The 56,928-nt window shown below is 64.2% G+C and carries 55 protein-coding genes; 20 read left to right on the top strand and 35 right to left on the bottom strand.

Annotation, left to right across the window (positions count from 1 at the left end; translation table 11 throughout):
• Window positions 1-150: 150 nt before the first annotated feature.
• From ACFWPH_RS06860 to ACFWPH_RS06840, 5 genes are all read right to left on the bottom strand, one after another.
• Window positions 151-897, bottom strand: a complete 747-nt coding sequence (locus tag ACFWPH_RS06860) for a Fic family protein (RefSeq protein ID WP_378748643.1) — start codon at window positions 895-897, stop codon at window positions 151-153.
• A gap of 20 nt (window positions 898-917) precedes the next feature.
• Window positions 918-1,346 carry a hypothetical protein gene (locus ACFWPH_RS06855; protein WP_378748642.1) on the bottom strand — a complete coding sequence of 143 codons (429 nt, stop codon included), beginning with the start codon at window positions 1,344-1,346 and terminating at the stop codon, window positions 918-920.
• A 521-nt stretch (window positions 1,347-1,867) separates the two neighbouring features.
• Entirely contained in the window at window positions 1,868-2,215 is a 348-nt protein-coding gene (locus ACFWPH_RS06850) for a hypothetical protein (protein ID WP_378748641.1), read from the bottom strand.
• Window positions 2,216-2,487: 272 nt separating this feature from the next.
• Window positions 2,488-7,206, bottom strand: coding sequence for an AAA family ATPase (locus tag ACFWPH_RS06845; RefSeq protein WP_378748640.1), 4,719 nt, complete (start codon window positions 7,204-7,206; stop codon window positions 2,488-2,490).
• Between the two features lies 1 nt (window position 7,207).
• Window positions 7,208-7,654 (bottom strand): hypothetical protein, encoded by a 447-nt coding sequence (locus ACFWPH_RS06840; protein WP_378748639.1) that lies wholly within the window; start codon window positions 7,652-7,654, stop codon window positions 7,208-7,210.
• A gap of 141 nt (window positions 7,655-7,795) precedes the next feature.
• On the opposite strand from ACFWPH_RS06840, the gene argS reads away from it, so the two are divergent.
• The 3 genes from argS (at window position 7,796) to ACFWPH_RS06825 (ending at window position 10,462) form a co-directional block, all read left to right on the top strand.
• Entirely contained in the window at window positions 7,796-8,650 is an 855-nt protein-coding gene (gene argS / locus ACFWPH_RS06835; protein WP_378749411.1) for an arginine--tRNA ligase, read from the top strand.
• A gap of 142 nt (window positions 8,651-8,792) precedes the next feature.
• Window positions 8,793-9,935, top strand: a complete 1,143-nt coding sequence (locus tag ACFWPH_RS06830) for a helix-turn-helix domain-containing protein (protein WP_378748638.1) — start codon at window positions 8,793-8,795, stop codon at window positions 9,933-9,935.
• Between the two features lie 170 nt (window positions 9,936-10,105).
• Window positions 10,106-10,462, top strand: coding sequence for a hypothetical protein (locus ACFWPH_RS06825; RefSeq protein WP_378748637.1), 357 nt, complete (start codon window positions 10,106-10,108; stop codon window positions 10,460-10,462).
• 369 nt (window positions 10,463-10,831) lie between these two features.
• On the opposite strand, the gene ACFWPH_RS06820 is transcribed toward ACFWPH_RS06825, so the two are convergent.
• A complete protein-coding gene (locus ACFWPH_RS06820) occupies window positions 10,832-11,473 on the bottom strand; it encodes a hypothetical protein (protein ID WP_378748636.1) in 642 nt (213 codons plus the stop codon).
• A gap of 1,006 nt (window positions 11,474-12,479) precedes the next feature.
• On the opposite strand from ACFWPH_RS06820, the gene ACFWPH_RS06815 reads away from it, so the two are divergent.
• From ACFWPH_RS06815 to ACFWPH_RS06805, 3 genes are read left to right on the top strand one after another with little or no spacing between them, the layout of a single operon-like run.
• Window positions 12,480-12,854 carry a hypothetical protein gene (locus tag ACFWPH_RS06815; RefSeq protein WP_378748634.1) on the top strand — a complete coding sequence of 125 codons (375 nt, stop codon included), beginning with the start codon at window positions 12,480-12,482 and terminating at the stop codon, window positions 12,852-12,854.
• Window positions 12,855-12,858: 4 nt separating this feature from the next.
• The gene (locus ACFWPH_RS06810) at window positions 12,859-13,203 is read left to right on the top strand and encodes an NUDIX hydrolase (protein ID WP_378748632.1); all 345 of its coding nucleotides are present in this window, start codon (window positions 12,859-12,861) and stop codon (window positions 13,201-13,203) included.
• Window positions 13,200-13,340, top strand: coding sequence for a hypothetical protein (locus tag ACFWPH_RS06805; RefSeq protein ID WP_378748630.1), 141 nt, complete (start codon window positions 13,200-13,202; stop codon window positions 13,338-13,340). The genes ACFWPH_RS06810 and ACFWPH_RS06805 overlap by 4 nt, the downstream gene beginning before the upstream one ends.
• Here the strand turns inward: ACFWPH_RS06805 and ACFWPH_RS06800 are convergent.
• The 4 genes from ACFWPH_RS06800 to ACFWPH_RS06785 form a co-directional block, all read right to left on the bottom strand.
• The gene (locus tag ACFWPH_RS06800) at window positions 13,316-13,843 is read right to left on the bottom strand and encodes an HD domain-containing protein (protein ID WP_378748628.1); all 528 of its coding nucleotides are present in this window, start codon (window positions 13,841-13,843) and stop codon (window positions 13,316-13,318) included. The genes ACFWPH_RS06805 and ACFWPH_RS06800 overlap by 25 nt on opposite strands.
• A 65-nt stretch (window positions 13,844-13,908) precedes the next feature.
• Window positions 13,909-14,325: a hypothetical protein gene (locus tag ACFWPH_RS06795; protein ID WP_378748626.1), complete on the bottom strand. Its 417-nt coding sequence runs from the start codon at window positions 14,323-14,325 to the stop codon at window positions 13,909-13,911.
• The gene (locus ACFWPH_RS06790) at window positions 14,315-15,514 is read right to left on the bottom strand and encodes a DUF6973 domain-containing protein (protein ID WP_378748625.1); all 1,200 of its coding nucleotides are present in this window, start codon (window positions 15,512-15,514) and stop codon (window positions 14,315-14,317) included. Before ACFWPH_RS06790 ends, ACFWPH_RS06795 begins: the two co-directional genes overlap by 11 nt.
• Window positions 15,514-15,810, bottom strand: coding sequence for a hypothetical protein (locus ACFWPH_RS06785; RefSeq protein WP_378748623.1), 297 nt, complete (start codon window positions 15,808-15,810; stop codon window positions 15,514-15,516). The genes ACFWPH_RS06790 and ACFWPH_RS06785 overlap by 1 nt, the downstream gene beginning before the upstream one ends.
• A 383-nt stretch (window positions 15,811-16,193) precedes the next feature.
• Here ACFWPH_RS06785 and ACFWPH_RS06780 point away from each other — a divergent pair, with 383 nt between their 5' ends.
• Together ACFWPH_RS06780 and ACFWPH_RS06775 are read left to right on the top strand one after the other, a co-directional pair.
• Window positions 16,194-16,664 carry a hypothetical protein gene (locus ACFWPH_RS06780; RefSeq protein WP_378748621.1) on the top strand — a complete coding sequence of 157 codons (471 nt, stop codon included), beginning with the start codon at window positions 16,194-16,196 and terminating at the stop codon, window positions 16,662-16,664.
• Window positions 16,665-16,764: 100 nt separating this feature from the next.
• Entirely contained in the window at window positions 16,765-17,085 is a 321-nt protein-coding gene (locus ACFWPH_RS06775; protein ID WP_378748619.1) for a helix-turn-helix domain-containing protein, read from the top strand.
• Window positions 17,086-17,130: 45 nt separating this feature from the next.
• On the opposite strand, the gene ACFWPH_RS06770 is transcribed toward ACFWPH_RS06775, so the two are convergent.
• From ACFWPH_RS06770 to ACFWPH_RS06750, 5 genes are all read right to left on the bottom strand, one after another.
• Entirely contained in the window at window positions 17,131-17,745 is a 615-nt protein-coding gene (locus tag ACFWPH_RS06770) for a hypothetical protein (protein WP_378748617.1), read from the bottom strand.
• Entirely contained in the window at window positions 17,742-18,611 is an 870-nt protein-coding gene (locus ACFWPH_RS06765; protein WP_378748615.1) for an ImmA/IrrE family metallo-endopeptidase, read from the bottom strand. Before ACFWPH_RS06765 ends, ACFWPH_RS06770 begins: the two co-directional genes overlap by 4 nt.
• A gap of 5 nt (window positions 18,612-18,616) precedes the next feature.
• Window positions 18,617-18,961 carry a helix-turn-helix domain-containing protein gene (locus tag ACFWPH_RS06760; protein WP_378748613.1) on the bottom strand — a complete coding sequence of 115 codons (345 nt, stop codon included), beginning with the start codon at window positions 18,959-18,961 and terminating at the stop codon, window positions 18,617-18,619.
• 242 nt (window positions 18,962-19,203) lie between these two features.
• Window positions 19,204-19,332: a hypothetical protein gene (locus ACFWPH_RS06755; RefSeq protein WP_280416487.1), complete on the bottom strand. Its 129-nt coding sequence runs from the start codon at window positions 19,330-19,332 to the stop codon at window positions 19,204-19,206.
• A gap of 51 nt (window positions 19,333-19,383) precedes the next feature.
• A complete protein-coding gene (locus tag ACFWPH_RS06750) occupies window positions 19,384-20,763 on the bottom strand; it encodes a helix-turn-helix domain-containing protein (RefSeq protein ID WP_378748611.1) in 1,380 nt (459 codons plus the stop codon).
• A 240-nt stretch (window positions 20,764-21,003) separates the two neighbouring features.
• On the opposite strand from ACFWPH_RS06750, the gene ACFWPH_RS06745 reads away from it, so the two are divergent.
• Window positions 21,004-21,756: a hypothetical protein gene (locus tag ACFWPH_RS06745; protein WP_378748609.1), complete on the top strand. Its 753-nt coding sequence runs from the start codon at window positions 21,004-21,006 to the stop codon at window positions 21,754-21,756.
• A complete protein-coding gene (locus ACFWPH_RS06740) occupies window positions 21,753-22,961 on the top strand; it encodes an acyl-CoA dehydrogenase family protein (RefSeq protein ID WP_378748607.1) in 1,209 nt (402 codons plus the stop codon). The genes ACFWPH_RS06745 and ACFWPH_RS06740 overlap by 4 nt, the downstream gene beginning before the upstream one ends.
• A gap of 20 nt (window positions 22,962-22,981) precedes the next feature.
• On the opposite strand, the gene ACFWPH_RS06735 is transcribed toward ACFWPH_RS06740, so the two are convergent.
• The 3 genes from ACFWPH_RS06735 to ACFWPH_RS06725 form a co-directional block, all read right to left on the bottom strand.
• On the bottom strand, window positions 22,982-23,452 hold the full coding sequence (locus ACFWPH_RS06735; protein WP_378748605.1) for an NUDIX domain-containing protein: 471 nt from the start codon (window positions 23,450-23,452) through the stop codon (window positions 22,982-22,984).
• Between the two features lie 355 nt (window positions 23,453-23,807).
• On the bottom strand, window positions 23,808-24,110 hold the full coding sequence (locus ACFWPH_RS06730) for a hypothetical protein (RefSeq protein WP_378748603.1): 303 nt from the start codon (window positions 24,108-24,110) through the stop codon (window positions 23,808-23,810).
• Window positions 24,107-24,238 (bottom strand): hypothetical protein, encoded by a 132-nt coding sequence (locus ACFWPH_RS06725; RefSeq protein WP_378748602.1) that lies wholly within the window; start codon window positions 24,236-24,238, stop codon window positions 24,107-24,109. Before ACFWPH_RS06725 ends, ACFWPH_RS06730 begins: the two co-directional genes overlap by 4 nt.
• A 231-nt stretch (window positions 24,239-24,469) precedes the next feature.
• On the opposite strand from ACFWPH_RS06725, the gene ACFWPH_RS06720 reads away from it, so the two are divergent.
• The 3 genes from ACFWPH_RS06720 (at window position 24,470) to ACFWPH_RS06710 (ending at window position 27,718) form a co-directional block, all read left to right on the top strand.
• On the top strand, window positions 24,470-25,789 hold the full coding sequence (locus tag ACFWPH_RS06720; RefSeq protein WP_378748600.1) for a helix-turn-helix domain-containing protein: 1,320 nt from the start codon (window positions 24,470-24,472) through the stop codon (window positions 25,787-25,789).
• Window positions 25,790-25,823: 34 nt separating this feature from the next.
• Window positions 25,824-26,357 carry a GNAT family N-acetyltransferase gene (locus ACFWPH_RS06715; protein ID WP_378748598.1) on the top strand — a complete coding sequence of 178 codons (534 nt, stop codon included), beginning with the start codon at window positions 25,824-25,826 and terminating at the stop codon, window positions 26,355-26,357.
• Between the two features lie 212 nt (window positions 26,358-26,569).
• The gene (locus ACFWPH_RS06710; RefSeq protein WP_378748596.1) at window positions 26,570-27,718 is read left to right on the top strand and encodes a hypothetical protein; all 1,149 of its coding nucleotides are present in this window, start codon (window positions 26,570-26,572) and stop codon (window positions 27,716-27,718) included.
• 195 nt (window positions 27,719-27,913) lie between these two features.
• Here ACFWPH_RS06710 and ACFWPH_RS06705 read toward each other — a convergent pair whose 3' ends face one another.
• A complete protein-coding gene (locus tag ACFWPH_RS06705; RefSeq protein ID WP_378748594.1) occupies window positions 27,914-29,353 on the bottom strand; it encodes a PIN-like domain-containing protein in 1,440 nt (479 codons plus the stop codon).
• 818 nt (window positions 29,354-30,171) lie between these two features.
• Window positions 30,172-31,623, bottom strand: coding sequence for a class I adenylate-forming enzyme family protein (locus tag ACFWPH_RS06700; protein WP_378748592.1), 1,452 nt, complete (start codon window positions 31,621-31,623; stop codon window positions 30,172-30,174).
• Between the two features lie 50 nt (window positions 31,624-31,673).
• Between ACFWPH_RS06700 and ACFWPH_RS06695 the strand changes: the two genes are divergently transcribed.
• Window positions 31,674-33,146 carry an ATP-binding protein gene (locus ACFWPH_RS06695; protein WP_378748590.1) on the top strand — a complete coding sequence of 491 codons (1,473 nt, stop codon included), beginning with the start codon at window positions 31,674-31,676 and terminating at the stop codon, window positions 33,144-33,146.
• A 95-nt stretch (window positions 33,147-33,241) separates the two neighbouring features.
• Here ACFWPH_RS06695 and ACFWPH_RS06690 read toward each other — a convergent pair whose 3' ends face one another.
• The 7 genes from ACFWPH_RS06690 to ACFWPH_RS06660 form a co-directional block, all read right to left on the bottom strand.
• Window positions 33,242-33,778 carry a Fic/DOC family protein gene (locus ACFWPH_RS06690; protein ID WP_378748588.1) on the bottom strand — a complete coding sequence of 179 codons (537 nt, stop codon included), beginning with the start codon at window positions 33,776-33,778 and terminating at the stop codon, window positions 33,242-33,244.
• Window positions 33,779-33,813: 35 nt separating this feature from the next.
• The gene (locus tag ACFWPH_RS06685; protein ID WP_084475679.1) at window positions 33,814-34,131 is read right to left on the bottom strand and encodes an antitoxin VbhA family protein; all 318 of its coding nucleotides are present in this window, start codon (window positions 34,129-34,131) and stop codon (window positions 33,814-33,816) included.
• Between the two features lie 98 nt (window positions 34,132-34,229).
• Window positions 34,230-35,915, bottom strand: coding sequence for a class I adenylate-forming enzyme family protein (locus tag ACFWPH_RS06680; protein ID WP_378748586.1), 1,686 nt, complete (start codon window positions 35,913-35,915; stop codon window positions 34,230-34,232).
• Window positions 35,912-37,255, bottom strand: coding sequence for an MFS transporter (locus ACFWPH_RS06675; RefSeq protein WP_378748584.1), 1,344 nt, complete (start codon window positions 37,253-37,255; stop codon window positions 35,912-35,914). The genes ACFWPH_RS06680 and ACFWPH_RS06675 overlap by 4 nt, the downstream gene beginning before the upstream one ends.
• Entirely contained in the window at window positions 37,252-37,785 is a 534-nt protein-coding gene (locus ACFWPH_RS06670; protein ID WP_378748582.1) for a 3-isopropylmalate dehydratase, read from the bottom strand. The genes ACFWPH_RS06675 and ACFWPH_RS06670 overlap by 4 nt, the downstream gene beginning before the upstream one ends.
• On the bottom strand, window positions 37,782-39,026 hold the full coding sequence (locus ACFWPH_RS06665) for an aconitase family protein (protein WP_378749410.1): 1,245 nt from the start codon (window positions 39,024-39,026) through the stop codon (window positions 37,782-37,784). Before ACFWPH_RS06665 ends, ACFWPH_RS06670 begins: the two co-directional genes overlap by 4 nt.
• Window positions 39,027-39,043: 17 nt before the next feature.
• Window positions 39,044-39,910, bottom strand: a complete 867-nt coding sequence (locus tag ACFWPH_RS06660; RefSeq protein WP_378748580.1) for an oxaloacetate decarboxylase — start codon at window positions 39,908-39,910, stop codon at window positions 39,044-39,046.
• Window positions 39,911-40,063: 153 nt separating this feature from the next.
• Between ACFWPH_RS06660 and ACFWPH_RS06655 the strand changes: the two genes are divergently transcribed.
• Entirely contained in the window at window positions 40,064-40,882 is an 819-nt protein-coding gene (locus ACFWPH_RS06655; protein WP_378748578.1) for an IclR family transcriptional regulator, read from the top strand.
• Window positions 40,883-40,912: 30 nt separating this feature from the next.
• Here ACFWPH_RS06655 and ACFWPH_RS06650 read toward each other — a convergent pair whose 3' ends face one another.
• From ACFWPH_RS06650 to ACFWPH_RS06620, 7 genes are all read right to left on the bottom strand, one after another.
• Window positions 40,913-41,245 carry a hypothetical protein gene (locus tag ACFWPH_RS06650; RefSeq protein ID WP_378748577.1) on the bottom strand — a complete coding sequence of 111 codons (333 nt, stop codon included), beginning with the start codon at window positions 41,243-41,245 and terminating at the stop codon, window positions 40,913-40,915.
• Between the two features lie 99 nt (window positions 41,246-41,344).
• Window positions 41,345-41,719: a DUF4345 domain-containing protein gene (locus ACFWPH_RS06645; RefSeq protein ID WP_378748576.1), complete on the bottom strand. Its 375-nt coding sequence runs from the start codon at window positions 41,717-41,719 to the stop codon at window positions 41,345-41,347.
• 222 nt (window positions 41,720-41,941) lie between these two features.
• Window positions 41,942-43,882, bottom strand: coding sequence for an acyl-CoA dehydrogenase family protein (locus ACFWPH_RS06640; protein WP_378748575.1), 1,941 nt, complete (start codon window positions 43,880-43,882; stop codon window positions 41,942-41,944).
• A gap of 92 nt (window positions 43,883-43,974) precedes the next feature.
• Window positions 43,975-44,928, bottom strand: coding sequence for an alpha/beta hydrolase family protein (locus tag ACFWPH_RS06635; protein ID WP_378748574.1), 954 nt, complete (start codon window positions 44,926-44,928; stop codon window positions 43,975-43,977).
• Window positions 44,929-44,954: 26 nt separating this feature from the next.
• Window positions 44,955-45,422, bottom strand: coding sequence for a polyketide cyclase (locus ACFWPH_RS06630; protein WP_378748573.1), 468 nt, complete (start codon window positions 45,420-45,422; stop codon window positions 44,955-44,957).
• A gap of 144 nt (window positions 45,423-45,566) precedes the next feature.
• Window positions 45,567-46,682 (bottom strand): CaiB/BaiF CoA transferase family protein, encoded by a 1,116-nt coding sequence (locus ACFWPH_RS06625; RefSeq protein WP_378748572.1) that lies wholly within the window; start codon window positions 46,680-46,682, stop codon window positions 45,567-45,569.
• Window positions 46,679-47,845 carry an acyl-CoA dehydrogenase family protein gene (locus ACFWPH_RS06620; protein WP_378748571.1) on the bottom strand — a complete coding sequence of 389 codons (1,167 nt, stop codon included), beginning with the start codon at window positions 47,843-47,845 and terminating at the stop codon, window positions 46,679-46,681. Before ACFWPH_RS06620 ends, ACFWPH_RS06625 begins: the two co-directional genes overlap by 4 nt.
• Before the next feature lie 134 nt (window positions 47,846-47,979).
• Here ACFWPH_RS06620 and ACFWPH_RS06615 point away from each other — a divergent pair, with 134 nt between their 5' ends.
• Entirely contained in the window at window positions 47,980-48,987 is a 1,008-nt protein-coding gene (locus tag ACFWPH_RS06615) for a LacI family DNA-binding transcriptional regulator (RefSeq protein ID WP_378748570.1), read from the top strand.
• A gap of 353 nt (window positions 48,988-49,340) precedes the next feature.
• Window positions 49,341-50,099 (top strand): SDR family NAD(P)-dependent oxidoreductase, encoded by a 759-nt coding sequence (locus tag ACFWPH_RS06610; protein WP_378748569.1) that lies wholly within the window; start codon window positions 49,341-49,343, stop codon window positions 50,097-50,099.
• Between the two features lie 45 nt (window positions 50,100-50,144).
• On the opposite strand, the gene ACFWPH_RS06605 is transcribed toward ACFWPH_RS06610, so the two are convergent.
• Window positions 50,145-51,041 (bottom strand): hypothetical protein, encoded by an 897-nt coding sequence (locus ACFWPH_RS06605; protein ID WP_378748568.1) that lies wholly within the window; start codon window positions 51,039-51,041, stop codon window positions 50,145-50,147.
• A gap of 237 nt (window positions 51,042-51,278) precedes the next feature.
• Between ACFWPH_RS06605 and ACFWPH_RS06600 the strand changes: the two genes are divergently transcribed.
• The 3 genes from ACFWPH_RS06600 to ACFWPH_RS06590 form a co-directional block, all read left to right on the top strand.
• Entirely contained in the window at window positions 51,279-52,586 is a 1,308-nt protein-coding gene (locus ACFWPH_RS06600; protein ID WP_378748567.1) for a hypothetical protein, read from the top strand.
• 729 nt (window positions 52,587-53,315) lie between these two features.
• Complete coding sequence (locus tag ACFWPH_RS06595) at window positions 53,316-55,010, top strand: hypothetical protein (RefSeq protein ID WP_378748566.1); 1,695 nt, start codon at window positions 53,316-53,318, stop codon at window positions 55,008-55,010.
• Window positions 55,011-56,704: 1,694 nt separating this feature from the next.
• Window positions 56,705-56,928: hypothetical protein (locus ACFWPH_RS06590; RefSeq protein ID WP_378748565.1), on the top strand; the 224-nt coding region annotated here is incomplete at its 3' end.

Raw genomic sequence — 56,928 nt, 5'->3', positions numbered from 1 at the left:
CAGCCATTCGCTTGCGCGCCAGCCCGGCCACGTACTGCTCCACCGGCAGTACGCCGGTAGCCGAGGCCGAACTCGATGGTGTGCTCACCCGCGACACCCTAGCCTCGGCCCGCAATTCTGCACTGAACAGCTCGTCGTACGGCTCAGGACTCAGGTTGCCGCCTTCTTGATTCGTGCGCCGAGTGCGTCCAGTTCGTCGAGGACGAGACCGGCGCCCCATACCTGTTCCCTCTTCCGATTCGTCAGGGGGCGCAGCACTCCGGCCTCGTTCAGCCGATCGATAGCGGCGTACGCACTACTCGTGCTGAGCCGTAGCCGGTCCGAGACGTCTTCCGCAGTGATGACCGGCATGGCGATCAACGACGCCATGATTTTGGCGGCTGCACTGTGGCTGCGTACCGGACCTGTCAACTCACGCCACTGCTCCGGAATGGCGGCCAGATAGCGTGCGGTCCTGCGGGATTGAGAGGCAGCGATGCGTGAACCGGCTGTGAACGAGTGCATCAGTGGTTCCGGGTCGCCGCTTCGGTAGGCAGAGAGATCGTCGAAGTAGCGGTCCCGGTGGGCTACGAGCGCCGAGGCCAACGGGACCACAACGGTGTTCGTCACAGCTCGCCGCCGGAGCACACTGTTGATGAGCGCTCGACCGATACGGCCGTTGCCATCGGTGAACGGGTGGATGGATTCGAACTGGGCATGAGCGATCGCAGCTTGGGCCAGTGCGGGGATGTCGTCCCGGTTGGCGTACCGGATGAGGTCTTGTAGGTATTCGTCGACGGTTTCCGGCGGCGGAGGAACGTAGAGGGCCTCGCGTGGTGAGTACTTGCTGCCTCCGATCCAGTTCTGCATGTCGCGGACGCGTCCGGCGTAGTCGCCGTCCGTCGGGTCGTCCCGCATGAGTTCGCGGTGGGCGGCCGTCAGGCGGCCAGTTCGATTCTCCGGGTGGTGGTGACCTGGGTCAGAAGTACGTCGGTGGCCGTAGTCGCGGCGACCATCAACGTGGCTGATGGGTTGGCTTTCACGCCGTGTAGCGCTCGCGCATAGTCGTCGACCGCGGCGTCGATCTCCTCGATCCGAGAGGAGGCAACGCACTCGGTGCGCAGCAGTAGAGTCCCGAGAGCGCCGAGTATGGCTGGGTGCTCGGCGTCGAGTGCGGTGATTTCCTGTAACGCTGCTTCCATGTCGGCGGAGAGGCGCGAGGGCAGTCGAACGTCGGAGTCTGCGATGAATGGGGGGAGGCTGACCTCGACTTCTCGCATTGTCCGGTCGTCACGGGTCCCGCCCCTGAACTGCTGGTGCCACGGGACCACCCGGCGCTCGTGCGGGGGCCGGCCTGCGTCTTCCATAGCTCCTCCGAAACTCGGAATGTAACCGCTCTTATTCCTAGTTTTATGCTAAACCTGGAATAGTAGGCAGCCTAATCCGACTTCCCGGGGGATACGACGCTGGACTTCGGTCGAAGTTTTCGCCGCGTATATTTCTGCGTTGGGCGGGAAGCTGGAGCTGCTGGCGGATATCGGGGGCCATCTGCTGAAGATGCCGACCGACCCCGCGGCGTGAGGTGACTGTTTCCGACAGCGGGCCGCACGGTTACACCCGAGTGCTACTGCCGGTGGCTCATTCACGATGCGCCGATCAGGGCGACGTCTGTCGGGGCGGCCGGTTCGATATGAAGTGACGGCCCGACCGATCCCCGGGCCTGCGGGTGGGCTGTTCGCCTTGTCGGAGATGCGCTCCCCGGTCGCCGCCTGTCTCGGTACCCGTGAGCGCGCCGCGACACGTATGTTCGTAGCGGCTGATTTTGACGCCGTGATCTTGGCTGCGGTGATCAACGGCGTCACCAACGTCACGGTCTCATGCAGGCGTTTCAGCCCCAGGTGGCCTGGTCGGGCACGGTCGAGGTGAACACCTCATAGAAGAAGTGGCCGGGCCTCAGTTCGTTCATTCTGTGCCAGCCGCCCCATGGATCGCGCTGATAGAAGCTGAACCCTCCCATGTCGGCGTCGAAGCAGACGATGTCGGCGGTGCCGAACGGGCTCCAATAGACGTCGGTGCCGGGGCGCGGTGCCTCGAGTGGTGTGCGGAACAGGTGGCTGCACGGCGTGATCACCGGGTTGTACATGGAGGGCTGGGCGGCGGCGGACGGGGTGAGCGCGGTGAGTCCCGCAGCGGTGATCGCGGCGGCGACGAGCCCGTTGCGGACCGTGGAACGCATCTATTCGGCTCCATCTACTGGGTGGAAAAGGGTTCGCTCCCTGGTATCGGCAAATGTTCAGCTAGTAAGCGGATCCTACCAATTATCGTGGCAGTACTCCTCGATGGGGTCGGTGGCTTCCCAGCTCTTGTGGGGTCGGCGCGTGACGCTCACCGGGAAAAGCTCGCCACCCGACTTCGTGAAGAGTCGGCCACGGTGGAGTACGGGTCGAAATTGCCGATGCTCGCCGACCGGGTGGTCCGGAAGCATCCGGCCGCAAGTGAGCTCGGCCATCATCGCGGGCTACAGGTTGTTTCGTAGGGCAGATCGGGGATGTAGATCTTCCACTGTTCTCGGGACAAACCTTCGTCGAGCAGTCGACACGCGCGTTCTGGACCGTGCAGCTGGAGATCCTTGATCCTGGCGGTATCCCACAACCGCATGACGTCGTCGTCGTTGCGAGCTATGAGGAGCTTATTTCCATGCAGGACCAGCACCGAAGGGGCGGCATTTTCTTCTTCCTCCGACGGAACACTGTTGGCAGCCTTGCTGGTGCGCATTTCAATCAGTTTGCGCGGCTTCTGAATATCCGCCGCATCCCAGAACTGAATGGTGCCGTCTGCGAGACCAGCGACAAGCACGTGCCCTGCCAAATAACTCAATGAAGACACCCCCACCTGTGCGCTACCGGAAGCGATGGTGCTCTTCGGCAGCAGACGAGGTGCCGACTCGTCGGATGTGTTCCACAAACGAATCGTGCCGTCGCTGAATGCCGCGGCGAGAGTGGATCCGTCCTGTGCGAAACTCAACGAAGTTACGTCGATTGCGGCGTCTGCCTGAAGTTCGTTGAGTAGCCGCGGTGATGACGGATCCCGCACATCCCACTGCCGGACTACACCATCTCCTGCTTCGCCACTAACTCCAATACTGGTGGCAGCAACCAAGATATCCCCACTCGGGGAGAGTGCCGACGAGGTCACCGGCGTGAATTCCATGAAGGGAGGCTCATCGTCGGCAGGAATATCGACATGGACAGTGGGAACTGACGCGAGATGCGGTGCCGTCCGATCGGTGATGTCCCAGATGCGAACCGTGCCGTTGGCGAGGCCCGCAACCAGTGTGTTGCCGTCTCGGGAGACCGAGATGGAGCGCACGACAGCACCCGCCTGATCAGCGGCGACCGTGCTCACCCTGACACTCCCGGCGCCATTGAAAGGCGGAAAAATCAGCTTGCCGTCGGGTGTCATGTCGAAGGTTTCCTTGCCGGCGCCCACTTCGGGAGTGGGGGCGCGCAGCGGGTGTCCCAGTGGGCGCGGTGTAGCAGGGTCGGCGAGATCCCACAGGAAGACATTGCCGGTCGTGCTGCCGAGCGCCAATATCGGCTCGTCGCCGGGCAAGAACGACAGTGAGGAAGCAGTACCCGAGTCGCCGACCTGAATGGCCGCACCGATAGGGCGTGGCGACTCGGGATCTTCGATATCCCACAACCTGGCCCCGTCGGGGTCGAGCACACCGACGATCGCCGCGTCCGGTGTCGCCGCTGTCTGCCAGCGGCCGATACCGGTGGTCAGCGAACCGAGTGGGGCCGGGGTGATCTGGTCGGCAATATCCCACAACCGCACTGTGCCATCGCTGTACCCCGCTACCGTATATTTCCCGGCTCCGGTGAATTCTACCGCCGACACATCGGTGCGATAGCTCGGGCCGCCGAGCGGGAGCGGCGCGGCGGGATCCGAGGTATCCCACAGTCGCGTCGAACCGTCGTCGCACCCGATAGCAAGAAGTTCTTCATCGGGTGAAAAGCTCAGCGCGCCGATTTGTCCACATCCGGAAAGAGTGGCGGGATTTCCGAGCCGGCGGGGTGCGGACGGGTCCGCCAGGTCCCACAGCTGGACAGTGCTGTCGTAGGTACTTACAGCCAGGATCCCGTGCTCGGATATGGTCAGCGCCGCGACCCCACGCTCGCTGGCAACCGACAGCGGAGCGCCGAGGTGATGCGGCGCGGCGGGGTCCGAGACATCCCAGAGGACCACCGTATTTCCGGTATTCGTGGCGAGCGTATTTCCATCGGGGGAGAAGGCCGCCGTCGACGCGTCGTTCCACTTGACCGATAGAGGAGGGCCGAATCGACGAGGCGCCCGCAGATCCGTGATATTCCACAGTTCCACCGCACCGCGGCCGCTGGTCGCCAACATTCGCCCGTTCGGGGAGAACTGCACCTGCCGCCCGCTCTCGTCGCTGCCGTTGCCGTCTAATTCCAGGCGTTGACCGAGTTGATGTGGATTTTCGCGATCAGTGATATCCCACAACCATACGGTGCCGTCGAAACTGCTGGCGGCGAGGGTATTTTCGTCCGGAGAAAGAGCCATCGAGAAGATATTCGACCGCTCGCCGCTGAGCGGGTCTGCGAGCGGACGCGGTTTGGTGACGTCGGTCATATCCCACAGCTGAATGGTTCCGTCACCCAGCCCGATCGCGACTGTTCGACCGTCCGTGGAAGACACCAGCGAATTCACACCATTGTGTTGCGGAAATGTCAATGGCGCGCCGCTGTATCCGGAGGTGATGGTGGAAATGATCCCGCTGGTCGAATCGACAGAGTGGTGCAAACGGTCGGCAACGACGCCCAGTTGCAGCGCGGTGTACGGGTCGCTATTCCGCATCGAATCGGACTGTGCGACAAGTTCTCTGGCGATCGCACGTCGTTTCTGGTCGTTGGCGCTGTTGTACTGGATGAAGGCAACACCTGCGGCGGTGATCGCCCCGACGGACACAACGATCAGCCCGGTGATGAAAGCAGACCGTACGCGGCGACGGCGCGATACCGCGCGGCGCGAAGCGGACAGGAACGCCGCTACGGTGGGATCGCTGGGGCGGCGTCCGGCGAGCCGATCGTCGACGCCGGCGAGCCGCCGGTCGGAGTAGAGCAGATGCGCTCCAGGCGGATTCGTGAACCAGCGTAGCGGCCGTCGACGTGGTCGTTCGGTGCGTGCGCTGTCGTCCCAGCGCAACGCGTCGGGTTCGGCTTCTTGAACGACCTGTTCGAACTGCTCGTCCTGCTCGACCCATCGAGCCAAACGCGGCCACCCGTCGATCAATGCTTCGTGGGTGATGGTGACCGTGTCCCGCGAACCATGACCGGGGTGGTCGAGAGTGAGCAGACGGTGCGCGGCGAGCCGATCCAGCACCGACTGCGTCTGCTCGGATTCGGGCAGACTCGCACGGGCGAGAGTGCGGCGGGTCCGATCGGCCGGATTGATCAGCCGGACGAAAACACTGCGGCAGATCGTTTTTTCGTCAGTAGAGAGTGTCGTGTAGACCGCGTCCGCAGTGTCGGCGAGCGCACCACGAATACTACCCGCCGCACGATAATCGGCTACCGCCAAGACCCTGTTGCTTCGACGACGCCACGTTTCGTAGAGGACATGGCCCAGTAGCGGTAGCGCGCCCGGGTCGTAGCCTCCATTGCGGTCGGCCCCCAGATCAGCGCGGATCACATCTGTCAACCCGTCACCGAGGGCCAGCCCTGCGAGCCGGGCCGGTTTCTCGATCGCTGCCCGAATCTGGGAACGCTTCATCGCGCCTACGACCATCTGGTCCCGGCCGAGCGCTTCGGCCAGGGCGGGGAAGGCGGTGGCACGACTGACGAAATCTGCGCGCATCACCGCGATCACCACCGCCGTGGGAGCGGTCTCGCCGGCAGCTGTGGTGAGTGCGGTGATGAAGGCTTGCTGCGCGACGGGATCCTGTTCGGCGGCGAACAACTCTTCGAGCTGGTCGACAACCAGGACCAGCCGGGTTGCGTTCTGCTTCATGTGCTGCTGCGGAAGGATTTCACGCAGTAGTGGAGCCAGTTCTTCCGGCGCCGTGGTCAGCCGATCGCGCAGCTGCGCCACGTCGGTGAGCGCTGGGCCCGCGAGCACGTCGGCAAGGGCGCCGATCGGATCGTCGCCCGGTGTGAGGGTCAGCACCGGCCAGTACGCCGATGCGCCGTCAGCGGCCCGGCCGTGGGCGAGTTCAGGCAGCAGCCCGGCATGGATCAGTGACGATTTGCCCGACCCGGAACAGCCGACCACGAACAGTGGCCCGCCTCCTCCTTCAGCGCGTGAGTGCACCCGTTCGAGCAGGGTGGTGATCAGGTTTTCACGACCGTTGAAGAACCGGGCGTCGTCTCGGGTGAACGCCCGCAAACCGGGATACGGGCATACTGTTTCGCCGTCCTCGAATAACTCTTCACCGTCCGGCAGCGTCGGCACGGCAAGGGCCGGCGGCCGATAGGCGGGGTTGCCGGCCAGGACGAGACCATCGATGCGATCCACCGCGATGGTGTGCGGAGCAGGGATACCGCGAGCGGGAAGTTGCCGTGCGAGAACCTGGATAACTCCGGCCAGCGTCAGTTGTGGGCCGACCGTCGGGTCACCGTGCTCGAGCAGGTCGATCAGTAATCCGCTGAATACCGTGTGACGCTCACCGATCGGCGCCAAGGCACGCTGATCACGAGAGACCGCTGCCAACAGGCAACTACCCTGCCCGACTCGGTCGAACCCGGAGTACATTCCGGTCGACGGCGCCGAGGCTCGCCCGGCATAGCAGGCGTCGACGACAGCGACGATCCTGCGCGCAGGGCAGCTGTCTCGAAGCAGTGCACTGATATCGGCGAAGGCCAGCGCCTGGTGTCCCAGCAGGACCTGGCTCTCGTCGACCGTCGCACCGGTCGCCAGGTGCAATGCCGCATCGCTGTCGAGCACCCCGTGACCGGCGTAGTAGAGCAGAAACAGATCCCCGGCCCGCTCGGCCTCGCGCGCAATCACGGCAGCGAGCTCGGCCGGGTTACCCGGATCCTTGACAACGGTGATCTGTTCGTCGGGCACACCGCAACGCCGGACAAGAACCCGGGAGAGGTCGTCCACGGTGCTAGCGACCGCCTCCAGATCCGGCAGCGTGGAATCGGGGGCATATCGGGATGCGCCGATCAGCACGATCCGGCACTCGGGTCCCGCGAGATCCGACACCTCAGCATCCGTCCGGATTTTCGGGCTCGCGTAGGTCCTGCCGCGCACGCTGCTCGTCGTTCACCGGCTCGGATCTCGCTGCCAGACCTGCCACCCGATCGACCAGAGCGTCGAGATCTGCCGCACTCAAACCCTTTACGTTGCTCGCGCTCACACTCCCGGACGTGCCGCCAGGTCCTTTGACCGTCACGCTCACATCACCACGACGGGCCTTCAGCCAAGCGATCAGAACGTTGGCGGCAACTCGGGCCGTCACCAGCGCAGCGCTGCCACTACCCAGCCATATCAGCAGGCCTCCGACCAGCTCACCGGACATCGTGCCCGGATCCGCCGGTTGGCGTTGCAACGTGACGCGCCCCCGCAACTCCGGCTCGTCCAACAGCCAGCGTCGTGCGCCGGACACGACATCGGCTGATGCCGCACCGGACACTTCCACGAGCAATTCCATAACATCCCCGGGTAATCATTCACCGTCGGGTCGATACCGATCGACGTGTGGCGAGCACGATATCCGATCCGGGGAGTCCGCGCAGCGGAACCGGGAGCGGAGCTGTCTGAGATCGTTTGGGCGGGAGGGTGATTGTAGAGGCTGAGGCCATTCCGACGACACTCCTGCGGTGCTGATGGTCCGCAAAGCGACGGCGGCTACGGCTACGACAGCACCGATCTGGCCACCATCCGCTATCGCATCACCACCTTGCACGCCGACCGGCTGCTGTACGTCACCGATTCCCGTCAGGCCCTGCACTTCCAGCTCGTTTTCGAAGCCGCCCGCCGCGCCGGCTGGCTCACCGACGCCGTCACCGTCGACCACGTCGCCTACGGCACCGTCCTCGGTCCCGACGGCAAACCCTTCAAAACCCGCGCAGGCGGCACTGTCCGCCTGATGGACCTGCTCGACGACGCCGTCACCGCCGCCCGCACCGTGGTCACCGAGAAGAACCCCGACCTGCCCGCCGCCGAACTCGACGCCATCGCCGAACAGGCCGGCATCGGCGCGGTGAAATACGCCGACCTGTCCACCAGCCGGATCAAGGACTACACCTTCGACCCCGCCCGCATGACCGCGTTCAACGGCAACACCGGCGTCTACCTACAATACGCGCACGCGCGAATCTGCTCGATTCTGCGCAAAGCGGAAGAGCTGGACGGTATTTCGGTGGACGCGAGTATCGCCCTCGAGCCCGCCGAACGGGAACTCGGTCTCACCCTGGACGGGTACGGAACGGTCATCGACGAGGTCGCAACCACGCTCGAACCCCATCGTCTGGCCGGCTACCTCTACGAACTCGCCCGCGCCTTCACCGGCTTCTACGACGCCTGCCCGGTCCTGACAGCCCCCGAACCCGTCCGCGGCAACCGCCTCGCCCTGTCCCAGCTGACCGCCCGAACCCTCGGCCACTGCCTCGGACTACTGGGGATCGCCGCGCCGGAGCGGCTCTGACCGAGAGCGAGGGCATACCAACGCTTCGGTTTGCCGTCACTACCGTGGGCGACGTCTGGCGCTAATTTTGGCGCCGTGACCTTGGCTGCGGTGATCAACGCCGTACGTTGGGAAAATCCCAACGTGTAGGTAGCATGGATGTATGGACGAGACGCTTGTAGCAGTGGGGGATCGCATTCGTTCACTGATGCCGTCCGGAATGAGTCAGCGACGACTCGCAGGTCAGGCCGGTATGAAGCCTGATGCATTGTCTCGTGCATTGAACGGGCAGCGAGGGTTTTCCTCGACTGAGCTGGCCAGGATCGCGGAGGAACTCGGTGCTGACCTCTACTGGCTTGCTACCGGAAACGAGGACCCGCGCCGAGTCCAGATCGCTGCCCGGCACAGTTGGGATCCGGAACGACGTGTGTCCAGCAACCCGGGCCGCTCCCACGACGACGCGATCCTCGCGCAGGTAATCGAGGTATACAACGCGGCCTTTCCCGAGGGGCCTCCCGCAAGCGAACCGTTACCGGATGAACCAGCCCGAATGCGTGGCGTGCTGGGCGATGATTTTGTGCAAACGTTCGGTGCGGTTGTCGAGGCGCGGTTGGGCGTCGACGTGGTGCGTCTTCCGGGACTCACCACCGATTACTCCCTCAGCATCGGCTCTCGGGCGGTTGTGCTGCTTGCCACCACGCCGAGTTGGTTCCGGAGCAACTGGTCGCTGGCCCACGAGCTGGCGCATCTCGCGCTCGGGCACCACAGTGGAATCGCGGAACCTGCTGAGCAAGACGAGGCGCCTGCCAACAGTTTCGCGGCTGAACTGCTCCTACCGAGGGAACTGGTCGAACGAGAAGACTGGCAGCGGATGGATGAGCGTCGATTGGCCGGATTTCTGTGGCGAACCGGTGTCTCGGCCCTCGCCCTGAAGACTCGTCTCGACTGGCTCCGCATCACGCCGGCGCCGAGTATCACCGCTGCCATGAAGGAGACGACACCGAAGCTGATCCGTGCCCACGCTGAGGTAGCCGGAGGAACGGAAAAGGTCGCTGTGCGACAGCAGGGCTCTTCGTCGCGCGTCTTTCCTTCCGCCGTGCTCGATGCACTGCAACGTCGCGTCGACGCAGGCAGGGTATCTCCTGAGTATCTCGCTTGGGCGCTCGATGTTCCTGTCGACGAGATAGATTTTCCTGTCCCGGATGACGAGCAGGTCGCCGATGCGTACGCCCGCAGGTTGGAGGACCGGCCGAGCGCCGCCGATCTGGGGAAGTGGGTCGCGGCGAATAACAGGTTGGCTGGGTGACCGCTCCGATACTGCGCTGGGAAAAGATCACAAAACGCCGGGATGCAATACCGCTGCAGACATTTTCGTGCACGTTGCCACTGCCTCGAAGCCCCGGGGGTCGGAGGCTCCCTCACGAGAAGCCATGGGAATACGAGGTCCAAAGCCACTTCCGCGAATGCTCGAAGCGCTTGAAGGACGGCAGTTTGCTCCTCGTCGGCCGCGACGTACCCGGTGCGGAGATCGTTGCCGCTGTGCACCTGATGCTCGACTGCTCCGTACCTGGACTATTCGTCGCCCATATCGCAGCAATCGGCGTCAGCAATGCCGTTCGCGGCCGGGGCGGCGACGTGGCCGACATGACTCTCGGCGAAGTGCGCCGTTGCATCGTTGAACGCGCGGTATCCCTCGGCCGCGGCGTCGCCGTAGCGAGTGCGTCGATTCACCGACAGAACCGCCCGAGCGAGTTGCTCTTCGAAAGAGCAGGCTTCGAGCCGCGCTCCGCTCCCGTCGGCGACTACCAGGAGTGGGCCTGTCGCATCCTGTAATCGGTTGCACCCTATCGTCGACCGCGCTTCCGAAGCCCAACAGCGTCGCCGCCTGCGGCAGGACACGGGTGGTTCGCGTCGATGAACTCGGCGTGCCCCTCCAGTCCGAGGCGGGCGCACAGCCGCTCGAACTCCTCCAGGCCCGTCATCATCTCCGCGCGCTGCTCGGGGCTCGCGCCGTCGAAGCCCCAGAGGACGCCTGCCGGGAGCTCATGGACGGCGCCGTGAGCCAGGCCAGACCACGAAAATACCGATCTCGGTCGGTAGTGGGCTCGGTGTCCATTCACGCCTCCGACGTATCGACCTACGCTCGACCCGAATCATCGGCCGCGGAATGCCGGGCGCCGACAGGGGCACTGCTACGCCGCATCATTTTCGGAGGTTGTCCAGGATCTTCCCGATCTGATACCGGCAGATCCGGTCGGCCTCGGCCTGGTCGAAAGCCTTGTCCGAGATGACTTTCACGTCGACGTCGACCAGGACATTGCTGTCCTTGATCGCCATTGTGTAGCCCAGATACCGGTCCGAGTCCGGAGGATTCCGGACTCCGTAGTACCCGCCCTCCCCAAGCCCGGTCACCGAACCGAACACGTAGTCATCGGGCAGTATTTCGGTATCCGACCTCTTGGCGCGATCGAGCTCCAACCCATACAGATCGGTCTCGAACGCCACATCGATCTTGAAGGTGACGTAGGCACCGTTCGGTCCGGAGTTCGTTGTACGACAGTCGATCGACGGACCGCCGTATTGCCCGGCGATATCTTCGTGGTGCACGAGTTCCGTCTGGTCCGGCGCCCATGGATCGAAGACCGTGGTATCGACCAGATGACAAGTATTCGTGACCCCTTCCGGCGAGTAGTCCCCGGCCCACGGGTCGGCTTCGTCATCGCCACCCGATCTCGATGCGACGACCCCGATGCCGACCACCGTGAGCACCAGAACCACCACCATGGCCACCACGAGCCCGATGATCAGGCCGACATTGCTACGGGAGCCCGGCGGACCGGGCATACCTGGATAGGGCGCAGGCGCGAATCCCATTGGCGACGACGGTCCTCCGTGTTGCCACAGCTGCGGCGGCGCTCCTCCCATCGGGTGTGGCTGTGGTTGCCCCGTCATGCCTGGACCGGGCGCCTGCATGTTCGGGTGGAACTGCGGACCGCCGGGAAACGGCTGCTGCCCACCGGGATACTGCTGCTGGACAGCGGGGCCATTCGGAGGCGTGGCCGCTCCGTGCGCTCCCCATGCGAAACCCTCGGCGCGGTTCTGCCCCCGCTGTCTTTCGTCGACCATCAGTACATCCTCTTTTACAGCGCGGGGCTCCCCCGACCCAGGATGGATAGTACCCATGCCGACCGGCGTTCGTGCTCGTTGGTTCCGGAGGCCGACGTGCGGAATCACCGGTATCCGGCAGGCTCGGTGATCCATCAGTCCGAAGTCTTGATCATGCCGGCGCGCCAACGACGGTCGGGAAGGTACGTCCGTGCTCACGGTAGTTCAGAACGTCGCCACTGGCGGCGAGGAGGCCGGTTCGACCCGGTCGTTGCGCGATGAGATCGTCCGCGACGGCGCCAGGCAGATGCTGACCGCAGCGTTGAAAGGTCGGTCGCCGTCTGTTCGCTGTGACGGCCGAACTCACGAAACTTGCGGGCTGGGCTGCCTACGATCTCGAGGAACATGGTCTGGCGCAGCGGTATCTGATCCAAGCACTTCGGATGGCGTGAGCAGCCGGTGACGCCGCACTGGGCGCGGAGATCCTGGCGGCGATGAGTCACCAGGCGACCTACGTGGGTCGGCCCGGCGATGCGGTGGACCTCGCACGCGCAGCGCAGATCGCGGCGCGCTCGGCCGGCCTTCCCGCGCTGGAAGCCGGATGCCACATGGTAGAAGCCCACGGCCACGCCGCTCGCTCCGATGCACGATCCTGCGGGGGCTCGTTGAACGCGGCCGAGGGCGCATTCCACCGGGACAGTCCCGTGTCTATGCAGGAGGCTTTCTGGTCGAGTCGCTGGACTTCGTGAACGTCGTCCGCGCCAAGGCGGGTGCTGGTGTACAGGTTCGGATCCTGCTGGGCGAAAGTGACGCACCGGAGGCCGTAGCACGGGGGCGTGAAGAAGGCTTGCCCTCGCTGGCGAAGCGGTGTGAGTCGACGCTGGAGTATCTTCGGGAAACGATGGACCTGCCGATGGTAGATATCCGGATGCATCGGACCACGCTGTACAACAGCATCTACCGATTCGGCGACTCGCTGCTGGTCAACACCCACAGCTACGGTGCGTACGCGTCGAAATCTCCAGTTCAGCACCTCCAGAATGTTCCTGGCGGACGACTCTTCGCCTACTACATGAATTCGTTCGAGGCTGTCTGGAAGACAGGCCGCACCGTAACCTGACCTCATGGGACGGCGAATCGACTACCACCAAGACCCCCACGCACCGGCCGCGAACAGTGTCCGCCCAAGCGCAGCCGCATTCGTCCAGAAGGGCGGGGAAGTCCTGCTGATTTGCCGGTCTGACAACGGCAACTGGTCCATGCCGGGAGGCGCGCACGACCCGGGTGAATCCCTCAGCCGCACCGCTGTTCGCGAGACTCGAGAAGAGACGGGAGTGGACATCCAACTAGTCGGCATTGTCGGCATCTTCACCGATCCGACCCACGTCATCCACTACACGAGCAACGACGAGGTTCGTCAGAATTCACCGTTGTATACCGCGGCGAGCCGATCGGTGGCCAACCCATGACGAGCAGCGAGAGCACGCGCGTCGAGTGGGTACCGGTCGAGCAGATACCCGACTTACCGATGGACCGCAGCCAGCGCAAGCGCATCGACTGGGCGCTGAACGAGAGCGGACCTCATATCGACCCCGATACGCGCTGAACGGCTGCACGCAGTCGCGGTTCCGCCTTGATAATCGCGGTGTGAACGGCACTGCCCGGTTCGTAGCGCCGCAAGATTTCAGCGAGCCGCTCACCCACCGTGAAATCCTCTCCGTTCGGACCCGTCGACAGGTCGGACCACCACAGAAAATCCGCGGCCTTGTCGAGCCCGGCCACATTCGGGAGCCGGAACTCATCGAATATGTCCGCGCCAAGGCCTCTCACTCCAGCCTCGACCTCCGCTGCAGTGTGAAATGCGACCATATGGCACACGACCGGCGAGTACCCGAGTGACCGCAGCAACCGGGCACCGTCTATCGGGTGAAACCTGAGGTCAGGATGCCCGTAGCCGACGTCATGCAGGTTGGCAGCTTCCACCGCGTCCCCACGAAGATCGGCCGGCAGTAACTTCGCTATGGACTCCATCCGCTGTCCCACCGCGACCGAGTGAGCCCGACGCGATTCGCTCAGCAGAGCCAGCAGTTCAGCCACAGCCAGATTCACGGCCGCTATGGTACGCCCGGCATCACGGAAGCAAGCTGTGGCTTCTTCTCCCCGTGCTCGGTGCCCTATTCGGACATCTCGAGCAGCGCAGGGTATCCATCAGCGGTGATTCGAACGCTGCTGGAGTACTCACCGGGCGGAAGGAGATCGGGGATGACGTAGGTTGCCCGAGCGATCTCGCCGTTCTCTAGGAAGACGAGGATATTTCCCTGTTGCATGAACGTCTCGTCCATGTCGATCTTCCCCCCGACCTGGCGCTCGACGTAGTCGCGGGAGACCGGCTGGTGCGACACATAAACCGAGTCCCAGTCGCCGCCGGTCAGCTCGCGCAGGCTGACCGACCCACCGTTCTGGCGGAGGTCGGCCAGTTGGGTCGACAGTGTCCGGTCTTCTTCCAAAGCAACCCCTTCATCATCGGAACAGGCAGTCAGCGTCAGCGCAGCGCATACGAATAACGTGAGCAGTACCGTCTTAGCTGTCATACGTGCCGTAACTTTCGCCGTCGCTTCCCGGGTTGTATCCGCCCGAGGTGAACTCCGTGTCGGTGGGGGGAGGTTTGGTGCCACCTGTCGCCGGCGGCCCTTCGGCGCGGCCCGTCTCACCGATGGCGACCTGGTCGCTCGGCGTCAGCATACCGTCCGGTCCGACGACTACCATGTCCCCACGGAGCACCGCTTCTTTGACGTATGTGGCCAGTTCCTCGGGGCTGGCGTCGGGGTGTTCGGCGGCGATTCTGCGCCCCACCGCGTTGTTGTGGAGGTCCATCGCTTCGGCGGAAGCCGCATTGGTGTCCACCCCCTCGTGGGCGTTGGTGTACTCCTGTGCGAACTCGGGTCCGAACCGGTTGGCCAGCATCGCGTTCCAGTACGCGTGCCGGAACGCGTCCGAGTGTCCATCGGTGATTCCCGCGCTTTCGAACACGTTCTCCGACTCGTGAATCGCGGTCTTGTAGATGCCGTAGGCATCGCGAGCACCCATGAGCCCGAGATCGTCGAGTAGACGCGCTTCCTCGGCCGTCATCTTCTGGCTGCCGAATGGCCAGCTGAGTGGTGGTTTCGGCCAGGTCGTCATGCCATCAGGGTCGACGGGGACGTTGAAACGAGCGAGGAGATCGTCGTGGAACAGCTTCGCGAGCGTTTGCCGCCGATTGTTGGTCGACTGCTCGTCGATGAAGTTTCCTGATCCGAGCAGGTCACCCGCCGCACGTATCAGCCCGGCCTGGTTCAGGATGTCGATCTGAAGCCGGGAGACCTCCTGGACCAGCGCATCGTATGCGATCCGAATCGCATCTTGATGGGTCTTGACCTGTGCCTCGTCGGTTCCGTGCACGGTCCAGTCGTCGTCGACGCGGAGACCCGCTTCTACTGCGTCGTCGGCTTTGCCGCGGAGTACGCCGCGAAGAGAAGTCAGGTCGGTTGCCGCGTTCTTGATGATCCCTGGCACGTCGGAGATTTCGTAGTAGGCGCGACGGGATTGGTCGTGGTCCTCGGAGATGCGCTCGTACGCGGCGTTGTAGGCGGCTCCCTGCCAATGGGTTCCGGCGTCGGTGAAGTAGTTGCGGGTGCGGTCGATGGCCTGCATTGCCTGCTCGTTGATGTTGTTCAGAGCGTCGGCCCAGTCGTTCATGGCTGTGAGGTCCCAGCGCTCCAGCTGGGATTTCGAAATCTTCATCAGCTCTGCGCAGGCTTGAAGTCGAGTTCGTTCATTCTGGCCGCGAACCCTTCATCGGTCATGCTCATGTCGCTCGCGCATGCTCTCGTCGCTCCGGCGACAGCCCGCATCCGGTCGGCGATACGTAGGTAGGCGCCTTCGGTCTTCTCGGCCAGTTCGGCAAACGACTGTCCTATCTCGACCCCGGGCAGTGATGGGCTCGGCCTGGTACGGACGTCCAGATCGTCGATCGCGGTGCCGTTCTGTTCGAGCTTCTGCGCGAGCTCGTTCAACTTGTCTATGTCTGCCTGTAACAAGGTGCCCTCCCTATGCCTTGCGGCAGTGCCGACTCGGAACTGCGGCCTCGACCACACCGCCTTCGAGCCGGGATTCAGCCTACCAAGGCTGTCCGGACCGAACGACCGGCCGAACCGGGTTTCCGCCCCTGCCTGTAGCTGTCGGCCTCGTAATGTTTCGGCAGTAGCGTGATTCGATTGTCAGCCCAATTGCCGGCTTGAGAGTCTGGTGTGCCAGGCTGGCGATGATGCGTTGCGCGTCGTTGAAAGGACCTGGTTGGATCGGGTTCGAGTCAAGGTCGGCAAGCTCTACAAACGAACAAAGCGCGGGTGAAAGGCAACCATCCGGTCGCTGAGCTGCGTGACCGGATGCGCCCGCTGGCCAATGCGCAGGGAGTGAGCAGATGCGGGTCGCTGTTACCGGGCACATGAACATCACTGCCGAAACCGCGGTGCTGGTGCGTGAAGAGATCGCTCTGCGCCTTGCCGAGGTTCCCGATTTGGTGGGCGTGAGCTGTATCGCCCGCGGAGCCGACTCGGTGTTCGCGCAAGCTGTGCTGGAGGCCGGTGGTCGGCTCGAGGTGGTGCTGCCCTCTCGGAATTACCGCGAAGCCAAGGTGAAACCCGATCGTGTGCCGGTGTTCGATGAGCTGGTGGCGCGTGCGTCCGAAGTGTGCGTGATGGATTTCGAAGAGGCCGGTCGGGAGGCGTATGAGGCGGCGAACGAGGCGCTGCTGCGATCAGCTGGCCAGCTGATCGCGGTGTGGGATGGGGAAGGTGGCGAGACCGGCGGTACCGGCAGCGTGGTAAAGCTGGCGCGGCAGCGTGGATTGGCTGTGGACGTGGTGTGGCCCGAAGGCGCGGCGCGTTCCTGAGCTCTCATCAACCGGAATAATTTCCCATGCCTGCTGGAAGGCCAGCCGTCGTGCCGGTACCCGGGATAGTTCCGAAGGAACGGGCAGAGGAGGAAGGGCGATGAGTAGCTTCTCCAAATGGGATCGTGAAGGCTATCGCCGCCGTGTGGGTGAGGAGGAGGCCGCGCGTCGGCGTCGGTCGATCATGGCCGAGCAGTGGGGTTACCAGCTTGCTGAGGAGCGGAAGCGGCTGGGTTTCACGCGGGCGGGTTTGGCCGAGATCATGGGAGTCAGCCCGGGGCGGGTGTCGCAGATCGAGCATGGCGAGGTCGCGACGGTCGAGGCTCTCGCCGCGTATGTTTCCGCGTTGGGCGGGAAGCTGGAGCTGTTGGTGGACATCGGTGGGCATCTGCTGAAGATGCCGACCGACTCCGCGGGGTGAGGTGACTGCCTCCGGCGTAGCCAACCGGGTGCTGCTCTGCGTACCTCAGCGCCAGTGCGGAAGCCGGAGAAGGTTGGTTCTCTCGATGGCTGGAAGTCCGTCGTCGAGGCTACGCAGCCGGGTGTAGATGGCGCGCATCGCGGCTTTGTCGGGGATGTGTTGTCCGGCTGCTGCCTTCTCCAGGATTGTCAGTGTGTTCACCAGCCGGATCGTCCCTACGGCGCGACCATTGGACTGGAGTCGTTGCAGGCGGCTGATTTCAGCTGTTGCTGTGCGGGCTCCGGGGCCGTCGTCGATGAGAACCGTGACGGTCTCCCCGGCTTCCGCAGCGACGACTGCGTGCGCGATGACCATGGTCTCGCCCAGGTCTTTCGGGGATTGCACGCGTTGTTTCATGGGTTGGCGGGTGATTCTGTGCACCGCAGCGGCGAGTTCGGGCGTCTGGTCGTCCGAGAGCACCTGGATCCAGGTGGGTGTCAGTTTGCGCCAGACCGTAGCGGCGGCGCGGAACCGTTGATCGTGCCGTGACTTGCGCAAGATCTCGGTTTGGACGGTCTCCGGAGCGCTGATCCGGCCGAGGACGCCGATGAGCAAGCGTTCCTTGTTGATGGAGAAGAAGTTCAGGCCGGGCCCGGCGTCGATGATCGGCGGGTGGCTCACCTCGCATCCTTCGCTTCGGCCGCCGGATCATCGGATTCGTCGCTGGTGCCGTCGAGGGCTGCGTCCAGGGCGGTCAGGTCCACTTCGACGTCGGGCAGTTCGGCAGCGTCGGACCAGGCGAGTGGATGTCCGGCGGGCTCGATACCTGCTTCGCGCAGCTCTTCCTGGGCGGCTTCCAGCGTGATACCCCGCAGGGTGGCGATCGCCTGCGCGGACAGCACTTCTTCCTCGTATGCCTTGATGGCTCGGGCGAGTAGCCGCTGGGGCGCCCGGCGCTGATCGGAGTCGGCCTGTAATGCGCGGTACTGGTCGGACCATCCGTAGCGGGCAGCCAATTGCGGACCCGTCGACGCCATCCACTCGTGTTTGGTGGCCTCGTCGATGTATCCGGCCTGGTGCAGGGCGATCGCCGCGATCGGTGGTGACACCAGGAACCGCTGGACGACCTCGGAGAGGGTGGATCGGGTTGCCGTTTCCCGGTTGCCGAGGAACTCGCGGAGCCCCTCGATCGGTGCGAGCAGGTGGCGAGCGAAGGCGTCGGCGCGAACTTCCGCGGGCTTTCGATCACTCCAGTTGCCTGTGTGATCGTCTGCCCAGTCCTGGAACAGCACATGACCGAGCTCGTGGGCGAGCGTGCTGCGTTGCCGCATCGGGTTCCGGGTGCGTGCCACGCCGATTATTACGGCGTTGCGTACCGGATCGCGCATCGTCAGCCCGTGCTCGTCCGGGCCTGCGTCGAGTACGGCAACGTCGATCGCGGTCGCCTGTTCGATAATCGCGACCAGGTCGCCCAGTGGTTGTACGCCGAGTCGGTGTTCGCGGCGGAACCGGGCGGCGGCGTCGCGTCCTTCTGTCTCGTTGTTCACGGTTCCTACGTTGGGTCGGTGGTGGCGGGGATGGCTTGGTCGTCGAGGTAGTCGTTCAATTCCAGGAAATGCAGCAGCGCTTCCCGCATGCGATCCATCTCGCAATCGTTGGTCGCCCGCGCCGCGCATCGGACCCGCTCGGCCACCGGCGCGGTCCCGGTGAGCTGGGCGACTGTGTGCCCTGTCGCCCAGCCGATCGCCACGATCTCCGGCATCTTCGCCGGCCTGTCCCCAGAGATGATCCGGGACAGGGTCGACTGCGAGATCCCGGTCGCGTCCGCCAGAGCGCGCTGACTCAACCCCGCGGCAACGCGAGCGCGTTCGATCCGTGCACCGGCTTCGTTCGTCACCGCCATCACCTCTGTCCGCCCTTGAATCAAAATTTCCGACTATGATTCAGTCTAGCCCGCCGGAGCGGGTCCGGCCAGGTTGGAGTCGGTCCGTTTGCCGCCCCATGACATCGGCCGGTGGCGTGGCGAGAGAGCTGTGGCCGACGTTGTCCGCTGCGGACATCAGGGCCACCAGATCGTCGCCGCGATCACCAGCAGCGGTAGTCCGATCGCGATGGCGAAACCGACCACTACCAGGGCGCTCATGGTGTGTCCTGAGTGGAGGTCCAGCGTGGGAAGCTGAGACGCGGTAGCACGGTTTCCACATCGCAGATGTCCAGTACGGCGTCGAGTTCGTGCGGGCCGAGGTGGTCGGGTGCGGGCAGGATCACCAGGTCGGCGCCGGCGTTGCGTGGGCAGCGGCGTGTGGATCAGCCGGGCAACTACGTGTGCGTGCCGGTGCGTTTCGCGAAGGCCAGTAGGCCCGGCAGTGCCGCAGCCTGTGGGCGTTTCAGCAGGTCTGCGGTGATTTTCTGGATGGGTTCGCGGTAGCGGACTTCGTCGGGAGCAGCTTGCTCGGCAGCACACAGCGCCCGGTAGCACTGTTCGGGCTTGCCCCACTGGTGGAACGCGCGGGCTACGTCGGACCAGTAGCGGGCGCGGCTTTCGGCCAGCGGAATTGCTGCGGGATCGATCCGCCGTGCCGCGTCGATCGCTGCGCCGGAGTCGCCGAGGACTCTGGCGATACTGACCTGATACAGCCCGACAGTGCCGGGTCCGAATCCGGCGAAGGAACGTGGACGCTCGTGGCCGAGCCGGGCAGCGGTGTGCGATGCCTCGGTGATCAGCGTCCGGGCGGACTCGCGATCGCCGTCGACCGCGGCGGTGTATGCCCCGGTGGACAGCAGTGACCCATACGCCGCAAGGTATTCCGCACCTCTGTGAAGTTCCGGCTGTAACGAGGTCGCGGTGTCAAGTATCAGCCGTGTTGCGGTGTCGGTGTATCCGGTGCGGCGCAGCACGATCGCCCATGACCGATGGGCCGAGACTCGGGTCAGCGGGTCGTAGCTACCGTCCGCGGCCTGCATCGCGCGGTCGGCGGTGGTCCAGGCGAGTTGATCGTGGCTGAGCTTGACACTCAGCCTGGACGCCAGCACGTAGGCACGGGCGAGGAGCGCTCCGGCTTCGGCGACGTCGTCTGTGCTGGTGCCCGCGGCGCGGGTTGCCGTCGCGTCCGACAGCAGCCGGGGTAGGCCGGCGGCGAGCTCGGTGTAGTGCCCGCGGCCGAACATCGACTGCGCGGCGGTGATCCGGTGGCCGAGCTGCCCGAGACCGACCGGGATACCGGGAGCGGGCGGGGCAAGCAGCGCACGTTCCAGCACGCGTAGCGGGTCGGATGCCGTTACCGCCCCCGACGGTGGCGGGGTGATGCCGAGAGCGGTGACGGTGCCGGCCAGGCCGGCCAGCAGCGTGCGACGACGCATGGGTTCGGTCTCCTCGTCCGGCGCTGGGGTGACGCCGACGATAGCGGCGTGAGCGGACGACCGCACTGTGCGTGACGGTGGGTCGGCCAATCCGAGCAGTTCCGGCGGAACGTGCAAGGCGAGAGCGAGGGCGCGCAGCACACGTACATCGCTGAGCGGCTGCTTGCCGCGCTCCAACCGGGACAGCGTCGAGATCGAATAGTTGCTGCGCCGGGCGAGGTCGGCGAGGGTGAGGTTGTTGGCGCGGCGGACAGCGCGAACCACAGCGCCGTAGTCACCAGAAGCCAGAGCACCGCGCACAGCGTGGGTGTCCCAGATTGCGCAGTCCTGGTCCATCATCGAGTTCCTTGCTCAGACCGGGTATCGAGCATATCCGGCAAAACTGGCACTGCGGCAGCGTTTTTGCAGTTGACGCAACAGGTTTTCGGGCGCTGCAAAGCCTCTGGCCGTTGATGTCACGATCGGCGTCTCCTGGTATGTGCCGCGGCAGCTCACCCGACCCCGCCGCGGTGGAGCAACACCATGAGCATCCTCAGCACGAGATCGCCGCAGCCTCCCCTCCAACGCGGCATGCGGGAAATGACCGCTACCGAACTCGACCGGGCCGACTTGCTGCGCGCGGAAGAAAGCGTGCAAATCAGTAGGTTCGCCCTGTTCATCCCGACCGATGAGCTGGGTTCGGCCCGCCCGATCGTGGTGCGCCGGGGCGCGGTGATTTCCGCGTTCGCGGTAGTGCACGGCGGCGCGACAATCGCCGAATGCGCGCGTGTCGAGACGCACGCGGAGATCGGCAAGCCCGAGCACGGCTATGCCGTCGGCCGGACCTACCCGGGCGCCGGCGCCACGACGATTCTCGGACCTGGTGTCGTGATCCGATCCGGCGCGGTCGTCTACGCCGATGTCCAGGTCGATACCGACACAGTGGTCGGGCACCAGACCTTGTTACGCACCGGGGTCCGTGTCGGCGCGGACACCTTGCTCGGCCACCACCTGTGCGTCGAACGCGAGACCTGGATCGGGCGAGGAGTACGGTGCTCGCCGGGATCGCACATCACCAGTTCGACGTATCTGGCCGACCGGGCGTTCCTCGGTGCCGGGGTCCGCACGATCAACGACAAGACACTCACCTGGCGCGATCCAGACCGCGAACCGACACTGACCGCACCGCGATTCGAAACCGGAGCGAAGGTCGGTACCGGATCGGTGATCCTGGCCGGTGTCAGCATCGGCGCACATGCGCTGATTGGTGCCGGTTCACTGGTCACCCGCGATATCCCGCCGGGTGCCCTGGCCTACGGCGTGCCTGCCCGCGTGCGAGGAGAGGCACCATGAACCCGAACAATTCGGCCAAGGCGATCGGCACATGGCTGGAGCCGCTGCGTCCCCTGCTCGATTCCGATAACCGCCTCGATTGGCCCCGGCTGGCCGAGCTCGCGGATTCCTTGGACGAGCTCATCGAGATATATCCGATTGCATCCGGATCACCCGGACAGCAACGAAGCGACCAGCTACGGGCCATCCGGATCGAACTCGCGCGGCACGGCCTTCTCGACACCACACAGCAACCCGCACTGTTCGCGGTGCTGGCCCAGTTCGTGTGCGGCTACCGCGATATCGACCTGCGCGATTCCACGGGACTCGGCCACGGTGTGCTCATCGCGCACCACGCGAGCCCAGCGGCGCGTCAGCGTTGGGTTCCTCGCTTGCTGGACGGCGAGCTGGCAGGGATCGCACTCACCGAAGCGCACGGCGGATCGAATCCGGCGGCCTGTACAACCGCGGCGGTCACCGCAATGGACGGCAGTTGGCATGTGACGGGTCGCAAGACCTGGATAAGCCGGCTGGCCGAGGCCGCAGTGTTCGTGGTGTTCTTCCGCGCCCCGAACGATCATCTGGTTGCCGCTGCGGTCGACGCCGCAGAACCAGGTCTGCACCGACAGCCGATCCCGCCCGCAGGCCTCGCCGGTTGGGCGTGGGGAATTCTCGATCTCGACGAGGTCCCGATCCACCCTGACGATGTGCTCCACGGGGAGGGGATGACTTTATTGCGTAACCACTTCGCCCGCTATCGGCCGCTGGTCACCGCGACCGCACTCGGTGGGGCTGCCGCAATGTTCGACGCGGTCACAGCTGCCTTGACCGACCGGCAGACCACCGGCGGTGTCGCGCGACTGCGGGACACCGCGCTGGTGACGGTCGGCCGGGCGCACGCCCAGTTGATCACAGGCCTGCTCGGTGCCGCGGCAGCCGCTCAACTGGCCGAATCCGGGCACCCGCATGCCGAGCGGTGGTCGGCGGTGATGAAAGCCCACGGCATCGACCTCGCCGATCGGGCGACCGCTGATCTGATGCCACTGGTCGGCGCATCAGGATTCCGAGCGGACGGACGGCTGGTCAAGATCCGCCGCGACTTGGGTGCGCTGCTCTACGCCGACGGCATCCACGACAGCCTCTACCGGGCGGCGGGCAAGCAACACACCGCCCTGACAGCATCGAGGCTGCAACCGGCACCAGGGTTGTTGCCGGTCTCGGCCTGATCGCGAACCAAGGGCGGTGGTCAACCGATGCGCCGCCCTTGTTCGCAGAGCACCGTCGCCCCTTCGCGCACCGCGTCGAATGCCGCCGCCAAACGATCTGCCAGCAGCGGCTTCACCTTCCCGGCTGCTTCATCGAGCGTGTAGAACCCCGCAGAGCGGATCTCGCCCGGATGCAGAACCATCTCCGCTACGTCACTCTCGGACAGCACACCACCGTCGAAGAGGAACACCACGCCCTCGGGGCGGCTGTCCTGCGGGCGCACGTAGTCCACCAGCAGCAACCGGCCCACAGTTCGGTCCCAGCCGATCTCCTCGCACAGTTCGCGGCGAACCGTCTCCCACGGCGCCTCGTCTTCTTCGACGGCGCCGCCCGGTATTTCCCAGTTGGGTTTGTAGGTCGGCTCCACCAAAAGCACGCGGTCCCGCTCGTCGCGACACAACACCCCCGCAGCCATCCGCTTGCGCGCCAGCCCGGCCACGTACTGCTCCACCGGCAACACCCCAGTAGCCGACTCCGAACTCGATGGTGTGCTCACCCGCGTCACCCTATCCGCGGGCCTGCATCTCTGCGGTTTCCGCCGTGGTGAACATTGCCCGCGCCACCGAGTCGATCGATATTTTCGCCGCGGCTACCGATGGCTCGCTCACCCGCGGACTCGTCGAGATACTGACCAGGCTCCCGGCAGTCCGCGCCAAGGCATGCGAAGCGTGTGCCGAGCGTGCCGAGACTGACCTCTGATCCGGAAGTGGCGCGGGGGATCGACCGTCAGGGCCACCAAATCGTCGCCGCGATCACCAGCAGCGGTAGTCCGATCGCGATGGCGAAACCGACCACTACCAGGGCGCTCATGGTGCGTCCTGCGTGGAGGACCAGCGTGGGAAGCTGAGACGCGGTAGCACGGTTTCCACATCGCAGACGTCCAGTACGGCGTCGAGTTCGTGCGGGCCGAGGTGGTCGGGTGCCGGCAGGATCACCAGGTCGGCGCCGGCGTTGCGTGCCTGGTCGGCCACGCGTAGCACCGAGTGTTCGCCGGGCCATACGAGGTGGTAGCCGAGTCGGTCGGCGAGGCGGTGTACGTGGTCGCGGTCGGTCTCGGGTGCTCGGCTGATGTCGTGGTTGATCCAGCCGAACGCGATCGAGTGGCTCATGGCGCGATATCGGCGTCGGTGGCGGGTTCCCGGATATCGCGACTGGCGCGGAGCCCGGCCGCCACTCGTTCCAATGTTGCTGTATCGGTGCAGTATTGGTCGCGCAACAGCCGGACGGTCGCTTCCATTGCCCGGTTTCGCGCCGGTCGCTTGGGCAGAGGTGGTCGTTCGCGCACAGTGCCTCCTGGGTGGGGTGTCATGGCGTGCACCCGGCGCCGAGGAATTCCGTGGTCGGCGGCCTCGTAAGGTGCCGGCCGGCCTGGTGGTTCGACCCGGCGCCGGGGCTGGTTCAAGCCTCATCGACCGGTGTTCGCGGTCCCAGGGACAGCAGTCATAGAGAACCGCTACGCTTCCGCTAAGTGCGCAGCGACAGGGGGTTTCGCGTGATCGTGGAGGTTTGGACAAGGGTCGAGGTGCGGGCGCTGCGTGACGCGGCGTTGCGGATGACGCAGGAGCAGTTCGCCGAACAGATCGGGTGGTCTGTTGCGACCGTGCGAAAATGGGAACGTGCCACCGAATCGCGGCCGGTGCGCGGGCAACGTGCCGCCGACCTCGATAGTTGGCTCGAGAAGCTGAGCCCGGAGGCGATGCGCCGTTTTACGCTCGCCGTGTCGTCCGCGCGGCCATCAGCGCAAGGACACCCACCGCCTGGAAGCATTGACGATGAGGCAGATGTGAACCGCCGCGAATTCGGTAAAGCCGCAGCGCTTACCGCCGCGACATTGCCGACGGCCAGCCACTCCCGGATCGGTATGGCCGACGTCGAACGTCTGAACGCATTCACGGCGGAACTGGAAGCCGCCGATCAGGCTGTCGGTGGAGCGGGCCTACTGTCCTCCGCCGTTGACACGTTGGAACGTAGCCAGAGCTTGCTGCACGGCGGCGTGTTCGACGCCGCGACTGGTCGAGCGTGGATGTCCGCCGTAGGGTCGCTGGCTGTGGAAACCGGCTGGCTCGCATACGACGCTGATCGAGTTCAGCTGGCGCGGAGGTGCTACGCCGATGGGCTCTCGCTGGCGTCTATGGCCGAGAACGACGATCTGGCTGTCCACGCCTGCATGAATGCTGCTCTGCAATCCATAAGCCTGGCACGCGCCGGTCATGCCTCGCCCTCCTACGCACTCGCGTTGACACACCGGGCTGCGGATCTGGTGCGGAGGCGGCCCGCTGGACGGATACACGCGCTGATCGCCGCCCGCGAAGCCGCGGCGTACGGCACAGCCGGTGATCGACGAAGTGCGGAGCGAGCCATGTCGGCGGCATGGCGTGAAATGGACAATGCTGCCGAGCATGAGCCGGTGGGAGAGTGCGCTCCATGGCTGCGGTTCGTCGACCATTCTGAAATCCGATTCCATGAGGCGCGGGCCTGCACTGACATCGGAAACCACAGCCGAGCACTCGTCCTGCACGAGGTCGTTGCTGGCGAGCCGGCAAGCGCTGGTAATACCGTGCACGCGTCGGCCTGGTGGTCGGCGGCGCTCGCCCGGACCGGTGACATGAGGTCAGCGGTCGAAGCGGGAACACCGGTGCTCGATGCGCTGGGAGGATGGCTTGCGTCACCACGGGCACTCAAAGCGCTGGAACCGGTGCGACAGCTGGCCGACACTTCTTCCGAAGGCGAGGAGTTCTGCGCTCGGTTCGACGCACTCGCCACCACGAAAGGGTTTTCGGTTGATTGAATTCCGTCGTTTCGGTCAAATCGGTGCGCGCGATATGAGCGACGCGGTCCAGGACGTCTATGCGCGCTCCTACGCGGAGGCCATCGCGACCGGTGATCCCTTCGAGTCGCTGGAGGCGTCGATGGATCGATTCGACGCCTACCTGCGCGTACCGGGCTTCGACCTGGTCGTGCTGTACTCGAATGGGGAACCGATAGGGCAGGCGTGGGGGTGGCCGCTCGGCGAGAACACCGCCGGCTGGGACGGATTGCAGCTCGACGAAGTCGATCCAGATTTCACCCGGGAGGACGGAACCCGGACATTCGGGCTCTCGGAGATCATGGTGGTACGCGAGCACACGGGCCGGGGATACGCGCGGATGCTGCATGACGAACTGCTGGGTACTCGGCGCGAGCAGCGGGCGACACTGCTGGTAGATCCGCGAAATGAGCGCGCGTACGAGAGGTATCGGCGATGGGGTTGGTACAAGGTCGGCGCGCAGCAGCCGAGTTGGAAGGGAGCGCCCACATTCGACGTACTGATTCGGCCTCTACCGCTAGTTCCTGACGGCCTGGATTTGATCAGTTAATCGCGCTGAAACAGCTTGAAGCCAGAAGGGTTATCTATAAAATTCAGACGGCGAACGCCGAAGCGCTCGGCAATCTGATCTACGGCAATCTCGGTGCTGATGATCCGACGTTCGGCGGAGAACCGAAGTACTTCCCTATCGAAGGATTTAGATTGCGCAAAGGGAAACCTCGCGGCGGCGGACCGAACAATCGGGCTGTCACGCGGATGAATATGACGGTCGCTGTAGCCCCGTTGGAATCGCCACGGGTTGATGGCGAGCTACGGCTCTGTCGGTCAGCGCTGCTTTATGCGGACACCGTCACTCTGATCAGCCCAAAGGTTTCACTTCTTCAGACAATGGCGGGATATCGCCAAACCCGCGACATCGAGTATATGCGGCTCGCAGCCAAGGCTGCACCCACCTATGCGCCTGAATATACAGATATGCTTCGGGAAAAAGTTGCTGAAATAGATGCTACTTCGCGAGCCGATCGACGTGCGCAGCGGAAAGAAATTCAGCAGATATTCGACTGGTTCCGTCCAGTGAAGGACCTCCTTGCTTCCAATGCGCAGAAATCGCTTGCTGACTTCAAATACGATGAGTTGGAACTGGCGATCGATGCCGGTTTCCTTGTTGTTGAACCCATGGAAAGTGTCGATATAGATACATTTGGCGCACAGCGGCGTAGCCAGTCTGAGATAACCCCGTTTGAATACATCGGCCGGGTTACGAGAACTCTTACCAGTGGTGAGAGCTACCCGCTATTCGATCAGGTGACGGGAGATCTCGTCAGAAAGGCAGTCCAAGCGGGCATACTCGCTCCTGTGCCAACTGCTCGCCGCCGAGGCCGCGACGCGGCCTTAGCAAACGGATTCTTCGACTCGCTTCAGCACTTCAAGCATGCGACCATCGACGAGATTCTCGATATTAGAACTGAACTTCGCAAGCCTTTGGGGAGCTTTCGCCAGGGAGTCCAGGATATTTCGAAGGACATCGACCTTGCGCCTGAGGACCCAGAATTCGCTTATGCTATAGAAGATGCATGGTCTTCCAAGGTAGCCCCTGCTTTGGACGAAATTGAAGAACTGATATCTGAGAACAGCAGCTACCGTGACCTATTCCAACGGGCGATCAACGATCCGGCTGCACTCGTTGGGATGACTGGACTCACTGGCATGTTCGTTGCTGCGGGGCCGGCGAGTGGACTGCCTGCAACGGCTGCGGCGATGCTAACCGGTGCCGCTACATCCCTCGGAATTCCATTGGCCGCTGTTCGGGCTATGCTGGCGCAGTGGAAAGAGCTGGAAGATACCAAGAAGGCGCAGTTCTATTTCCTTTATGCTTCGGAATCCAGGTTCGCTCGGCTTGGTGATGTGTAAATTGGTGAAGCGCACAAGCCCAATATAAAATTTCGAAGAATATCGTCTTTACTTGTAATGTGTAGCGTGGGCGGGGCCACGCTCGCCCTGGCGAAACATTCGGCGGATGAATAATTGGTGCGTCCTGGGGTCCGCGCGATGTGGAATTATTGATTTATGGCATACCTGCCGTGAAAAATTGCCGGGTGCAGTGTTTCAGGTGACATTCGATCGAATTTCTGCAATCCATGAAACGACCTTCATTGTCCGCTTGTCGTCGGGGCCATAGCGATTGACGTGCTCTCTTAAGATATCTTCAGCCAGGGCTTCGGCCTCCCCATGGTGACCGAATGACATATGAGCGTCAACCAGGGCTCGCTGTGTCTTCATGGGACCGGAATCTACTCGATCGAATTGCGCGAGTTCCTCGGACAGGGTTGCCGCTAAAATATCAACGGCCTTGCCGTACTTGCCCTCTTTAACGGCTTCAATGCCCAGTTTTCGACTTTCGCCCAACTTTTGAGACACGGTTGCCCGGTCCCGTATTGCCCGTGCTTTGCGTCGCTCGGCTTGCAACTCGGCGAGTTCTTGCTCCAATAAATCTGCTACACGGAACTGGCCAGTGTCATAGCCGTCGGAGATGGCCGTTTCCTCCAGTCGCTTTTCGGTATCTCCCGTTCCGCTGCCAAGCAGCGCTCCGCTGTCCGTTTCAGCGAATCCTCCACCCACGCGCCGAGACTTGTATTGATCTATTGTGTCGTCGGAGATGGATACGCGCAGATACTTTTTCGCAAGATGTAAAAATCCATCGACCGTCGTCTGATGGTAGGGTTGTCCACCTGTTTTCAGCATTTCGGCGCGCAATTCGACTCGAGGGCCTACCCTTTGTCCATAGACCCGCTCGAAGGAATCCTTCACGTCGTTTGTTACGTAGAGAATCGGCCGCTTTGTTTGTTTAGCATATTCGAGCAACTCAAACCAGATAAGACAGTCCCCGGTTGCATCATTCTTCTTTTTATCCTTGAAGCCCGGAGGTATGTCAGCCGCGATGCGTTTTTCAGCCTGTTCTATTCGGTCATTTAGTGTTTCAGGGTCTGGCGGGAATCCTACACGGCCGTCTACAAAGATCGAATCAAATTCAGCTCTTATGGGGTCGGCAGAGCGAACCGAGTTGAAATCTACGGCATGATCGCGACGTAGTGCGCTGAAGGCCTCTTTCATTGCCTCCTTTCGCCTTTTTGCCAGCTCTCTAATCTGTTCAATGGATTCATCGAATCCCGAAGCGATCACCGACTTAATCTCCGCGTCACGTAGGACCTCGAGTGACCGGCTGCGCATTGCGGAAAGTTCATCTAATGATTTTTGAATCGCAGTATCGAATTTCTCTGCGCCAATTTTCTCGATTGAGTCATAGAACAATTGCTGCTCTTCGGCAACGCTAAGCCGATTTCGTTGATATTCAAGCGCCGCCTGATATGGCACCCAAATCCGTTCCGACACAGCCCGAAGCGCATCCATTAATTCTGTGCGCTGCGTCGATCCGACCCGATATGGCGCTAGCAATACGTTGGCATCCAACGCGATCGTAGCTGTACGGATGTAGTCCTCGATCTCGGACTCCTCTGGCCCGTACCATTCACGGAAGAGGAATTTCACCGTTGTCCACCTCGTGCTACTCACGGTCTCGCGACCAGTTCGTCAACTGTGCCATAACGCAGATCCTCTGGCGCCAAGCAGTCCGGAATTTCTTCAGATAGTACGGCTCGTTACCAAACTTCTCCATTAGGTCCCGAGTGTGAAGCGGGGTGCCGTGGACATGCTGCAGCAGGTTGAGGGCATTCGCTATGGTTCGAGTGCGAGGTCGTCGCGCTGCAGAAGTCAACATGTGGGCACCTTTCGCTGCTTTCAGCGGCTGGCGAGGCGGCGCCATGAATGCCCGAGACTGGTGCCGGGGTTACTGCCGCCGAGCCGAACGGTAGGACATCGCGAAGGCGCCAACTGCAGGTAGCGCGAGTACCACAGCGATGACGAGAGCTACTACCTTATCGCTGGTAGTCATGGTTTCGGCGGGTCGGCTGCTGTACATCAGCAGCATGAGGGGCAAGATCGTGAAATATAGAACAGTCAGGAAAGTGCCGAGATACACCCATCCGACTCCTGAACGCCGGCGCGTGCGCATGGGAGGGGTGAAAATCACTGTCTGCGTGACGAATGTATTGAAGTGGGTCTCGGCGTACGGATGTGGGGTCGGTGGTAGTGACCCGGGTCGCGCGAACTCATAAGGGGGCGTCGGGCCTGGTCCTTGCGAGGACGTGCCAGAGGCTCCGGCGTGCATGCGGGCATGAGGGTGCTCGACCACATCGACTCCTGAGATCCGCGTATCAGCGGGGCCTACACTACTCGGTGCGTATGGAGTTTCGCGAACGGTTGCGGGCCTACTTTCGATCGGTGGCCACCTCCTTTTGGGAGGCTGTTCAGGTTGTGGAATGTTGGTCGCGGAGCGCGCGTCGGCGGATCTTGCCCGTCTGTGTTTTAGGCAAATCTGCGACGATTCGTATGGTTCTGGGCCTCTTATAGGGGGCGAGGCGTTCCTGGGCGAACGAGATCAGCGCGGCGGCCTGCACGCTGTATCCGTCCTTGATCGAAACGTAGGCGGTAACCGACTCACCGCGATACTCGTCGGGCACGCCAATAACTGCTGCTTCGAGCACTGCCGGATGCTCGTAGAGGACGTCCTCGACCTCGCGCGGCCATACCTTGTACCCCGACACGTTGATCTGGTCTTTGATCCGGTCGACCAGGTAGACCCAGCCCCGTTCGTCCACGATCGCGCTGTCGCCGGTTCGAAGGCGGCCTTCGGGCAGTGCGGCTTCGGATTCTTCTGGTTTGCGCCAGTATCCGCGGATGACCTGGGGGCCGGTGACGACGAGTTCGCCTTGGCTGCCGGGCGGGAGGGCGTTGCCTTCGGGGTCGACCACCTCGACGTTCACTCCCGGGAGCGGTAGTCCGATGGACAGGGTGCCGCTGTCCGGGTCGACCGGGGCGCTCGTTCCAGGCGGGACGGCGGTGACTGCCGAGGAGGTTTCGGTCATGCCGTAGGCGTTGTGGATGTAGTGGCCGAAGCGTTCCTGGAACCGGGCGACCGTGCTCGGTGGTACCGGCGCACCCCCGCTGTACAGCGCTTTGATGCTGGAGAAGTGTTCGGCCGTGGCGTATTCCGAGTTCATCATCGCGTTGAAGGCGGTGATGGAGCCGATGGTGTAGGTGACGCCGTGTTCGCGGAGGGCGTCGACCGCTACGTCGGTGGTGAAGCGGCCGGTGAAGACCAGGGAGGTGCGTTCGGTGAGGGCGAGGGCGCCGATGACGACCGCTCCGGTGATGTGGAACAGCGGGGCCAGGGCGTAGACGACGTCGCCGGGGGTGATGCCGGCGAGTTCGGCGAAGCTGGTGGTTACCGCGCGGACGTTGGTGTGCGAGTTCATGGCGCCCTTGGGCGGGCCGGCGGTGCCGGAGGTGTAGGCGAGGAAAGCGAGGTCGTCGCCGTGTACCTGGATCGTCGGGGGTTTCCGGCCGGTGTACTCGTGGGCCAAAGTGAGTAGGTCTGCGGACTTCTCGCCGGCAGGGGTGGTTTCGGGTTTGAAGACGCGGGGGTCGTTGCGGGACTGGAGGTCCGACTCCGCGGTGCCGAGTACCCAGCCGACTGTGGTGCCCTCGACGTCCTCCCGGACCTGCCGCACATCGCGGTCGGTGGTGATGATCCCGACCGGTTCGGCGTCGGTGACCAGTTTGCGGAGTTCGCGGCCGCGATACATCGGGTTGAGGATGAGGGTGATTGCGCCGAGTTTCCAGGCTGAGTGGGCGCGGGCACTGGGTATCGAACCTGGTGAACAGATACTGCTGCAGCGACGCGAGCTGATCCGCGACAATCCGATCTATTATAACTCCACCTATAATAGATCGAGTTATAATAGATCTCATGCTGAAGCCCGAGACCATGTTCGATCGCGAGCACGAGTGGTCGGAGCTGACCCGATTTGCCACCTACCCTGGGCTGCAGCCGGCGCTGGGTGTCGTTTCGGGTCGTCGCCGGCAAGGAAAGACCTTCCTCCTCGACGCGGTATGCGAGGCTACCGGCGGGTTCTACTTCGCGGCCACCGAGGCGACCGAACCCGAGTCGCTGCACCAGCTCGGTGGCGCTCTGGCGCGGTATCTCGGCGAGCCGGTGCCGCGCCGGTTCGCTGGGTGGCCGGAGGCAATCGAGACAATCATGACCCTGGGCGCTGGTGACCGGCCCCTGACAGTGGTCCTCGACGAGTTTCCCTACCTGGCCAAGGCGTCACCCGAGCTGCCGTCGTTGATCCAACGCGCATTCGATCCGGCCGGTCGGCGCCACGCCGGTGCCATCCGCCTGTTGCTGTGCGGTTCGGCCCAGTCGTTCATGAGCAAACTGCTCGTCGGTAGCGCCCCGTTGCGGGGACGCGCAAGCCTGGAGCTTGTCGTGCCGACCCTCGACTACCGGCTGGCGCGAGAATTCTGGGAAATCGACGACCTGTCGCTGGCGTTCCTGGTGAACGCCGTGGTGGGGGGTACGCCAGCGTACCGGCGCGAATATACGCTCGGTGACACACCCGCCGACCGCGAGGATTTCGGACCGTGGGTGGTCCGTAATGTGCTCAACTCGTCGAGGCCGCTGTTCCGGGAAGCGCGGTTCCTGCTGGCGGAAGAGTCCGAGCTACGGGAAAGCGCGCTCTATCACGGCGTTCTCGCGGCGATTGCCGGGGGCAACAACACCCGGGGCGGCATTGCGAGCTTCCTCGGCCGCAAGACCACCGATCTCGGGCACCCGCTTACCGTCCTGGAAGGCGTCGGCATGGTCGCTCGCGAACAGGACGCCTTCCACGCCCGCCGGTCCACTTACCGGATCACCGAGCCGCTGCTGACGTTCTATTACGCGATCATGCGCTCGGAATGGAGCGACCTCGAACGCCCGGGGCACGCCACTGAGGTATGGGAACGCTCGGGGCCCACCTTCACAAGTCGAGTACTCGGTCCGCATTTCGAGCAGTTGTCGCGTGCGTGGTGCCGGTGGTACGCAGCCCCGGGCACCGTGGGAGGCAGGCGCACGCATGTGCTTTCCGGAGTTCTGCTCGACCCCGCGGGTAAGACCGGCCATCAGCTGGACGTCGTAGTGTTCGGGCGGGACGCCGGTGGTGCGGAACGGATCCTTGCGATCGGTGAGGCGAAGAACCATGCGGTCGTCGGGGAGAAACAGGTCAACCGGCTCGACCGGATCCGGGATCTGCTGGTTCAGCGCGATCCCCGCGCGTCGCGGCAGACCAAACTGCTGCTCTTCACCGGGTACGACTTCACCCCCGAACTGCGCGCCGTGGCGGATTCCCGCGACGACGTGGAATTGATCGACCTCGAGCGGCTGTATCGGGGCGACTGACACCTGACGACTACAGCAATCGGGCCAGAACAGTGAAGTAGCTCCGTCGCCGGCTGACGAACGCCGAGACAGCAACGAATGACGTGCGTATCGGGCTACTCCGGCTGGACCAGTCGGTCGAGTAGGCCGCGCAGAGGCCTGTTGTCGCCGACCAGCGAGAGTCTCGACGCTGTGGCGTTCTCCACCGGATCGAGTAGGGACCAATCGATCGGGTGGCCTGCCTGGCGGGCGAGTTGGCCGAAGAATGCACGCTGAGCGCGGCCGTTGCCTTCGCGGAACGGGTGGATCGCGTTGACTTCGGCGAGGAAATGGGTGAGGCGGTCGACGAATACTTGCCGGGTTGCTCCGCGGAGGAAATTCTCGGCCGCAAGCTGTCCGAACACCTGCGCGGCATAGGAGTCGATATGGGATGGCAGGCAGAAGGGTTCTGTGCGTGCGATGCCGATGGTTCGGACTTCTCCCGCCCAGGGGTAGATATCGCCGAAGATCTCGAGGTGGAATGCGCACAGGTGTCGTAGATCGTAGCCGCCCGGCAGTATGCGGATTCGCAGGTCGGCCAGCGCCGCGTAGGTGAGGTCGGCCTCGGCGCGGCGTAGCTTTTCTTCGTCGGTGATGCCGAGCCGGTTTCTCAATACACCTGATTCGGGATCGAGATAGGGGTCTATTGTCACGTCGCGCCGTGCAGTTCGCGAACCATTTGACGCATCTGCTCGGTGCTGATCTCGCCCCGCGACCATCGGGCCGTGATGTCGTCGGCTTCAGGACTGGGGGTCAGACCTTCGGCGCGTACCGACGCCCTGGCCTCCGCGGTCGCGCGAGTACGCTCGGCGGTCAACTCCTCGAAGACTTCGACAGGGATCATCACGGCTTCGGTCTTGCGTCGTGAACCGACTCCGACCGGTGTTCGGTCGCCGTGGCGGAATCGATCGAGCATTCGCGGTAGCCGCTCGCGGGCTTCCCTAACTGACCACGTCTCGATCAACATGCTTAAAGTGTACCCGAACGTGTACACATTCTGGATGGTAGAGGCCTTCTGCTGTTCAAGTCCCTCAGGCCGCGCCGTTGTCGCCGATCAGCTGGAACTCATTGTGTTGTCCGGATGTCTCGCAGGTTCTCGCGCAGCGCTCGTCGGCGGATCTTGCCGGTTTGTGTTTTGGGTAGGTCGGCGAGTATTCCCACGGACCTGGGCCGCTTGTAGGGCGCGAGGCGTTCCCGGGCGAACGCGATCAGCGCGTCGGCGTCGGCGGTGTGGCCGTCTTTCAGAGAGACGTAGGCGGCTACCGACTCGCCTCGGTATTCGTCAGCAACGCCCACGACAGCAGCTTCGAGTACGGCCGGATGTTCGTAGAGAACATCCTCGACCTCGCGCGGCCATACCTTGTACCCGGACACGTTGATCTGGTCTTTGATCCGGTCGACCAGGTACACCCAGCCCTGTTGGTCGACGATCGCGCTGTCACCGGTTCGGAGGCGGCCTTCAGGTAGGGCGGCTTCGGATTCTTCTGGTTTGCGCCAGTATCCGCCGATGACCTGTGGGCCGGTGACAACAAGTTCGCCTTGGCTGCCGGGTGGGAGAGGGTGACCTTCGGGGTCGACCACCTCGACCCTCACTCCCGGGAGCGGTAGTCCGATGGAGAGAGTGCCGCTGTCCGGATCGACCGGTGCGCTCGTTCCGGGCGGGACCGCGGTGACTGCCGAGGAGGTTTCGGTCATGCCGTAGGCGTTGTGGATGTAGTGGCCGAACCGTTCCCGGAATCGCTCGACCGTGCTCGGCGGAACCGGCGCACCCCCGCTGTACAGCGTCTTGATCGACCTCAAGTGTTCCGCCGAAGCGTATTCCGAGTTCATCATCGCGTTGAAAGCGGTGATGGAACCGATCGTGTACGTGACCCCGTGCTCGCGGATCGCATCGACCGCGACCTCGGTGTGGAAGCGGCCCGTGAAGACCAGGGCGGTGCGTTCGGTGAGAGCGAGGGAGCCGATGACTACCGCGCCCGTGATGTGGAAGAGCGGGGCGAGGGCGTAGACGACGTCGCCGGTGGTGATGCCGGCCAGTTCGGCGAAGCTGGTGGTTACCGCGCGGACGTTGGTGTGCGAGTTCATTGCGCCCTTGGGTGGGCCGGTGGTGCCGGAGGTGTAGGCGAGGAAGGCCAGGTCTTCGCCGTGTACCTGGGTTTGCGGGGGGTGTTTGCCGAGGTATCGGTGTGCCAAGCCGAGTAGATCGGGTTCGGCGGGTGTGGCGGGGGCGGGTTCGCCGTTGAAGATGCGGCGGTCGTTGCGGCACTGGAGTTCTGATTCGGCGGTGCCGAGTACCCAGCGGACCGTGCTGTCGGCGACATCCTCGCGGACCTGCGGTACCTCGCGGTCGGTGGTGATGATCCCGACCGGTTCGGCATCGCTGATCAACTCCCGGAGTTCGCGGCCGCGGTACATGGGGTTGAGCAGCAGGGCGGTGGCGCCGAGTTTCCACAGGGCGAGCAGGACGAGCGCGTATTGCGGGATATTCTGGAGGTGGATACCCACCCGTTCACCGTGGCTCACGCCGCGGTCGGCGAAGGCGGCCGCGAGGGCGGTGGCGAGGTCGTCGGCCTCGCGGACGGTGAGGGTGGTGTCGAAGTAGACGAGGGCGGTGGCGTCGGGTTCGTGCCGGACCCGGTCGTGCCAGGCCGCCACGAGAGTGCCGAGCTCTTCTTGCGGGCGGGACGCCCCGCTCGCCGCACCCTCATCGAATGCGGCGGACGGGGCATTCCCGGTGTTACCGGTGGTCATGCAGGGAGTTCCTTGCGGCTGGTTTCGCGGATGGTGGCGACGGTGAGGAGGCCGATGGCGCAGACGCCCATCACCCAGTAGGCGGGTGACATCGCGTTGCCGGTCGATTCGACGAGCTGGGCGGCGACGTAGGGGGCGGTGCCGCCGGCGGCGATGGTGCCGATGTTGAAGCCGAGGGAGACGCCGGTGTAGCGGACGGTGCGGGGGAAGAGTTCGGTGAACAGCGGGAAGGCGGGGACCTGGACTACGCCGTTCAGCACCATGTAGAGGAAGTAGACGATGCCGATGACGAGGATGCTCTCGGTGGCGCCCATGATCATGAAGGCGGGGAGGGCGATCACGACGTAGGCGAGGTAGCCGGCGATGAGGACCGGTTTGCGGCCCCACCTGTCGGTGGCCATACCGCTGAGCGGGAAGGTGGCGCAGGCCAGGGCGATGGCTATGGCGGAGGTCCAGTAGACGGCGTCTTTGGAGAAGCCGAGGTCGTTGATCAGGTAGACGCTGAAGTAGGTGAGGCCGATATAGCCGGAGCCGTTCATGGCGATGGCTACGCCGACGACGCGGGCGACGGACCACGGGTTCTTGGTGACGGTGTCGAGCAGCGGGCTCTTGGTGACCTGCTGTTTCTCGGCCATCTCCTCGAATTCGGGGGTGTCCTCGAGCTTCATCCGGACGCGGAGGCAGACGTAGGCGAGGGGGAGGGCGAGCAGGAACGGGATACGCCAGCCCCACGATTCCATCTGCTCGTCGGTGGTGGCGAGAGCGACTACGCCGACGACAGCAGCGGCGACAGCGAAGCCGAGGGTGGAGCCGACGGGGGTGAAGGAGCCGAAGAAGCCGCGGCGTTTGGGTGGGGCGGATTCGGCGATATAGGTTGCGGCGCCGCCTACTTCGCCGCCGGCGGAGAAGCCCTGGGCGAGGCGGACGAGGACCAGCAGGATGGGGGCGAGGATGCCGACGGCGGAACTGGTGGGCAGCAGGCCGAGGATGCCGCAGGCCACGCCCATGCTGACGACGGTGATGACGAGGGCGTGGCGGCGGCCGCGGCGGTCGCCGAGGCGGCCGAAGAAGATGCCGCCGAGGGGGCGGGCCACGTAGGCGACACCGAAGACGGCGAGGGTCGACAGGATCGAGACCGCGGAATTGTCGGAGGGGAAGAACAGGGGTGCGATGGTGACGGCGAGGAAGCCGTAGACGGCGAAGTCGTAGTACTCGATGAGGGTGCCTACGCCGCCGGCGATGGCGGCGCGGCGGGCCACGGCGGTCGACTTCTTCGCTGCTGTTGCCGGCAACGGTGCGGAGGGCGGAGTGTTCTCGACGCGATGATCGACGTTGGTCATTGCGGTTGTCCTTGGCGTGCGTGCTCGGCGAGCAGGAGTTCATACGAACCACCGGCTTCGATGACCTTGATGGTCCGCGGGCTCGGTGGGTTGCCGACCAGTTGTTTTCCCTCGGGCAGGCGCAGGGCGGCGGCGCGCCAGTCCAGGACCACGGCGTCGTCGACCTGTACTGCGGTCGATACGCCGGGGATCGTGATCAACGGCATGCCGTTGAAGGTCTCGCCGCGCCAGAAACCGGGCGAGAAGGATTCCGCGACGATGGCCGCGATACCCGCGTTGCGCAGGGCGACCATGGGCGGATAGTGCGGATGACCGTAGCCGAAGTTGCGGCCGCCGACGATGATATCGCCGGGGCGGACGCGGTCGGTGAAGGTGGGGTCGTAGGCCTGCATACACACCGAGCGCAGGTGGTCGGGGTCGTAGGACTTGATGTTGGAGACGCCGACGACGAGGTCGATATCGAAATCGTCGCCGAAGATCCAGGCGACCTTGCCTTCGATGAGGTCGGGCGGTGGGGGATAGGCGCTCACTGGACCGACTCCTGGATCGTGCCGGTGAGGGCGCTGGCGGCGACGGTATAGGGGGAGCCCATGTAGATGTTGGCGTCGGGGCTGCCCATGCGGCCGGAGATGTTCAGGACGCCGGTGGAGATGCAGTTCTCGCCGGGTTGCAGGGGTTTCTGGTAGCCGAAGCAGAAATCACAGCTCGATATATTGATATGCGCACCTGCGGCACGGAGGACGTCGAGGATGCCTTCTCGCTCGGCCTGCTCGTACACCTTCTGGGAGGTGGGGACAACATTGAGTTCGACGCCGGGGGCGACCTTGCGACCGTCGAGAACCAGGGCGGCGGCGCGCAGGTCTTCGATACGGCCGCTGGCGCAGGAGCCGATGAAGGCTTTCGTGATGGGCGTGCCTGCAAGTTCCTGGGCGGTCTTGGTGTTCACGGCTCGCGCCGAGCCGGGCAGCACCACGCGCGGGGTGAGGGTCGAGAGGTCGATCTCGTAACGGGCCGCGTAGGTGGCGTCGGCGTCGGGATATGCCGGGTCGAAGCTGCGGCGTGCGACTTTGTTCGCGTAGGCCAGCGACATCTCGTCGGGTTCGAAGATCGCCGAGACAGCGCCGGTGAACATGGCCATTCCGCACAGGCCCTGGCGGTGGTCGATGGCCATGGCGCGGGCGCCGGGGCCGCCGAATTCCATCACCTGATGGGCGCAGCCGTCGGCGCCGACCATATCGATGATGGTGTGCACGAGGTCGCGGCTGTCGACGCCGGGCGGGAACTCGCCGACCAGGTCGAAGCGGGTGGTGGCAGGGATATCGACGAAGACGCGGCCGGTGACCCAGGCTTCGATGAGATCGCGGCGGATACCCCAGCCCAGGGCGCCGAACGCGCCGATACCGCTGATATGGCCGTCGAAATGGACGAGGAATTCGCCGGGGATAGCGAGGCCGAGTTCGGCGGTGAGCTGGTGGCCGATACCGCGGCCCTCGTGCAGTTCGATGCCGTAGAACTCGCACCAGTCGCGGGTGACCTGGTGGACCTCGAGTTCCTTCTCGTTGCCCTTGGTGAGCATGTGGTCGATGAAGACGATGTAGCGGCTCGGGTCTTCGAGTTCGGTGATGCCGAAGTCCTCGCGCATCTGGCGGAACATCACGTCGGTGTAGCCGGGGAAGTCGTAGGCGATCATGCGCGCCGGATGCACCGGGTGGTTCTCGCCGGCGCGGACCGTGTCCTGATCCGAGGCGCGGCCCAGGATCTTCTCCGTCATCGTGTAACCCACGATGATCACTGCTCCTTCGCGGGTAGGTACTTGTTCTGCATGGCTTCGACCTCGGGGAAGCCGATGAGCTCCACGAACTCGTGGTGCTGGAGGTGGTCGGCGCTCACCTGCGCGGGGGCCTCGCCCGCAGCCAGGCGTTTCAGAGTCTCGCGGGCGGCTCCGGCCACGGCCATCAGGACCTGGGTCGGCAGCAAGGCCAGCCGAACGCCGATCTGATCCAGAATCTCGGGGGTGAAATCGCGTTCGGTCCAGGTCGAGGCCGTGAGCGTAGCCATCAACGGTACGCCGACCTCTTCGTGGCAGCGCTGCCACTGTTCGACGGTTTCGAAGGTTTTGGTGACCGGCATGATCATGTCGGCGCCGGCCTCGACGTAGGCCTGGGCGCGGCGGAGGGCGTCGTCGCCGCGGGCGTCGGTGCGGGCGATGAGCAGGACGTCGTCGGGGATGGAATCGCGGACGGCGCGGATCTTGCCGGTGGCCTCGGCGGTGGTGATCAGGTCGACGGGGTCGCCGACGCAGATGGGGCAGGACTTGGGGGAGACCTGGTCCTCCATGAACATCCCGCCGACGCCCGCGTCCACGAACTTGGTGGCGGTGCGGGCGGCATTGACGGCATTGCCATAGCCGGTGTCTATATCGGCGACCAGGGGCAGTTTCGACGATTCGCGGATGGTGCGAACTGCCTGGAGGTTTTCGGTCTGGGTGTAGAGCTCGGCATCGGGGAGGCCGAGAGTCGCGGAGACCGCGAACCCCGAGGCGCACAGGGCACTGAAACCGGCCTGCTCGGCGAGGCGCGCGGTGAGACCGTCCCATACGCCGGGGGCGTAGACGAGTCCGTTCGACGTGAGGTCTTTCAAGGTCGGGCTGCGCACCGGTCGACCCTCCGTTTCGCTATGCGGAATGCGTTTCGTTTTTCGATATCAGGACGGTAAGGTGGTGGGGGTCACAAAGTCAACCCCGATCGGCCGATCTGTTCGTAAGGTGGCGGCATCGATCGCGCGAACCGTGGAAGTGAGTGAGTAGCCGTGGCTGTGCCCACCTCGCCGAAGGCGAGCATCCCCGCCGAGCCGGAAGCGTCCGGGAATCGCGATGTCGTGGGCGCCGTTCTCAAGGCGTGCACGCTGCTGGGGCATTTCAGTGCCGATCGGCCGGTGTGGATGCTGAACGACCTCACCGCGGCCAGCGGGATGAACAAGACCACGGTGTTCCGGCTGATGGCCACGCTGACCCAGGCCGGATGGGTGGATCGCACCGAAGAAGGCGCCTACCGGGTCGCGATGCCGGTGTTCGAGATCGGGTCCGCGGCGCTGTCGAAACTCGATATCCGCTCGGCGGCAAAGCCGTTCATGTCCGAACTGGCGGCCGCGTTCGGTAACACGGCCTACCTGATGGTCCCCGCCGAACAGGGCGCGGTGTGCATCGACCTGCTGGAAGGGCGTAACTCGCTGGTCGTCGCGGGGATCAATATCGGATCCGTGATGCCCTACCATGCCGCGGCCGGGCCGACGGTCATGCTCGCGCATTCGCAAGCTCTGCGGGACAAATGGTTGACCACCGGCCTGGCCGCGATCACCGATCGGACCATCACCGATGTGGACCGTCTCGTCGAACACCTCGACGAGATCGAGAAGGCCGGCTATTCGCTGAGCAACTCGGACTATCTGTCCGGGGTTGCCGCGGTGGCGGCGCCGATCCTGGGGCGCGACGGGTCGGTGGTGGCGTCGATCAGTGTGGGCGGCCGGGCCGAGGAGTTCGAGGGGGAAGTTCTCGCCGAGAAGATCGAGCGGGTCTGTGCGGCCGGGGCGCGGATCACCAGAATCGTGCAGGCGCTGCCGCGGAGCTGACGAACCTGATTACGTACAGACTCGCCCTGGTCACGAGTTCATGAGCAGTAAACCGAACAGTGCGCCGAGGGCTATGAGTCCGGAACAGCTGAGCTGCACCGCCATGCGTATCCGGGTGTGACGCACGATATCGACGAAGCTCAGCACTATGCCGATCGCGATGGCACCCCAGGTCGCCGAATAGGCGAACCATACGGGTGGCATATCGCAGGACGGCCATTCCGGGCTGCAACCGGGTACACCCAGCGGAAAGAGCAGCGAAAGGAAAAAGGCGAGCATCGCCACGAGCCAGACCAGGGCGAATGCGAGGGCGGCGCCGAGGCTTGTGCGGCGGTGGGTCCGGGGTGCGGAAGATTCGGGCATGCTTCCAGGCTGGCGGGCGGGCTGCCGGGGCGGATCGGTAGTAATACTCGACCACGTTGAGTAACAGCCGCGGGGTCGGCCGGCGCGACTCCCTCGATTTCAGCGGGCCGGACGGTCCAGCCTGCCGAGAACCTCCACCACGACCGGTGCCGCAAGTTCCACGCCGAGGAGGAGATCGTGGAAGCGGTGTGGCCGGCCCACAGTGGCCCGGGTGACGAGCCGGCTTGCTCCGCCCAGGGCCATCAGGCCGGAAAGCACCCGCAGCCGCTGCAGGTTCGGGGTCGGGGAGGCCGCGGCCTCGACCCAGCCCAGACCGTAGGCAACGAAGGCCGAACCCATGAAACGTACGTGGGAATCGACCGTCGCGTCGGTGTTCATCCCGGGTTCCGCCCGCGTCCCGGCCACCAGCTGAACCGCCCCGATCGCGACACACGACCAGCCGGCAACACGTCCCATAACTCCGAGCTTCGACATGCTGCCATTCTGGCATCAGAAGTCGGGCATTGTTCCACTGTGACAGTCGCCTGGCCCGGAGATGTCACCGGGAACTCGCGGACTCGACAGGGTCATTCCAGCCGATTCTTGCGCCGGAAGTAGAGGTCGTCCTCGTCGGGATCGGGACCGGGGAAGGTTCGGAGCCGTCCCGAATCGGGGACATTCCGACCACTGCCCGGTCCCGGCAGGGCCCCGCGGCAATCACTGAAAAGCGCCCACCCGCAACCAGGGTCGAAGCAGGTTCTCTTCGGTGGACGGACCCGGCTGCCAGTCGGCGATCCATGGGCCGGTGTCTTCGCTCTGATCGAGTACTCCCTCCTCCAGCCACCGGTAGCGCCCGTCGAACACATTGCGCGCCGCGCGGACATCCTCGTCGTCGGTGTTGTCCCAGAGCGCATCGAACAGCTCCCGCACCCGGATTCGCGCCTGTCGGCAGAAGAGATCGGCCAGTTCCCCGGCGGCTTCCCCTTCCGGTGTGCCACGGTCGGCCTGCGCTCGGACGCAGACCGCCGACATGGCGAACAGTTCCGCGCCGATATCGACGAGGCGACCCAGGAACATCTGCCGGTATTCGAGCTTCGCCTGCCAGCGCGCCATGCCATACACCAGGGCGCGGGCCTGTTTGCGGGCCATGCGCTCGACGAAACGCATATGTTGCGCCAGCGGTCCGAAATCGGTGAACGCGCCCGGCGTCGTGCCGCGGCCGACGGCCAGTTGCGGGAACCATTTGGCGTAGAAACCGCCGGCGCCCACCGCGGACTTCGCTTTCTCCTTGAACTCTGCATGCCGGTCGACGAGTGCTCCGGCGGCGGCCATATGCGCGTCGGCCATTTCGCGCGCGATGAGCAACCGCATGATTTCGCTGGATCCTTCGAAGATCCGGTTGATCCGCAGATCGCGCACCAGCTGCTCGGCGCCGACCGCGCGTTCGCCCCGCGCTCGCAGCGATGCCGCTGTCTCGTATCCGCGGCCGCCCCGGATCTGCAGGAGTTCATCGGCGATCCGGCAGCTCATCTCCGAGGACCAGAGCTTGGCGAGCGCTGCCTCGATGCGGATATCGTTGCGGTTCTCGTCGCACATGGTGGCCGAGAGGTCGAGTACGGCTTCCAGGGCGTAGGTAGTGGCGGCGATGTAGGACACTTTGGCCGATACCGCGGCATGCTCGCCGACCGGGCGCCCCCACTGCACCCGGGCGGTACTCCATTCGCGGGCGATCTTCAGTGACCATTTGGCTGCCGCGGTGCACAATGCCGGAATGGCGAGCCGGCCGGCATTGAGTGTGGTCAGGGCGATCTTCAACCCGTCGCCTTCACGGCCGATCAAGTTCTCGCGGGGCACCCGGACGTTGTGCATGCGGGTGACGCCGTTCTCGAGACCTCGCAACCCCATGAACGAATTGCGCCGTTCCACGGTGATTCCCGCGCTGTCGGCTTCGACTACGAAGGCGGAGATTCCGCCGCGGTGTCCGTCGCTTTTCGGTACCCGGGCCATCACCACCAGCAGTTCCGCGACCACACCGTTGGTGGTCCACAGCTTGACGCCGTTCAACTCGTAGGCGGAACCGTCGGCCGTGGGGGCCGCGGTGCTGGCCATCCGGGCTGGATCGGAGCCGACATCGGGTTCGGTGAGTAGGAAAGCGCTGATCGCGCCCTTCGCGCACCTCGGTAGGAAGCGTTGTTTCTGCTCCGGTGTGCCCGCGAGCTTCAGCGGTTCGGGGACGCCGATCGACTGGTGTGCGGACAGTAGCGCGCCCAGGCTGGGGTGAACCGAACCGGCGAGCATCAGGGCCTTGTTGTAGCCGAACTGGGAAAGGCCCTGCCCACCGTATTCGCGCGGGATCTTCAGGCCGAAGCAACCGAGCTCGGCGAGGCCCTGCACGTATTGCTCCGGAATACGGCCCTGTTCCTCGATCACGCTGCCGTCGAGGGTCTCGCAGTAGGCTCGGAGCCGGGCCAGATATGCGTCGCCAGCGGCGGCGTCGTCCGCGCTGGGGCGCGGAAACGGGTGGATCAGGTCCACCCGGTAGCGGCCGAGGAACAGCTCCTTGGCAAAGGATGGTTTGGACCAGGTGGCCTCGCGGGATTCCTCGACCAGCTGCCGGGCCTGTTCTTCGGTGGCGTCGACTTTCGCGGCAGTGCTCATGCTGCCCTCCTCGGAGGTGATGGCGGTCACATCCGAGTGTAAGAGTGTTTGTTACCGGCCGGTAGGTCTGAATCTCGATAACCCGGCGGCGCTCAGGGTCTGTCGGCGGGCCGGGCGGATTCGAGCCGGCCCAGTGGGTGGTTCGGTGCGAGGGATTCGTGGGCCATTTTCCAGCCGGTGCTGTCGATGCCGAATATATGCCGCAGATAAGCCGTGGTGACCGCCTGGACCAGGGCGACGCGCTCCGGATTCTCGTCGGTGGTTTCCGCGACCCGGTAACCGGAGATACCGCCGAGGAAGTGTTCCGCGCCGAACAGTGTGAGCAGGCTTTTGTCACCGGGGCTCAGGGTGTAGGGGTCGGTTGTCCAGTCCGGTCCGCGCACGGTCAGTGGGTAGTCGTCCGCGTCGCCGGCGACCACGAGGGTGGGAGTCGCCATGTGCGAGAAGTCCTGATCCGACAACCACGCCGCGTGCTCGCGAGCGAACGGCGTCAGGCTTTCGCCGCCTTCGCCCGCCGTGGCCAGCAGTATGCCTGCGGTGATGCGGGAATCGGCGCGGTCTTCGACTTGCCCGGTGCTCGGGTCGCGGACGCGCAGGCCCAGCAGCATGCCTGCTGTCTGGCCGCCGAAGGAGTGGCCGGCTACCGCGATACGGGTTCGGTCCGGGCGCCCGCCGAGACCGGGAACGGCCGCTTCCAGTACGTCCAGGTTGTCGAGGATGCGCACCAGATCGTCGACACGGAACCGCCAGTGGTGGGGCCGGCGGGGATCGTCGGCGACGAAGGGGAACGTTCTCGAGTCGAGATGGGTGGGTTGCAGTACGACGAAACCGTGGGCGGCCCAATGGTCGGCGAGGGGGCCGTAGCCGTCCATCGATGAGCTGTAGCCGTGGGAGAGCAGGATGATCGGCAGGTCCTGCCCGGTCACCGGTGCGGACATGCGGACCCGCAGGTCCCCGCCGCGATCCGGTGCGGGCAGCACGATCGGTTTGACCGAGACGATCGGGGTGGCGACGGGGCCGGGGATACCGGAGTTCGAGCTTGTCATGCAGGGCGCGTTCTATAGTCGCCGGGTTACCGGTTCTCGACGGTCCGGGCCAGGATGCCGAGGGTGGCCCGGAGTCCCGATTCGGGAATGATCGGGAAGATTCCCGCCTCCCGATAGGGGGCGGCGATCCGGCTCCAGTCGTAGTAGGACGTAACCAGGGTGCCGGTCTCGCTGGGCGCTAGACGGTAGCCGTAGAGGTGTTCGATCGGCGGCTGAATCGTGCCGGAGATCGTCCATTCGATGTGTGCATCCTGCTCGAATGCCGTGATGATCACCGTGACGTCGTACTTGCCCATCGGAAAATCGTTGAGCGATTCACGGTCCATATGCACCAGGAACTCGTCCCCCACCGCGGTGACGGGTTTGCCTTCGGCGGACTGCAGCATGCCGGAGCTGTCGATCGCCACATGCCCGGCGGGCGAACACAGCAAGGCGAAAATCTCGGCCGGTCGCGCCGCGATCTCGCGTTGGACCTCGAACCGTTCGTCACTCATGAGGTCAACCTTCGCACAACGGCACTGAGTGGGCATCGGCAACGGCAGTCGTCAGCGGCGGCCGGGCCGGTGCGCTACTGGCCGCCGCTACTCGATGTTCGCATCGGTGCGGACGTGCGGCGCGAACATCACCTCATCGTTCGCTCAGCCGACTGTGTCCGCCCCGAGGCGCGGTGGCGCCGTGCGGTAGGCCGCCGGTGTGGCGCTGAGCTCGATCGGGTTCGCGATCTGCTGCACTGTGCCGGAGTCCGGGCTGTCGATACCGATCACCGGGGTCAGGCCGAGATTCTGCGCGTAGGCGATCGCGCCGGCGATATCGTTGAGCGGCCCGCACGGCACCCGCGCCGCGGACAGTGCCGTGTACCAGGCGTCGGCCCCGTCGGCCGCCAGCAGATCTTCCAGCGTGGCGCGGAGTTCGTCGCGATGGGCGACCCGGGCGGTGTTGGTCGCGAAGCGTTCGTCGGCGGCCATTCCGGCGACCCCGAGAACTTTTGCCAGCGCGGCGAACTGGCGGTCGTTGCCGACTGCCAGCACCAGTGGCCGGTCGGCCGTGGCGAACACCTCGTAGGGAGCGATGCTCGGATGCCGGTTGCCCATCGCCTGCGGGACCACCCCGGCTCCGATGTAGCCGGAGGTCTGGTTGGTCAGGGCGGACAGCAGCGACGACAGCAGGTTGACCTCCACCCGCTGGCCCTCGCCGGTCCGGTCCCGGTGCCGCAGTGCGGTGAGGATGCCGAGGGCCGCGTGCAGGCCGGTGATGACATCGACCACGGCGACACCGACTTTGGTGGGGGTGGCGGGGTCGGGGCCGGTGATGCTCATCAAACCGCCGACCGCCTGGATGAGCAGGTCGTAACCCGGCATGGTGTTGTCGCGGCCGAAACCGGTCACCGAGCAGTAGACGATATCCGGATTGATCTCGGTGACCTGGTCGTATCCGAGTCCGAGCCGCTCCATCGTGCCGGGCAGGAAATTCTCGACTACGACATCGGCGCGAGCCACCAGCTCCCGGGCCGCGGCGAGACCTTCGGGATCCGAAAGATCGATCGCGACCGATTTCTTGTTGCGGTTCACGCTCAGGAAATAGGTGGATTGCGTGCCCGACCAGGGCGGACCCCAGCGGCGCGTATCGTCGCCGGTTTCCGGCCGTTCGACCTTGATCACTTCCGCGCCGAAATCCGCGAGCAGCATCGTCGCGTACGGTCCGGCCAGGACCCGCCCGAAGTCGGCAATGACCAGCCCGTCGAGTGCGCCTGTCACCGGAAGGCTGCCGAACCGGTGAGTGCCTTGCCGATGGTCAGCTGGTGGACCTCGGAGGTGCCCTCGTAGGTGAGTACGGATTCGAGGTTGTTGGCGTGCCGGATCACCGGATATTCGAGGGTGATGCCGTTGGCGGCGAGGATGGTCCGGCATTCGCGGGCGATGGCGATGGCCTCACGCACATTGTTGAGTTTCCCGGTGCTGATCTGTTCGGGGGTGATGTCGCCGCGGTCCTTGATCCGGCCCAGGTGGTAGGCGAGCAGATGCCCCTTACCCACTTCCAGTGCCATATCGGCGAGCTTGGCCTGGGTCAGCTGGTAGCCGGCCAGCGGTTTGCCGAAGACCTGTCGGGTCTGCGCGTAGTCGATCGCGGTTTCCAGGCAGTCGCGGGCGGCGCCGATCGCGCCGAAGACGATGCCGAACCGGGCTTCGCCGAGGCTGGTGAGGGGGCCGCGCAGACCCTGCGCGAGCGGCAGCATCGCCGAGGCGGGCAGCCGGACATCTTCCAGGACGAGTTCGGAGGTCACCGAGGCGCGCAGCGACATCTTCGCCCGGATCTCGGGGGCGGAGAAACCCGGGGTGTCGGTCGGAACGACGAAACCTCGGATACCGTCTTCGGTCTGGGCCCAGACCACCGCGACATCGGCGATCGAGCCGTTGGTGATCCACATTTTCGTGCCGTTGAGCACCCAGTCGTCGCCGTCGCGCACCGCGCGGGTGCGCATCCCGGCCGGGTCGGAGCCGTGATCGGGTTCGGTGAGGCCGAAGCAGCCGATCGCCCGGCCGGCGGCCATCGACGGCAGCCACTGCTGTTTCTGTTCCTCGCTGCCCCAGTGGTGGATCGAGAACATCGCCAGCGAACCCTGCACCGACACCAGGCTGCGGATACCGGAGTCGACGGCCTCGAGTTCGAGGCAGGCCAGGCCGTAGGCGGTGGCGCTCGTCCCGGCGCAGTCGTATCCGTCCAGGTGCATGCCCAGCACGCCGAGCGAGCCGAGCTCGACGGCCAGCTCCCGCGCCGGGATACGGCCCTCCTCGAACCATTCGGCGATATGCGGACGGATCCGCTCGGCGGCGAATTTGCGCACGGTGGACCGGATTTCGATCTCCTCCGGCGTGAGGAGTGAGTCGAGATCGAACAGCTGGGTCAGCGACTGGGACATGCGGCCTCCGGCGGGATGTGTGCTCCGGGTAAACGGTGGAAAAACGTTTGCAGGAACGATTGCGAGAACGTTTGCATCCTTACGGTAGGCTTGCCTCGCAAGACAGTCAAACCCCGGAAGGACCCCACGCCGCGATGCACCGACCCACCCGCGCTCCGACCCTCAAGGAGATCGCCGAGCGCGCCGGAGTGCATATCTCCACGGTCTCCCGGGTGCTGCGGCAGGACGAACCCGTGGACGGCTGGACGCCGTCGGCCCGCCGCGTCCGCGAAGTAGCCGCCGAAATCGGTTATCAACCGAACCTGTGGGCGGCCAGCCTGCGGACCCGCAAAACCACCACCCTCGGCGTCGTGATGACGCGTTTGACCGACGGCGTCGTCGCCACGACGTACCAGGGCATCGAGGAAGCCGCCACCCGCGCCGGCTACTCGGTGCTGCTGTCGAGCCCGCCCGACGACCTCGACGCACAACGGCGGGCGGTGGAACTACTGCTCGGCCGGCAGGTCGACGGACTGCTGCTCAGCAGCCTCCACATCCCCGGCGGCCCCTTCCTGGAATCGCTGCCGATCGGTCCGCTGCCGATCCTCACGCTCACCCGGCACGCCGACGCGGGGCTCCCTTTCGTCGTCGGCGACGACCGCCTCGGCGGCTACCTGGCCGCGCGCCACCTCCTCGACCGCGGCTACTCCGACCTCGCCGTCATCAACGGCCCCGAACACGCGACCACGGCACGCGACCGGATGCTCGGATTCTCCGACGCCCTGACCGAAGCCGGGATCACCCTGCCACCGCACCGGATCGCCGAATCGAGCTTCGAAGTCGCCGGCGGCGTCGCCGCGGGCCGGGAACTCCTCGACCGCCCCGACCGCCCACGGGCCGTCTTCGCCGTCACCGACACCATCGCCATCGGCGTGCTCGGGGTGGTTCGAGACCTCGGGCTGACGGTTCCCGACGATCTCGCGCTGGTCGGCTACAACGACATCCCGGTCGCCGCCCAACTGCCCGTTCCGCTGACCACGATTCGCTCACCCGCGCGGGAAATCGGCGCGGCCGCGGTCGGCAAACTACTCGAGCTCGTCGGCGGACACGACGTGGAGTCGGCGCGGTTACCCGTGGAACTCGTGGTGCGCGGGACGAGCTGAGCACGGGCGGATCCGGTTTCCCGCACCGGGCTCGCCGACGCGCGTCGGTGCCGGTCGATTTCGGTCTGTCGCTGTCCCACCAACCGGCAGGGGTTGCGGCTCCTTCGATACAACAGGCCGGGCAAGTTGCCGATGAATGGCATATACGCCGGGGTTCCTGCCCGGCCCGGTTGGCGTTTCCGTTCAACGAGACCACGCATGTTTCGGCGCGGACCGCGTGCATACGATCACCCGGCCCGCACACACATAGTCGTCGAACGTGTCTTCGCGGCATGACCCGAGCACGAAACACCCCACCGCTCTGGGCATCCAGGGCGCCAACCCCAGACACCTACAAACTTAGGGATGAACCCATGACCTACGCAGGAAAATCAGTGCTCATCACCGGTGCTGCGTCCGGAATCGGATACGCTACAGCGGAACTGTTCGCCCGCGAAGGCGCCGATATCGTCGCCGCCGATATCAACGAAGACGCACTACTGACCGCTACGCGCGCATTGGCGGACGAAGGGCAGGGCAGAGTTTTCGGAGTGCCGTGCGATACCGCGGATCCGGATTCCTGCGCGCAGCTGGTCGAACGTGCAGTGGACCACCTCGGCAAACTCGATATCGTCTGCAATATCGCGGGCATCCTCGGCAACGGGCCGACCGAGGACCTACCCGACCAGACGTGGCAGAAAGTGCTGGGAGTCAACCTCAACGGCCCGTTCTACATCAGCAAACACGTGATCCCGCACCTCCTGGACACCCGGGGCAGCATCGTGAACGTCGCCTCCACTGCAGGGCTGGTCGGGGTTCCTTACGGAGCTGCCTACAGTGCGTCCAAAGCAGGTGTTATCGGGTTGACCAAGGCGCTCGCGGCCGAGTACGCGCGCCGCGGTGTTCGGGTGAATGCGGTTTGCCCTGGACATGTATTGACCCCGCTGACAGCCGGCGGGGGCGGGTTCGGCCCCGATGCCGATACCGAACTGCTCGGCCGCCTTTCACCGCTGACGGGAAAGGGTTCCGAGCCCGGCGAGATCGCGGCGGCCATCGCCTTCCTGTCCGCAGATTCAGCGCGCAATACGACGGGTGCGGTACTGACCATCGATGGTGGGCAGACGGTTATCTGAACGACCGCACGGTGGTGCCCAGCCGGTGTCGGTGCCGTCTCGGAATCAGCGGTCCGCCACCGGCTGAGGAGGTCCGGTGAGGAGCTCTGCCATGGGGTCGTAGTGCCGTAGTAACCCCTTCTGCAACAGGTCGTCACGGGTCTCGGTATCGAGTACCCATGATGCGAAGAAATCACGTGCTTTACCCCATTGACTGGTGTTCCTGGCCTCCTGTAGCAAGTCCCGGGATCGCAGCATGAACTTCAGTTCGATCGGAACGTTGGGAAGGTTCCACCAGAAATCGGAGAATATGCTGTAATTGCCGAATTTGGCGACCCAGCTTTCGAATGATGGATTAGGGTAGTGTAAAATACACGGGCTCTTCACGCTTCGGTGCTCGCCCGAATGGTTGCGGAAATTATGTATTCCGGATTTTAGCTCGGGTGTCACTCGTACGGCGCTCTTGCCGTTTCCGTATGCCATGAATTGCGTCCGGCTGTTTATCCGGAAAAGCGTGCATTCTACGAAGCAATTAGCGGGCTCCTGCTTCAACGGGACAGCCTCATGATTCACAAAGGTCACATGCCCGACGTCTTCCCATGACTGCCAACTGCGGTCGCCTTCATCGTAGAATATCTCGTCACTGTCAACGGGGAGGACCCACGATATCCCGTTTTGGAGAGCGTAGGAGATGGCGTCCTGGGTGTTTGCCATTATTCGATTCATAATGCCGGACGGGGTCATATCGGAACGGTCGGTGGGGCCGTCCAACAATAAAACTCGTTCGTTTTCTGTGTAAGGTTCGAAGAAAGGCCTCTGGATGGGATCGTCCATGAATATAAGGATTATATCTGCTCGCCGGAGATGATATTCGATCCAGGAATGTAGCTTCTCGTCGGGGCTGAGCATCGTCGAGCAAATGAGCAGATCGTGTTCGATCGAGGGTGGGTGCTGTGCTTTCACGGCCGAAGCCTATCAACGGGGCTCGGGTCTGCCGCTGGATCTTTCGAAGGCGAGGTTAATGCAGGGTTGGTGTGTGATCAGGCCTGTCGACGCATGACGCCCGCTGAAGCCTGTACCTCTGACGAGCTCCCAGGGGTGGGAATATTGACGTTGTGCTCGGGGTCGCCGAGCCTCTACCCTGCCCCGGCAGGAATGGTGTGGGTTCATCGGAAACATGGTTGGTAGGTCACGAGCTACATGTCGGAAGTGTTCGGAAAGCAAGTTGTGCTCGTTACTTTCGCAGGCCGCCGTGATCGAATGGAGTTGCTTGCCGGTTACGTGGCCGAGGCGATGCGCCGTAATCTTATTGACGAGTGGCATGTTTGGGACTTCTGCCGGAACGATGACGATCGCCAATGGCTGAGTGCTCGGTTCCCGGTCCCCGGGCGCACTCCGGATGATTTGCAGTACTACCCGGCCGGGTATCTCGGTATGGGGCCGGGTGATCGATGGCGCAGCAGGGTCCGCGCGGGTCATGACGTCCACATTGCCATCGAGCCGCGCGAATCATCGGCCGACGCAACAGCTTTCGAGTTAGTTGTGGGAGGCTGGAAGAATGGCCGCACAGTGCTGCGCTGCGTCGACAATGCCGACCTACTCGTCCGAGACAATGTCGACCGTGGGACTGTGCGTCCTCCTGCCGTTTCCGTCAGCACGCCGGGGATCCTTTCGAACACCACATTTCGCGACATGGAAATCTCTATGGACGGGTCCGGGCTCAGGTTGTCGATCGATGGAGCGGAGGTGATCGAACACGACACGCATATCCCTGCTGGCATCGGGAATGTCTATGTGAAGACCGGTTACGGTAGTGACGGTGAGTGGCGGTTTCCGAATTCTGACGCCCAGCATGGGTATCTCTACCATTGTAGTGAACAGCCGGGTGACGGCTGGAACAGTGTCTACCATTTCTACGCCGCCGATGCGGTCCGGTATACGGACGCGGTGTTCTTGAAAATGGATGACGATATCGTCTATGTTCAGCTCGACAGCCTAGAGGATTTTATTCGGTTCCGAATCCGTGAGCAGCAGTATTTCCTGGTCAGTGCGAATATTGTCAACAACAACGTATGTGCGTTTTTTCAGCAGGAACACGGCGCTATTCCGCGCAACTTGATGGAATTGGAACTTCCGCCCGGTGGCTTCGGGGGTAGGCTCTGGCAGAGTGGCCAACTGGCCGAGATGCTGCATTATCATTTCCTCGAAAACCCGGAATTATACGAGCGTCTACCTGCCGAGCCGATAGAGTGGGTCCGGCGTCTGAGTATCAACTGTATCGCCTGGTTGGGTAAGGACCTGTCGTATATGTCCAGGATGCGGGACGACGAGAACATGATGTCTGTCGAAATACCGAACTACTTGAAGCGATCCAATTGCATTTTCCCTCGATTCTTGGTCAGTCACCTCTCCTACTACACCCAAGAGCCGACCTTGGATACTTCCGCAGTTGTATCGAGATATCGCAAGCTTGCGGAGGAGCGGGGACTGCTGAACCACCCCGTATGATGATGCGCGGTCCCGCCACTGTTCCAAGAATCTTCTCCTTCATCGGCTTCCGGCCACGGGTGAGTTCGGGAGGCTCCTGTTGTTCCCTGTGTTGGTGAGTCCATCTTCGAGGGCGAGTGCTACTGGAAGCCTCTGCTATGTCTTCGGGGCTCGGGGGCTGTCACAGGGAAACGGAAACGCTGGGATGCTTACACAGTTCCGCGTCGGCATGCCTGCACTGGCGGATCCGCTCGCGGCCGATATGAACAACCCGGCCGACCTGCGAAATTATGTTTCCGGCCCGAGCCCGGCCGGCTCGGCTCGGGCGGACGGGGCTGTTCGTGCACATGGCTACGTTGTAGCGCTTCAACTTTCGACGACGAACTCCAGACGTATCCATAGTGGGGCGTCGCTTGCGCGCCGGCAGCCAATTCCGCCGGTTCGGCAGCAATCGAAGATCTCGTCGCCGGTTCGGTGTTAGGTAGTCTGTCCCGGCGTCGGTGGGTTGTGCGAGTCGGCGCACCGGCGATACGGAACGCGTGTGAAGCGAGGTGCGTGAGAGCTGATGTCAGTGCAGCTCTGGTCGAGCCTGAGGCGCATGGAGTGTTGCGCCGACGGTGATGCCTCGATGCCGCTAACACTCGAGGCGTTCCGCCTCACCGTGCGTTGCGCGGAACCGGGCAGAGCCACGCGAAGGGTTCAGGAGTCAGCCCACGCTGCTGTGATATGCGCAGTGAGAAGGTGTGAGAATTGAGTATCCACATTCCCAGCGAAGTCGTGTTTTTTCTCAACCTTCTGGGCATTCCGTATCCGGATGTGGACGTGGACCAGGTCCGGGAGCTGAGCCAAGACATCCGTGACTTCGCCGCCGATATTCGAGACTCCTTCGACGCATCGACGAACACCCTCGAAGACATGGGATCGTCCCTGTCCGGCAACTCCTACCAGACGATTCTCGTGGTGTGGTCGTTCCGCCAAGAGAAGATGGCGGAACTGGATACCGCATTCGATGTGGCCGCAACAGCGATCGATATTTCGGCGGATGTCATCGAAGCGATACAGATCGCTGTACTGATCGAGCTGGCCGCCCTCGCTGCCAGTTTCGTGGCAGGTATGTTCACACCAGCCGGCGCGGTTACCAGTCCGGTGATCGCGGCCGCGGCGCGCTGGCTGCTCAAGGAAATGGCCAAGGCGGTGATGTGGTATGTAGCCGCCGAGGTGACGATGAAAGCACTCCAGCCACTCGTGGAGAAGTTCGACCAGCTGATTCGCGATTCCCTGCTCCCTCCCGATTTCACGCTGCCGTCGAATGGCCCCGATAAGACGTTCTATATCGATCCGCCAGCGGTAAGCAGCCACATCAGGGATCTGGAGAAGCAGGCCGACGAAATGATCTCCCATGGCGAGAAATTCGGCAACAGACTCGCCGACCTCGACTTCTCGACTCCTGGACTGGAGGTGCCCAGAGCCGACTGGCCTTACCCGGGCGCCGACGAGCCGTTGAACATCCCCACTCAGCCAGGCACCCTGCCGAGTGTTTTTCCCAGCTGGGTTCCGGAAATGATGCGCACGCTTCCCGATTGGCTGCCGGAGATGCAGAAACCGGGAATCGATATACCTTTCGAGAAGACTTCGGACACCGGTTCCACCATCCCTGGCCCTCCCAACACGGGCAGCGGCACCACCCCGGCCACGCAAGCTCCGCCCACTGCCGAGCCACACCAACCGAACACCGCCTCGCCGAATATGCCTTCGAATGTGCCTCCGACCGACGCATCGGTCGCTACGCCGACCTCGATGGGAGCTTCGTCGCCGACGGGGGCTGACATCTACGAGCCGGCTCGCAGTACGGAGGAAGGCGGATCGGCCAGTGACAGCGGCGCCGGATACGGCGCGGATCGTAATGAAACCGGGCCTATGACCGACAGCGGGAACACTGCCGGAGTTGTTCCGCCGGGAACTGCGCCAACGACCGGGTCGACACCCGGGCAGTCACAGGCGGCGGCCGCCCAGAACAACAGTCAGCGCGCCGCCGACACCGCGGCGAACAAGGCGCAGGGAAGCGGTGGTCGCGCGCCGGCTGGTTCGGGGCCGAGTGCTCAGCAGCCTGCCGGTACCAGAATCCGGTCGACGCCATGGTCCCGTGCCGGTAAGAAGCCGGCGCCTGTCTTGCCCGCCACAGAACGCCCCGACGAGAAGGTGCCGGCGATCTCGATCGGCGAAACCGGCGACCGCGGCGAGGCGGTTCCAAAAGCCCAGTCGGCTTCCGACGGCCCTGGGAGCACTGCCCCACAGGTCTTCGCACCGAACACCCCCGAGCCCCCCGCTCGATCGTCGACGGAAGAGGAAACCGGGCGCGAGGCAGCCCGAGACATCCCGGCCGAATCTGCGGCGAAGTCGGCCGATACCTTCCCGGTCGGCAGCCGTCGGCCGAGTGCGGAGTGATGTGAGAGGAGCAGTTCAGCGGTTGTAGGTGCTGAGACATCGTGGCGGACCCAGTGGTTGAGAGGTTTCGTGACGAACGATTCCAACACACAACATTCCCCGACACTGGGGATGATCGAAAATGGTGCGATGTGCTGAGCGCCTCCACAGGCAGACGGGTATGCGTTGGTATAAGAACGGTGCTCGGGTGGCGCCGATGGGAATCGACACCACCCGGCTCGAGACGTGGTGGCAGTGTTACTGCTTCGGGAATCCGGCGGTGACTATGTCTCAGGCGTGGAACGGGCACCAGCAGGGCCTCATTCGGGGCTGGAGGATATAGAGGCGGGGTTTCGACATGTTCGGCAAGAGATTCAATCCGTTCGAAACTGGAATGGATCTACTCAGATCGCTCGTCGAGGGGATGCGCGATCTGGCAGCGGCTCAGCGCCGAGAAAATGCCGAACCCGCCACCGATATCCAAAGCCGAGCCACCGATGCCGACGCGCTAGGGGACCACGAGGTTCGACTGTCCGAAACGCCTCAGCCGCCGGAACAGTTGCAGCCAGAGAATACTGCCCCGGGAGTGGGCCGCCGACCGGAGGATGCTCCGTCGCTGTTCGGGTCGCCTGCCCCGGCGGGGGTAGGGAGGAACCCGGACGAAGCTCCGCCGCTGGAACTACCCAACCGCGACAGCAGTACTGGTGCCGACGGTCCGCGCGACCCGTCGTCCGATACTCCGGCTTCGGCCGGCGTCGATGGCAACGGCCAGACGAGCTCGAGGGATTCCGATGAGTATCCCTATCAGGCTTCCGAGGCAGGTTACCCCGCCAGATCCGTTGATTCCCCGGCGGTCACGGTCGGCCCGGGGAATCCGTTCGTGCGAGTAGACGGAGGCGGCTCGCCAGGTGTGGGCAGGAATGCTGAGCCCGATCGCACCGGGAGCTCAACCGGACGGCCGGGTGAAGGTTCCCGTACCGAAGGCCAGGAGGGTGGTTACTACAACGCTGCAGGGCAGAGCCCATCCACTACGGGGCTCGAGAGTGGTCCACCTCGTCGGACCGATACGAGTACCGGAGACACTGCTGCCGCCGAGAGGTCGGCGGCCGGGCCGGAAAGGCAGTCCGGAGAGAACGGCGAAGCTGCCGAACCTGCGGGCGGAGGCCGGGACGCGGGCGGAGACGGTGCGGGTTCGGCTACCGAGGATCCGAATACCGGCGCGAATGGAAGCCCCGGCACAGGAGTTGGCGCCGACGGTCAGCAGAGCCCCGGGTTCTACAACGCTGCAAGTACGGATCCGGCCGGTGTCGGCCCCGTCGGTGGGCCCGCTGGACCGGAGAACGCTGGTGGCCCGGGGGTCACTGGAGGCCCTGACACCGCTGTGGGTCCGCAGAGCGCCGACGGCCCGGCGACGGGATCGGATGGGAGTTCCGTTCGAGATAGCGGAGCCGCGCCGGGGCCAGTTGGAGCTGCAGCGTCGCCTGCTGCTCAAGCTCCCGGTGCGGCTACGCCACCGGCCGGCGGCCGGAACTCCGAGGTGAGTGGTAGAGATTCGGCTGCCGCTCGGGGGGAGGGCGGTAGGTCGCCTGAGAGCTCCGGCGCCGAAGGTGGTACCGGCGGTCAGGACCGCGGGAACGACAGCGCCGAGCGGGATCAGGTCACAGGGCCCGAGGAAGAGTCGGGTCGTCCGGAGGCGCCTGCTGAGCCGTCGGGGAATGCGCCTGCTGATCCGTCGGCGGAGGCGCCTGCTGAGCCGTCGGGGAATGCGCCTGCTGATCCGTCGGCGGAGGCGCCTGCTGAGCCGTCGGGGAATGCGCCCGCTGATCCCTCGGCTGATCCGTCCGCTGATCCCTCGGCTGATCCGTCCGCTGATCCGTCCGCTGATCCGTCCGCTGATCCGTCCGCTGATCCGTCCGCTGATCCCTCGGCTGATCCGTCC

The organism is Nocardia sp. NPDC058499 (genome assembly GCF_042719915.1).
In the GTDB taxonomy this organism is placed as follows: Bacteria; Actinomycetota; Actinomycetes; order Mycobacteriales; family Mycobacteriaceae; genus Nocardia.
The sequence above is the reverse complement of the archived record's forward strand: the minus strand, read 5'-3'. Positions and strand labels throughout refer to the sequence as shown.

Excerpts from the sequence above, each read along its gene's own strand:
- ACFWPH_RS06795 (WP_378748626.1), bottom strand. The coding sequence starts at position 14,325 with ATGACAGCTAAGACGGTACTGCTCACGTTATTCGTATGCGCTGCGCTG.
- ACFWPH_RS06750 (WP_378748611.1), bottom strand. The coding sequence starts at position 20,763 with ATGATGGACCAGGACTGCGCAATCTGGGACACCCACGCTGTGCGCGGT.
- ACFWPH_RS06675 (WP_378748584.1), bottom strand. The coding sequence starts at position 37,255 with ATGACCAACGTCGATCATCGCGTCGAGAACACTCCGCCCTCCGCACCG.
- ACFWPH_RS06710 (WP_378748596.1), top strand. The coding sequence starts at position 26,570 with ATGACGGTCGCTGTAGCCCCGTTGGAATCGCCACGGGTTGATGGCGAG.
- ACFWPH_RS06740 (WP_378748607.1), top strand. The coding sequence starts at position 21,753 with ATGAACCCGAACAATTCGGCCAAGGCGATCGGCACATGGCTGGAGCCG.
- ACFWPH_RS06780 (WP_378748621.1), top strand. The coding sequence starts at position 16,194 with ATGCGGGTCGCTGTTACCGGGCACATGAACATCACTGCCGAAACCGCG.
- ACFWPH_RS06695 (WP_378748590.1), top strand. The coding sequence starts at position 31,674 with ATGCTGAAGCCCGAGACCATGTTCGATCGCGAGCACGAGTGGTCGGAG.
- ACFWPH_RS06650 (WP_378748577.1), bottom strand. The coding sequence starts at position 41,245 with ATGCCCGAATCTTCCGCACCCCGGACCCACCGCCGCACAAGCCTCGGC.
- ACFWPH_RS06610 (WP_378748569.1), top strand. The coding sequence starts at position 49,341 with ATGACCTACGCAGGAAAATCAGTGCTCATCACCGGTGCTGCGTCCGGA.
- ACFWPH_RS06730 (WP_378748603.1), bottom strand. The coding sequence starts at position 24,110 with ATGAGCCACTCGATCGCGTTCGGCTGGATCAACCACGACATCAGCCGA.
- ACFWPH_RS06855 (WP_378748642.1), bottom strand. The coding sequence starts at position 1,346 with ATGGAAGACGCAGGCCGGCCCCCGCACGAGCGCCGGGTGGTCCCGTGG.
- ACFWPH_RS06635 (WP_378748574.1), bottom strand. The coding sequence starts at position 44,928 with ATGACAAGCTCGAACTCCGGTATCCCCGGCCCCGTCGCCACCCCGATC.
- ACFWPH_RS06830 (WP_378748638.1), top strand. The coding sequence starts at position 8,793 with ATGGACGAGACGCTTGTAGCAGTGGGGGATCGCATTCGTTCACTGATG.
- ACFWPH_RS06615 (WP_378748570.1), top strand. The coding sequence starts at position 47,980 with ATGCACCGACCCACCCGCGCTCCGACCCTCAAGGAGATCGCCGAGCGC.
- ACFWPH_RS06775 (WP_378748619.1), top strand. The coding sequence starts at position 16,765 with ATGAGTAGCTTCTCCAAATGGGATCGTGAAGGCTATCGCCGCCGTGTG.
- ACFWPH_RS06840 (WP_378748639.1), bottom strand. The coding sequence starts at position 7,654 with ATGGAATTGCTCGTGGAAGTGTCCGGTGCGGCATCAGCCGATGTCGTG.
- ACFWPH_RS06600 (WP_378748567.1), top strand. The coding sequence starts at position 51,279 with ATGTCGGAAGTGTTCGGAAAGCAAGTTGTGCTCGTTACTTTCGCAGGC.
- ACFWPH_RS06640 (WP_378748575.1), bottom strand. The coding sequence starts at position 43,882 with ATGAGCACTGCCGCGAAAGTCGACGCCACCGAAGAACAGGCCCGGCAG.
- ACFWPH_RS06685 (WP_084475679.1), bottom strand. The coding sequence starts at position 34,131 with ATGTTGATCGAGACGTGGTCAGTTAGGGAAGCCCGCGAGCGGCTACCG.
- ACFWPH_RS06715 (WP_378748598.1), top strand. The coding sequence starts at position 25,824 with ATGAGCGACGCGGTCCAGGACGTCTATGCGCGCTCCTACGCGGAGGCC.
- ACFWPH_RS06645 (WP_378748576.1), bottom strand. The coding sequence starts at position 41,719 with ATGTCGAAGCTCGGAGTTATGGGACGTGTTGCCGGCTGGTCGTGTGTC.
- ACFWPH_RS06790 (WP_378748625.1), bottom strand. The coding sequence starts at position 15,514 with ATGAAGATTTCGAAATCCCAGCTGGAGCGCTGGGACCTCACAGCCATG.
- ACFWPH_RS06725 (WP_378748602.1), bottom strand. The coding sequence starts at position 24,238 with ATGGAAGCGACCGTCCGGCTGTTGCGCGACCAATACTGCACCGATACA.
- ACFWPH_RS06665 (WP_378749410.1), bottom strand. The coding sequence starts at position 39,026 with ATGACGGAGAAGATCCTGGGCCGCGCCTCGGATCAGGACACGGTCCGC.
- ACFWPH_RS06680 (WP_378748586.1), bottom strand. The coding sequence starts at position 35,915 with ATGACCACCGGTAACACCGGGAATGCCCCGTCCGCCGCATTCGATGAG.
- ACFWPH_RS06820 (WP_378748636.1), bottom strand. The coding sequence starts at position 11,473 with ATGCCCGGTCCGCCGGGCTCCCGTAGCAATGTCGGCCTGATCATCGGG.
- ACFWPH_RS06620 (WP_378748571.1), bottom strand. The coding sequence starts at position 47,845 with ATGTCCCAGTCGCTGACCCAGCTGTTCGATCTCGACTCACTCCTCACG.
- ACFWPH_RS06745 (WP_378748609.1), top strand. The coding sequence starts at position 21,004 with ATGACCGCTACCGAACTCGACCGGGCCGACTTGCTGCGCGCGGAAGAA.
- ACFWPH_RS06630 (WP_378748573.1), bottom strand. The coding sequence starts at position 45,422 with ATGAGTGACGAACGGTTCGAGGTCCAACGCGAGATCGCGGCGCGACCG.
- ACFWPH_RS06810 (WP_378748632.1), top strand. The coding sequence starts at position 12,859 with ATGGGACGGCGAATCGACTACCACCAAGACCCCCACGCACCGGCCGCG.
- ACFWPH_RS06860 (WP_378748643.1), bottom strand. The coding sequence starts at position 897 with ATGCGGGACGACCCGACGGACGGCGACTACGCCGGACGCGTCCGCGAC.
- ACFWPH_RS06805 (WP_378748630.1), top strand. The coding sequence starts at position 13,200 with ATGACGAGCAGCGAGAGCACGCGCGTCGAGTGGGTACCGGTCGAGCAG.
- ACFWPH_RS06850 (WP_378748641.1), bottom strand. The coding sequence starts at position 2,215 with ATGCGTTCCACGGTCCGCAACGGGCTCGTCGCCGCCGCGATCACCGCT.